Annotated in this window: 52 protein-coding genes and 2 pseudogenes (1 of these 54 only partly in view); 21 read left to right on the top strand and 33 right to left on the bottom strand. The window is 72.6% G+C overall.

The genetic code is table 11. The features are described 5' to 3' along the window. Positions 1–187: 187 nt before the first annotated feature. The gene (locus BU204_RS28380; protein WP_075128842.1) at positions 188–1,624 is read left to right on the top strand and encodes a gamma-aminobutyraldehyde dehydrogenase; all 1,437 of its coding nucleotides are present in this window, start codon (positions 188–190) and stop codon (positions 1,622–1,624) included. Here BU204_RS28380 and BU204_RS28385 read toward each other — a convergent pair. The 6 genes from BU204_RS28385 to BU204_RS28410 are packed head-to-tail and all read right to left on the bottom strand — an operon-like array spanning position 1,621 to position 7,197. Next, complete coding sequence (locus BU204_RS28385; protein WP_075128898.1) at positions 1,621–1,923, bottom strand: hypothetical protein; 303 nt, start codon at positions 1,921–1,923, stop codon at positions 1,621–1,623. The genes BU204_RS28380 and BU204_RS28385 overlap by 4 nt on opposite strands. Positions 1,924–1,939: 16 nt before the next feature. Next, a complete protein-coding gene (locus BU204_RS28390) occupies positions 1,940–3,115 on the bottom strand; it encodes a saccharopine dehydrogenase family protein (protein WP_075128843.1) in 1,176 nt (391 codons plus the stop codon). Further along, the gene (locus BU204_RS28395) at positions 3,112–3,915 is read right to left on the bottom strand and encodes an ABC transporter permease (protein ID WP_075128844.1); all 804 of its coding nucleotides are present in this window, start codon (positions 3,913–3,915) and stop codon (positions 3,112–3,114) included. Before BU204_RS28395 ends, BU204_RS28390 begins: the two co-directional genes overlap by 4 nt. After that, positions 3,916–4,845 carry an ABC transporter permease gene (locus BU204_RS28400; RefSeq protein WP_233160708.1) on the bottom strand — a complete coding sequence of 310 codons (930 nt, stop codon included), beginning with the start codon at positions 4,843–4,845 and terminating at the stop codon, positions 3,916–3,918. Continuing rightward, the gene (locus tag BU204_RS28405; protein WP_075128845.1) at positions 4,842–5,978 is read right to left on the bottom strand and encodes an ABC transporter ATP-binding protein; all 1,137 of its coding nucleotides are present in this window, start codon (positions 5,976–5,978) and stop codon (positions 4,842–4,844) included. The genes BU204_RS28400 and BU204_RS28405 overlap by 4 nt, the downstream gene beginning before the upstream one ends. A 4-nt stretch (positions 5,979–5,982) precedes the next feature. Then, complete coding sequence (locus tag BU204_RS28410; protein ID WP_075128846.1) at positions 5,983–7,197, bottom strand: ABC transporter substrate-binding protein; 1,215 nt, start codon at positions 7,195–7,197, stop codon at positions 5,983–5,985. Between the two features lie 109 nt (positions 7,198–7,306). Here BU204_RS28410 and BU204_RS28415 point away from each other — a divergent pair, with 109 nt between their 5' ends. After that, entirely contained in the window at positions 7,307–7,804 is a 498-nt protein-coding gene (locus BU204_RS28415; protein WP_075128847.1) for an Lrp/AsnC family transcriptional regulator, read from the top strand. A gap of 90 nt (positions 7,805–7,894) precedes the next feature. Continuing rightward, positions 7,895–9,268 (top strand): aspartate aminotransferase family protein, encoded by a 1,374-nt coding sequence (locus BU204_RS28420; protein WP_075128848.1) that lies wholly within the window; start codon positions 7,895–7,897, stop codon positions 9,266–9,268. An 18-nt stretch (positions 9,269–9,286) separates the two neighbouring features. On the opposite strand, the gene BU204_RS28425 is transcribed toward BU204_RS28420, so the two are convergent. Further along, complete coding sequence (locus BU204_RS28425) at positions 9,287–10,183, bottom strand: NmrA family NAD(P)-binding protein (RefSeq protein WP_075128849.1); 897 nt, start codon at positions 10,181–10,183, stop codon at positions 9,287–9,289. Between the two features lie 142 nt (positions 10,184–10,325). Here BU204_RS28425 and BU204_RS28430 point away from each other — a divergent pair, with 142 nt between their 5' ends. Further along, the gene (locus tag BU204_RS28430) at positions 10,326–11,273 is read left to right on the top strand and encodes an AraC family transcriptional regulator (protein WP_198943023.1); all 948 of its coding nucleotides are present in this window, start codon (positions 10,326–10,328) and stop codon (positions 11,271–11,273) included. A 79-nt stretch (positions 11,274–11,352) separates the two neighbouring features. Then, the gene (locus tag BU204_RS28435; protein WP_075128851.1) at positions 11,353–11,874 is read left to right on the top strand and encodes a hypothetical protein; all 522 of its coding nucleotides are present in this window, start codon (positions 11,353–11,355) and stop codon (positions 11,872–11,874) included. A gap of 62 nt (positions 11,875–11,936) precedes the next feature. On the opposite strand, the gene BU204_RS28440 is transcribed toward BU204_RS28435, so the two are convergent. The 5 genes from BU204_RS28440 to BU204_RS41530 form a co-directional block, all read right to left on the bottom strand. Beyond that, on the bottom strand, positions 11,937–14,072 hold the full coding sequence (locus tag BU204_RS28440) for a S1 family serine peptidase (protein ID WP_075128852.1): 2,136 nt from the start codon (positions 14,070–14,072) through the stop codon (positions 11,937–11,939). 202 nt (positions 14,073–14,274) lie between these two features. Further along, positions 14,275–18,435 carry an NAD(P)/FAD-dependent oxidoreductase gene (locus BU204_RS39480; RefSeq protein WP_075128853.1) on the bottom strand — a complete coding sequence of 1,387 codons (4,161 nt, stop codon included), beginning with the start codon at positions 18,433–18,435 and terminating at the stop codon, positions 14,275–14,277. After that, a complete protein-coding gene (locus BU204_RS28450) occupies positions 18,436–18,687 on the bottom strand; it encodes a ferredoxin (protein WP_083661721.1) in 252 nt (83 codons plus the stop codon). It lies immediately after the preceding gene. Continuing rightward, positions 18,684–19,268 carry a ferric reductase-like transmembrane domain-containing protein gene (locus BU204_RS28455; RefSeq protein ID WP_233160710.1) on the bottom strand — a complete coding sequence of 195 codons (585 nt, stop codon included), beginning with the start codon at positions 19,266–19,268 and terminating at the stop codon, positions 18,684–18,686. The genes BU204_RS28450 and BU204_RS28455 overlap by 4 nt, the downstream gene beginning before the upstream one ends. A gap of 92 nt (positions 19,269–19,360) precedes the next feature. Continuing rightward, positions 19,361–20,953 carry a DUF1996 domain-containing protein gene (locus BU204_RS41530; RefSeq protein WP_233160712.1) on the bottom strand — a complete coding sequence of 531 codons (1,593 nt, stop codon included), beginning with the start codon at positions 20,951–20,953 and terminating at the stop codon, positions 19,361–19,363. A 177-nt stretch (positions 20,954–21,130) separates the two neighbouring features. On the opposite strand from BU204_RS41530, the gene BU204_RS39485 reads away from it, so the two are divergent. From BU204_RS39485 to BU204_RS28475, 3 genes are all read left to right on the top strand, one after another. Next, positions 21,131–21,325 (top strand): hypothetical protein, encoded by a 195-nt coding sequence (locus tag BU204_RS39485; RefSeq protein WP_143229813.1) that lies wholly within the window; start codon positions 21,131–21,133, stop codon positions 21,323–21,325. A 406-nt stretch (positions 21,326–21,731) separates the two neighbouring features. Continuing rightward, a complete protein-coding gene (locus BU204_RS28470; RefSeq protein ID WP_075128857.1) occupies positions 21,732–22,286 on the top strand; it encodes a sigma-70 family RNA polymerase sigma factor in 555 nt (184 codons plus the stop codon). A 6-nt stretch (positions 22,287–22,292) separates the two neighbouring features. Further along, positions 22,293–23,837 (top strand): anti-sigma factor family protein, encoded by a 1,545-nt coding sequence (locus BU204_RS28475; RefSeq protein WP_143229814.1) that lies wholly within the window; start codon positions 22,293–22,295, stop codon positions 23,835–23,837. Between the two features lie 78 nt (positions 23,838–23,915). Here BU204_RS28475 and BU204_RS28480 read toward each other — a convergent pair whose 3' ends face one another. Further along, positions 23,916–24,812 carry a transglutaminase-like domain-containing protein gene (locus BU204_RS28480; protein ID WP_075128859.1) on the bottom strand — a complete coding sequence of 299 codons (897 nt, stop codon included), beginning with the start codon at positions 24,810–24,812 and terminating at the stop codon, positions 23,916–23,918. A gap of 161 nt (positions 24,813–24,973) precedes the next feature. Here BU204_RS28480 and BU204_RS28485 point away from each other — a divergent pair, with 161 nt between their 5' ends. Continuing rightward, positions 24,974–25,603, top strand: a complete 630-nt coding sequence (locus BU204_RS28485) for a copper resistance CopC family protein (protein ID WP_075128860.1) — start codon at positions 24,974–24,976, stop codon at positions 25,601–25,603. A 135-nt stretch (positions 25,604–25,738) separates the two neighbouring features. Here BU204_RS28485 and BU204_RS28490 read toward each other — a convergent pair whose 3' ends face one another. From BU204_RS28490 to BU204_RS28510, 5 genes are all read right to left on the bottom strand, one after another. Further along, positions 25,739–26,236 (bottom strand): hypothetical protein, encoded by a 498-nt coding sequence (locus BU204_RS28490; RefSeq protein ID WP_143229815.1) that lies wholly within the window; start codon positions 26,234–26,236, stop codon positions 25,739–25,741. A 78-nt stretch (positions 26,237–26,314) separates the two neighbouring features. After that, the gene (locus tag BU204_RS28495) at positions 26,315–27,283 is read right to left on the bottom strand and encodes an acyl-CoA desaturase (RefSeq protein ID WP_075128862.1); all 969 of its coding nucleotides are present in this window, start codon (positions 27,281–27,283) and stop codon (positions 26,315–26,317) included. 142 nt (positions 27,284–27,425) lie between these two features. Beyond that, positions 27,426–28,958, bottom strand: a complete 1,533-nt coding sequence (locus tag BU204_RS28500) for a molybdopterin-dependent oxidoreductase (RefSeq protein ID WP_143229816.1) — start codon at positions 28,956–28,958, stop codon at positions 27,426–27,428. Between the two features lie 90 nt (positions 28,959–29,048). Continuing rightward, positions 29,049–29,723 (bottom strand): fasciclin domain-containing protein, encoded by a 675-nt coding sequence (locus BU204_RS28505; protein ID WP_075128863.1) that lies wholly within the window; start codon positions 29,721–29,723, stop codon positions 29,049–29,051. 81 nt (positions 29,724–29,804) lie between these two features. Next, positions 29,805–30,323 carry a YceI family protein gene (locus tag BU204_RS28510; RefSeq protein ID WP_075128864.1) on the bottom strand — a complete coding sequence of 173 codons (519 nt, stop codon included), beginning with the start codon at positions 30,321–30,323 and terminating at the stop codon, positions 29,805–29,807. Between the two features lie 107 nt (positions 30,324–30,430). Between BU204_RS28510 and BU204_RS28515 the strand changes: the two genes are divergently transcribed. The 4 genes from BU204_RS28515 to BU204_RS28530 all read left to right on the top strand — a co-directional run bounded on the left by BU204_RS28515 (position 30,431) and on the right by BU204_RS28530 (position 34,100). Then, a complete protein-coding gene (locus BU204_RS28515; protein ID WP_233160714.1) occupies positions 30,431–31,564 on the top strand; it encodes a sensor histidine kinase in 1,134 nt (377 codons plus the stop codon). Next, a complete protein-coding gene (locus BU204_RS28520; protein WP_143229817.1) occupies positions 31,561–32,208 on the top strand; it encodes a response regulator transcription factor in 648 nt (215 codons plus the stop codon). Before BU204_RS28515 ends, BU204_RS28520 begins: the two co-directional genes overlap by 4 nt. A gap of 72 nt (positions 32,209–32,280) precedes the next feature. Continuing rightward, positions 32,281–32,559: a hypothetical protein gene (locus BU204_RS28525; RefSeq protein ID WP_198943024.1), complete on the top strand. Its 279-nt coding sequence runs from the start codon at positions 32,281–32,283 to the stop codon at positions 32,557–32,559. Then, positions 32,556–34,100: an amidase gene (locus BU204_RS28530; RefSeq protein WP_075128903.1), complete on the top strand. Its 1,545-nt coding sequence runs from the start codon at positions 32,556–32,558 to the stop codon at positions 34,098–34,100. The genes BU204_RS28525 and BU204_RS28530 overlap by 4 nt, the downstream gene beginning before the upstream one ends. Before the next feature lie 37 nt (positions 34,101–34,137). On the opposite strand, the gene BU204_RS28535 is transcribed toward BU204_RS28530, so the two are convergent. From BU204_RS28535 to BU204_RS28560, 5 genes and pseudogenes are all read right to left on the bottom strand, one after another. Further along, positions 34,138–35,340 carry a helix-turn-helix domain-containing protein gene (locus tag BU204_RS28535; protein WP_075128866.1) on the bottom strand — a complete coding sequence of 401 codons (1,203 nt, stop codon included), beginning with the start codon at positions 35,338–35,340 and terminating at the stop codon, positions 34,138–34,140. 153 nt (positions 35,341–35,493) lie between these two features. Continuing rightward, on the bottom strand, positions 35,494–36,480 hold the full coding sequence (locus BU204_RS41535) for a glycerophosphodiester phosphodiesterase family protein (protein WP_233160721.1): 987 nt from the start codon (positions 36,478–36,480) through the stop codon (positions 35,494–35,496). A gap of 15 nt (positions 36,481–36,495) precedes the next feature. Then, positions 36,496–37,551: pseudogene (locus BU204_RS41540) on the bottom strand (glycerophosphodiester phosphodiesterase family protein); the annotation flags it as partial. 78 nt (positions 37,552–37,629) lie between these two features. After that, positions 37,630–38,634, bottom strand: a complete 1,005-nt coding sequence (locus BU204_RS28555) for a serine hydrolase (RefSeq protein WP_198943025.1) — start codon at positions 38,632–38,634, stop codon at positions 37,630–37,632. A gap of 32 nt (positions 38,635–38,666) precedes the next feature. Further along, entirely contained in the window at positions 38,667–38,978 is a 312-nt protein-coding gene (locus BU204_RS28560; RefSeq protein ID WP_075128867.1) for a hypothetical protein, read from the bottom strand. 94 nt (positions 38,979–39,072) lie between these two features. On the opposite strand from BU204_RS28560, the gene BU204_RS28565 reads away from it, so the two are divergent. Next, the gene (locus BU204_RS28565; RefSeq protein ID WP_075128868.1) at positions 39,073–39,987 is read left to right on the top strand and encodes an LLM class F420-dependent oxidoreductase; all 915 of its coding nucleotides are present in this window, start codon (positions 39,073–39,075) and stop codon (positions 39,985–39,987) included. Between the two features lies 1 nt (position 39,988). On the opposite strand, the gene BU204_RS28570 is transcribed toward BU204_RS28565, so the two are convergent. The 3 genes from BU204_RS28570 to BU204_RS28580 are packed head-to-tail and all read right to left on the bottom strand — an operon-like array spanning position 39,989 to position 42,464. Beyond that, a complete protein-coding gene (locus BU204_RS28570) occupies positions 39,989–41,221 on the bottom strand; it encodes a sensor histidine kinase (protein WP_075128869.1) in 1,233 nt (410 codons plus the stop codon). Continuing rightward, complete coding sequence (cseB, locus tag BU204_RS28575; RefSeq protein ID WP_075128870.1) at positions 41,218–41,898, bottom strand: two-component system response regulator CseB; 681 nt, start codon at positions 41,896–41,898, stop codon at positions 41,218–41,220. The genes BU204_RS28570 and cseB overlap by 4 nt, the downstream gene beginning before the upstream one ends. Next, the gene (locus BU204_RS28580) at positions 41,895–42,464 is read right to left on the bottom strand and encodes a hypothetical protein (RefSeq protein WP_075128871.1); all 570 of its coding nucleotides are present in this window, start codon (positions 42,462–42,464) and stop codon (positions 41,895–41,897) included. Before BU204_RS28580 ends, cseB begins: the two co-directional genes overlap by 4 nt. A gap of 193 nt (positions 42,465–42,657) precedes the next feature. On the opposite strand from BU204_RS28580, the gene BU204_RS28585 reads away from it, so the two are divergent. Next, positions 42,658–43,911, top strand: coding sequence for an LCP family protein (locus BU204_RS28585; protein ID WP_075128872.1), 1,254 nt, complete (start codon positions 42,658–42,660; stop codon positions 43,909–43,911). A 48-nt stretch (positions 43,912–43,959) separates the two neighbouring features. On the opposite strand, the gene BU204_RS28590 is transcribed toward BU204_RS28585, so the two are convergent. After that, a complete protein-coding gene (locus BU204_RS28590) occupies positions 43,960–44,541 on the bottom strand; it encodes a TetR/AcrR family transcriptional regulator (protein ID WP_075128873.1) in 582 nt (193 codons plus the stop codon). Positions 44,542–44,632: 91 nt separating this feature from the next. Here BU204_RS28590 and BU204_RS28595 point away from each other — a divergent pair, with 91 nt between their 5' ends. Beyond that, complete coding sequence (locus tag BU204_RS28595; protein WP_083661723.1) at positions 44,633–45,043, top strand: nuclear transport factor 2 family protein; 411 nt, start codon at positions 44,633–44,635, stop codon at positions 45,041–45,043. 118 nt (positions 45,044–45,161) lie between these two features. Then, positions 45,162–46,598, top strand: coding sequence for a rifampin monooxygenase (gene rox / locus BU204_RS28600; RefSeq protein WP_075128875.1), 1,437 nt, complete (start codon positions 45,162–45,164; stop codon positions 46,596–46,598). On the opposite strand, the gene BU204_RS28605 is transcribed toward rox, so the two are convergent. Continuing rightward, positions 46,595–47,581, bottom strand: a complete 987-nt coding sequence (locus BU204_RS28605; RefSeq protein ID WP_075128876.1) for a cation diffusion facilitator family transporter — start codon at positions 47,579–47,581, stop codon at positions 46,595–46,597. The two genes, rox and BU204_RS28605, sit on opposite strands and share 4 nt — an antisense overlap. 333 nt (positions 47,582–47,914) lie before the next feature. Here BU204_RS28605 and BU204_RS41545 point away from each other — a divergent pair. After that, positions 47,915–48,298, top strand: a pseudogene (locus BU204_RS41545) (phosphatase PAP2 family protein); the annotation flags it as partial. On the opposite strand, the gene BU204_RS41550 reads toward BU204_RS41545, so the two are convergent. Then, positions 48,264–49,238, bottom strand: coding sequence for an EamA family transporter (locus BU204_RS41550; protein WP_233160715.1), 975 nt, complete (start codon positions 49,236–49,238; stop codon positions 48,264–48,266). The pseudogene BU204_RS41545 and the gene BU204_RS41550 overlap by 35 nt on opposite strands. Before the next feature lie 62 nt (positions 49,239–49,300). Between BU204_RS41550 and BU204_RS28620 the strand changes: the two genes are divergently transcribed. Next, positions 49,301–49,780 (top strand): Lrp/AsnC family transcriptional regulator, encoded by a 480-nt coding sequence (locus tag BU204_RS28620; protein ID WP_075128877.1) that lies wholly within the window; start codon positions 49,301–49,303, stop codon positions 49,778–49,780. Positions 49,781–49,787: 7 nt separating this feature from the next. Here the strand turns inward: BU204_RS28620 and BU204_RS28625 are convergent, their stop codons facing one another. The 3 genes from BU204_RS28625 to BU204_RS28635 are packed head-to-tail and all read right to left on the bottom strand — an operon-like array spanning position 49,788 to position 53,720. Beyond that, positions 49,788–51,872, bottom strand: a complete 2,085-nt coding sequence (locus tag BU204_RS28625; protein ID WP_075128878.1) for an iron ABC transporter permease — start codon at positions 51,870–51,872, stop codon at positions 49,788–49,790. Positions 51,873–51,885: 13 nt separating this feature from the next. Further along, the gene (locus tag BU204_RS28630) at positions 51,886–52,869 is read right to left on the bottom strand and encodes an ABC transporter substrate-binding protein (RefSeq protein WP_075128879.1); all 984 of its coding nucleotides are present in this window, start codon (positions 52,867–52,869) and stop codon (positions 51,886–51,888) included. 23 nt (positions 52,870–52,892) lie between these two features. Continuing rightward, the gene (locus BU204_RS28635) at positions 52,893–53,720 is read right to left on the bottom strand and encodes an ABC transporter ATP-binding protein (protein ID WP_143229818.1); all 828 of its coding nucleotides are present in this window, start codon (positions 53,718–53,720) and stop codon (positions 52,893–52,895) included. Positions 53,721–53,821: 101 nt separating this feature from the next. Between BU204_RS28635 and BU204_RS28640 the strand changes: the two genes are divergently transcribed. Beyond that, positions 53,822–54,832, top strand: a complete 1,011-nt coding sequence (locus BU204_RS28640) for an NADP-dependent oxidoreductase (protein ID WP_075128881.1) — start codon at positions 53,822–53,824, stop codon at positions 54,830–54,832. Between the two features lie 45 nt (positions 54,833–54,877). On the opposite strand, the gene BU204_RS28645 is transcribed toward BU204_RS28640, so the two are convergent. Beyond that, complete coding sequence (locus BU204_RS28645; RefSeq protein ID WP_075128882.1) at positions 54,878–55,735, bottom strand: polysaccharide deacetylase family protein; 858 nt, start codon at positions 55,733–55,735, stop codon at positions 54,878–54,880. A gap of 24 nt (positions 55,736–55,759) precedes the next feature. Between BU204_RS28645 and BU204_RS28650 the strand changes: the two genes are divergently transcribed. Further along, positions 55,760–55,902, top strand: the 5' end (the start) of a protein-coding gene (locus BU204_RS28650; RefSeq protein WP_075128883.1) for an ester cyclase. Its footprint extends 268 nt past the window's final position; only the first 143 of its 411 coding nucleotides appear in the window; its start codon is at positions 55,760–55,762; its stop codon lies beyond the right edge, outside the window.

Here is a 55,902-nt window from a genome sequence, read left to right on the forward strand (position 1 = left end):
AGACGGCGGTCAAGCGGACGCGCGGAGCGAACAATCAAACACAGCCGCGACCGCAGGGAGCAAGTCAACCGCGAGCGGCGACCCGACAACAACACGAAACCAGTTGCCAGGACCCTTGAACAACACGGATTCAGTAGCGAAGATGGCACTCGACCGCCGCGATCCTCAACCCCTGGGAGACCCGGACATGACCGAGAAGCAGGTCCTGCGTAACTTCGTCGGCGGGTCCCACACCGAGCCGGTCGACGGCCGGTACGCCGACCTGGTCGATCCCAGCACCGGCGACGTCTTCGCCTCGGCTCCCGTCTCCGGCCCCGAGGACGTCGACCGCGCCATGGCCGCCGCCGCGACCGCCTTCGAGACCTGGGGCACCGCCACTCCCCGGGAACGCCAGCTCGCCATGCTCCGCTTCGCCGACGCGATCGAGGCGCGCGCCGAGGATCTCGTCGACGCGGAGACCCGCAACACGGGCAAGCCGCGGCAGCTCACGCTCGACGAGGAGCTCCCGCCCTCGATCGACCACTTCCGGTTCTTCGCCGGCGCCGCCCGCGTCCTGGAAGGCAAGTCGGCCGGCGAGTACCTCGCCGGCCACACCAGCTACGTCCGCCGCGAGCCGATCGGCGTCTGCGCGCAGGTCACCCCCTGGAACTACCCCCTGATGATGGCCGTCTGGAAGATCGCCCCGGCGATCGCCGCCGGCAACACGGTGGTACTCAAGCCCTCCGACACCACACCGGTGTCGACACTTCTGCTGGCCGAGATCGCCGCCGAGTGCTTCCCGCCCGGCGTGTTCAACGTGGTGTGCGGCGACCGTGACACCGGACGCGCGCTGGTCGCCCACCCCACGCCCCAGCTCGTGTCGATCACCGGCTCCACCCGGGCCGGGCGCGAGGTCGCCACCGCCGCGGCGGCCGACCTCAAGCGCACCCATCTCGAGCTCGGCGGCAAGGCCCCCGTCGTGCTGTTCGACGACGCCGACGTGGCAGCCGCGGCCGAGGCGATCGCGGTCGGCGGCTACTTCAACGGCGGCCAGGACTGCACCGCGGCCACCCGGGTACTGGCGGCCCCCGGCCTCTACGAGGAGCTGGTCGCGGCGCTGACCGACCAGGCGAAGAACACTCGCACCGGTCCCCCGTCCGACCCGGACGTCCTCTATGGACCGTTGAACAACGCCAACCAGCTGAACCGGGTGAGCGGCTTCGTCGACCGCCTGCCCGACCACGCCACAGTCCACACCGGCGGTTCACGGGTCGGCGAGCGCGGCTTCTTCTACGCCCCGACGGTGGTCTCCGGCGTGCGGCAGGACGACGAGATCATCCAGGACGAGGTCTTCGGCCCGGTCATCACCGTCCAGCGCTTCACCGACGAGGACGAGGCCGTGCGCTTCGCCAACGGCGTCGAGTACGGCCTGGCCGCGTCGGTGTGGACGAGGGATCACGGCCGCGCGATGCGGATGACCGCGCGGCTGGACTTCGGCTGCGTCTGGGTGAACACCCACATCCCGTTCATCTCCGAGATGCCCCACGGCGGCTTCAAGCACTCCGGCCACGGCAAGGACCTGTCGATGTACGGCCTGGAGGACTACACCCGACTCAAGCACGTCATGCACAACATCGAGGGCTAACCGCGACGCCGCACCTCCTCGGACACCTGGTCCATGAACCAGCGCATGATCTCGTAGGGAACGACGGTCTCGCCGGCGCCGTGCAGGTGGACGGTCGGCTCGCGTTCCGGGTCCTCGTCGGGGACCACCGCCGTCAGAAAGGCGTCTCCGGCCAGGTGGGTGACCGAGCCGGGGATCTCCGCCCACTCGGCCGGCGCCGGCACGGCCTCGCTCAGCTCGACGTGCCAGGCGGAGTCAGGTACGGCGTAGTGATGCTGGACGGCGTAGCGACGCTCGCCGTGCACACGGAACTCCGGCATGTCCACACGGTGCCACTCACCGCTCCTCGCGCAGGCCCCAGGGTGAGCCGTACTCGGTGAGCAGGTCCAGGAAGGGCGCGGCGGGGAACGCCTCCGGGCCGAGCACGCCAACGCCCTTCCAGGCACCGGTCGCCAGCAGCTCCAGCGCCACCACGGGGTTGATCGCGGTCTGCCAGGCGACGGCCTGGTGGCCGTACTCGCGCATCGACCACTCGTTGTCCACGACGTGGTAGAGGTAGACCTCGCGCGGCTCGCCGGACAGTCCCGTACCGCGCACCCACGTGCCCGCGCAGGTGCGACCGGTCATCCTCGGCCCGAGCCGCGCCGGGTCGGGCAGGCAGGCGGCCACCACGTCGCGCGGGGACACCGACACCCCGCCCACCCGCACCGGGTCGGTCGAGTCCAGGCCCAGCTTGTGCAGCGTGCGCAGGACGTCGATGAACTCCGTACCGAGGCCGTACTTGAACGTCACCCGGTTCGCCTCCACCCAGCGCGGGATCAGCAGCACCTCCTCGTGCTCCACGTTCACGCACTCGACCGGGCCGATGCCCTCCGGGAAGTCGAACACCTCGGGCTCGGAGAACGGCTCGGTGGTGTACCAGCCCCGGCTGCGTTCCCAGACCACCGGCGGGTTCAGGCACTCCTCGATCGTCGTCCAGATCGAGAACGTGGGGGCGAAGTCGTAGCCGGACACGACGAGGTTCGCCCCGTCCCGCACCCCGATCTCGTCGATGGAGGAGAACAGGGTGTCGGCGGCGTGGCGGGCGAACACGTCGGAGAGCCCGGGCTCCACACCCATGCCCACGAGCGCCAGCCGACCGGCCGAGGACCAGTCCGCCGCCGCCGCGAACTGCTCGTCGCCCAGCTTCACACCGTCCCTTGTGGACAACGACATCGCCATGTCGAGGTAGTCCGCGCCGGCGGCCAGGGCCCCGTCGAAGATCGGCATGACGAAGCGCGGGTCGACCGCGTTGAGAACGTGGGTGATCCGGTGGGCCTGGCACAGCTCGGTCACCGCCGCCGACGACGAGGCGTCGAGCGCCGCGGCGGTGAAGCGGGCGTCCGGCGTCGCGGCGCTCGCGCGGTCGAACTCGTAGTCGGCGACCACATAGGACTCGAAGAAGTCCCGCCTGGCCGCGATCGACACGGCCGCCGAGCCGACCGCGCCGGCCCCCACCTGCAGCACCCTCATACGACCCTTGCCTTCCGCCGCCCGCGCAGCTGCACGACCAGCACCAGTACGAACGCGAGCAGGAACACCGCGGTGCCGATCACGTTGACCTCCCGGGGAATCCCGCGCTGGGCCGCGCCCCAGACGAACATCGGGAAGGTCACCGTCGTGCCGGAGTTGAAGTTGGTGATGATGAAGTCGTCGAAGGACAGCGACAGCGACAGCATCGCCGCGGCCGCGACGCCGGGCAGCACCAGCGGCAGCGTCACCCTGCGGAAGGTCTGCCACTCGTCGGCGTAGAGGTCCATCGCCGCCTCCTGCAGCCGCGGGTCCAGGCCGGCGAGCCGTGCCTTGACCGTGACGACCACGAACGACAGGCAGAACAGGACGTGGGCGACGACGACCGTCCAGAACCCCAGCGGCACCCGCAGCGTGACGAACAGCGCCAGCAGCGACGAGCCCAGCACCACCTCCGGTGTCGCCATCGGCAGGAACACCAGTACGTTGGCGGTCGCCCGACCGCGGAAGCGGTGCCGCGCCATGGCGAACGCCATCAGCGTGCCGAGCACGGTGGCCAGGACCGTCGCGACCAGCGCGATCCCCACGCTGACCCGCAGCGCGTCGCCGATCCCCGCGGTGGCGAAGGGGTGCAGCCAGTAGTCCAACGTCCACTGGGCGGACAGGTCGTAGGACAGCCGGCTGGTCGGGCGGTTCAGCGACAGCAGGAACACCACGAGGATCGGCAGGAACAGATAGGCCAGGACCAGCAGGCCGACCGCGAGCACCCAGTGGTCGGCCAGCCAGCGCCAGAAGCGGTGCACTCAGACCACCTCCTCTGTTCCAGCGGCACGCACATAGGACAGGACCATCACCAGAATCGTGGCCATCAGCAGGAACGACAGCGCCGCGGCCTGCGGGTAGTCCAGCCGCACCAGGAACGCCGAGTCGATCACGTTGCCCACCATGTACTGGTTGGGCGTGCCGAGCAGCTCGGCGTTGATGTAGTCGCCGGCGGCGGGGATGAACGTGAGCAGCGTGCCGGCCACCACGCCGGGCATGGACAGCGGCAGCGTGACCCAGCGGAAGGTCGTCACCGGCTTCGCGTACAGGTCTCCGGCCGCCTCGAGCAGCCGCCCGTCGAGCCGCTCCAGGCTGGCGTAGAGCGGCAGCACCATGAACGGCAGGAAGTTGTACACCAGCCCGCACACCACCGCCGCGGGGGTGGCGAGCAACCGGAAGTCGTCGGGAACGAACGGGACGGCGCGTAGGACCCCCACCACCGGACCGTTGTCCGACAGGATCGACTTCCAGGCCAGCGTGCGGACCAGGAACGTGGTGAAGAACGGTGCGATGACGCACACCAGCAGCAGGGTGCGCCACCGGCCGGCCTTGTGCGCGATGGCGTAGGCCAGCGGGTAGCCGAGCACCAGGCAGATCACCGTGGCGATGCCGGCGTAGCCGGCCGAGCGCAGCAGGTGCGGCCAGTAGGCCCCGATCGCGTCGAGGTAGTTGACGAAGGCGAAGGTCTGCGAGTAGCCGGTCTCCAGGCTGCCCGACCGGTCGTAGAGGCTGGTGCCGGCGAGCTGGACCGAGGGCACCACGAAGAACAGCAGCAGCCAGAGGCCGCCGGGGAGCAGCAGCAGGTAGGGCGTGAGCCGCCGCCTCCGCCGTCCCGCCACCGCCTCCACCGGCACCGGCGGCGGGCCGCCGGGGGTAGCGGCACCCGCGGCCGCACCGACAGCGGCCGTCACGGCGCGACGCCCAGCGGGTCGGCCGCGTACTGCGCGACCTCGTCACCCGACCCCGCCGGTCGGTCCAGGACGAACGAGTGCGCCGGGTACCAGTAGGCGACGACCTCCGTACCCGGCGCGAGCGGCTCGCCCGCCGACTGGTTCGCCGAGAACACCGACATCTCCTGGTCCCAGGGAGTCCGCAGCAGGTACTCGGTGCTCACCCCGGCGTAGCAGGTGTCGGTGAGCACGCCGCGCACCTGGTTGTGCCCGGCCGGGGCCGGCTCGCCCGGGGCCGTGAGCCGCACCTTCTCCGGGCGCACGCCCAACCACACCCGCCCCTCGGTGGAGCGCGCGCGGGCGGCCGGTGCCGCGAACCGGGCGCCGTGCGCGGTCAGCTCGAGGTCCGCACCGGAGCGGCCGGCGACCTCGGCGGCGAACAGGTTGGACTGGCCGAGGAAGTTCGAGACGAATGGGTTCACGGGGAACTCGTAGATGTCGGTCGGCGCGCCCTGCTGCTCGATTCGGCCCTCGTTCATCACCGCGACCGTGTCGGCCATCCACATGGCCTCCTCCTGGTCGTGGGTGACGTGCAGGAACGTCGTGCCGACCTCGGTCTGGATGCGCTTGAGCTCGATCTGCATCTGGCGCCGCAGCTTGAGGTCCAGGGCCCCGAGCGGCTCGTCGAGCAGCAGCACCCGCGGCTCGTTCACCAGCGCCCTGGCCAGTGCGACGCGCTGCTGCTGGCCACCGGAGAGCTGGGCGGGCCTGCGTTTCTCGTACCCGGGTAACTGGACCAGCTCGAGCATCTCGGCCACCTTGGCCGCGACGTCGCGGCGGCCGCGCCGGCGCAGGCCGAACGCGATGTTCTCGCCGATGTCCAGGTGCGGGAACAGGGCGTAGCTCTGGAAGACGGTGTTGACCGGCCGGCGGTACGGGCGCAGCGCGGTGATGTCCTGGTCACCGAGCCGGATGGTGCCCACGCTCGGCTCCTCGAGCCCGGCGACCATGCGCAGGGTGGTGGTCTTGCCGCAGCCGGAGGCGCCGAGCAGCGCGAAGAAGCTGCCCTGCGGCACGGTCAGGCTCAGCTCGTCGACGGCGGTCATCGTGCCGAACCGCTTGGTGACGCCGGTCAGAACAAGGTCCTCAGCCATGCCGCTACGCTCCGATCACCTGCTGGAACTTCTGCTCGAAGATGCGCTCCTGGGCCTCGTTCAGCGCCATGAAGACCTTCGCCGTGGACAGCACGGACTCGTCCGGGAAGATCAGCGGGTTGGCCGCGAGCTCCGGGTCGATCTTCTCCATCTCGGCCTGAGCACCCTGGACCGGACAGATGTAGTTGACGTACGCCGCGAGCTCGGCGGCGACCGCGGGCTCGTAGTAGTAGTTGATCCACTCCTGCGCGTTGGCGCGGTGGGTCGCCCGGTTCGGCACCTGCATGTTGTCCGACCACAGCATGACGCCGGACTCGGGCGTGACGAACCGGATGTTCTCGTCGGTGAAGTTGAGCTGGATGACGTCGCCGGACCAGCCGACGCACGCGGCGATGTCGCCCCTGGCCAGCTCCTGGGCGTAGTCGTTGCCGGTGAACCGGCGGATCTGTCCGGAGTCGACGGCCACCTGGAGGGTGGTGAGCGCCTCGTCGAACTGGTCCTCGGTGAAGTCGGCCGGGTCGTGGCCCATCGACAACATGATCAGGCCCATCGTGTCGCGCATCTCCGACAGGCAGGTGACCTTGCCGTGCAGGTCGGGCCGGGTGAGCAACTCCTCGACGGTGCGGACCTCCTTGGCGACGGTGCCGTTGTAGGCGATCCCGGCGAGGCCGGTCTGCCAGGGCACGGCGTAGTCGGTCCCCGGGTCCCAGGAACGGCCGCGCAGCGAGTCGAGCAGGTTCGCCTCGACGTTGGGCAGGGCCGACCGGTCGAGCTTCTGCACCCAGCCCAGGCGGATCATCCGGGCTGCCATCCAGTCGGTGAGGACCATGATGTCCCGGTCGACCGGCTGGCAGGCGGAGAGCTGGTTGCGCACCTTGCCGAAGAACTCGTTGTTGTCGTTGACGTCCTCCTGGTAGGTCACGTCGATGCCGGTACTCGCGACGAAGGCGTCCAGCGTCGGCCGCCGGCTCTCGTCGTTCTCGTCGACGTCGATGTAGAGCGGCCAGTTGGAGATCGTGAGCCGTGGGTCGTCGGCGGACTCGTCGGTGCTGCGGCAGCTGTCCGGGCTCTGCCGGGTGCCGCGCATGCCGCACGCGCTCAGCATGCTCCCGGCGCCGACCGCGGCGCCCGCGGTGAGCAGGCCGCGCAGTACCGTCCGGCGCGACCACGTCGCGTCGAGCACCGCAGCCGCCTCCGGGGAGAGCCGCCTCGTTCGCATGGCGACTGATACTGACAGGCGACTGGGCTCCTCACAAGGGATTCCGTTGTCACCATCGCGCTACGCAACGAAATACGGCAGACTTATTGGCGTAACCAGGGAGGACTGAATGGCGGATTCCGCACCGGAGCGACGCGTTGTGGTGCGCGAGGGTGGCCAGCACGCCCTGCTCGACGACGTGGCCAAGGGGATCATCGAGCAGCTGCAGGAGGACGGGCGGCGACCCTACGCCACGATCGGCCGGGCGGTCGGGCTCTCGGAGGCGGCCGTGCGCCAGCGGGTGCAGCGACTGCTCGACGCCGGCGTGGTGCAGATCGTGGCGGTCACCGACCCGCTCCAGCTGGGCTTCGCCCGGCAGGCCATGGTCGGGCTGCGGACCTCGGCCGATCTCGAGGAGACCGCGGACCGGCTCGCCGACATCCCCGAGGTGGACTACGTAGTGATCACCGCGGGTTCGTTCGACCTGCTGGCCGAGGTCGTCGCCCGCAACGACGACCACCTGCTGGAGATCCTCAAGGAGATCCGCGCGGTGCCCGGGGTGACCACGACCGAGGCGTTCGTGTACCTGAAGCTGCGCAAGCAGACCTACTCCTGGGGCACACCCTGACCACGAAATCCGTAGCACTAAGTCGTCCACACTACGGATTCGTTTGTCTTCGCTCTTGTCAGGCACGGCTTCGTGTGCGATAACCGATCCATGGCCAGCATCGACTCCCGAGCCGCCGACCACCTCTGGATGCACTTCACCCGGATGTCGTCCTACGCGGACGCCCCGGTGCCCACGATCGTCCGCGGCGACGGCGCCTACCTGTTCGACAGCAACGGCAAGCGCTACCTCGACGGGCTGTCCGGGCTGTTCGTGGTGCAGGTCGGCCACGGTCGGGAGGAGCTCGCGGACGCCGCCGCCAAACAGGCCCGCGAGCTCGCGTACTTCCCCATCTGGTCCTACGCCCACCCCAAGGCCGTCGAGCTGGCCGAGCGGCTGGCCTCGCTGGCACCCGGCGACCTGAACCAGGTCTTCTTCACCACCGGCGGCTCCGAGGCGGTGGAGAGCGCCTGGAAGCTCGCCCGGGCCTACTTCCGGCTCGTCGGCAAGCCCACGAAGCACAAGGTGATCTCCCGTTCGATCGCCTACCACGGGACGTCGATGGGGGCGTTGTCGATCACCGGGCTGCCCGGCCTGAAGGCCGACTTCGAACCGCTGGTGCCCTCGACGATCCGGGTCCCGAACACGAACCTGTACCGGGCGCCCGCGGGCACGGCCGGTCCGGACGGCACCGACGCCGAGGCGTTCGGGCGGTGGGCGGCGGACCGGATCGAGGAGGCGATCCTGTTCGAGGGCGCGGACACGGTCGCGGCGGTCTACCTGGAACCGGTGCAGAACGCGGGCGGCTGCTTCCCGCCCCCGCCCGGGTACTTCCAGCGCGTGCGGGAGATCTGCGACCGCCACGACGTGCTGCTGGTGTCCGACGAGGTGATCTGCGCCTTCGGGCGCCTCGGGGAGTACTTCGGCGCCCAGCGCTACGGCTACCAGCCCGACATCATCACCTGCGCCAAGGGACTGACCAGCGGCTACGTCCCGCTCGGGGCAATGCTGGCCAGCGACCGCCTGGCCGAGCCGTTCCGCACCGGCACCAACTGGTTCGCCCACGGCGTGACCTTCGGCGGGCACCCGGTGGCCTCGGCCGTCGCGCTGGCCAACCTCGACCTGTTCGCCCGCGAGGACCTCAACGGCCACGTGCGGCGCAACACCGACCTGTTCCGCTCCTACCTCGACCGCCTCCGCGACCTCCCGATCGTCGGCGACGTGCGCGGCGACGGCTACTTCTTCGGCATCGAGCTGGTGAAGGACAGGACGACCCGGGAGACCTTCGACGAGGCCGAGTCCGAGGCGCTGCTGCGCGGCTTCCTGTCCCGCGCCCTGTTCGAGAACGGGTTGTACTGCCGCGCGGACGACCGGGGCGACCCGGTCGTCCAGCTGGCGCCCCCGCTGATCTGCGAGGAGGCCCAGTTCGCGGAGATCGAGCAGATCCTGCGCGGCGTCCTCACCGAGGCATGGACCCGGTTGTAGGCCCGGTGGTCGAACCCGTCAGGCCGGCACCGCCCGGTCGGCCTCGGCGAGCGTCGGGGCGAAGTCGGTGAGGTCGGTCGGGGTGGTGGCGGCCGAGGTGCGGCCCTGGCTCGCGACCCTGCCCTCGTTGAGCGCGCGGCCCAGCCGCACGTGCAGGTCAGCCGCCTCCTCCGACATCCCGGCGGCGACCAGGCCGGCGGCCATGTCCGCGTACGGCACCGGGAGGTAGGGCAGGTCCGGCTGCCCGACGGCCGCGCCGAGGATCGAGGCCACCTCCGGGTAGGTGAGGTCCCGCGGCCCCAACACCTCCCGGACCGCGACGCCCTCCCAGTCCCGTGTGGACAGCGCGGCGGCGGCGACCGCGGCCACGTCTCGGCTCGCCACCATGGGCACGGCCACCTCCGGCGCGACGACGTCGGTCAACCGGCCCTCGTGGCGCACGCCCGCCAGCACGGGGAGGAAGCTCTCGAAGAACAGGCCGGGCCGCAGCAGCAGCACGTTCGTCCCGACCAGCGTGCGCAGGCGGACCTCCTGGTCGTGCAGGGTGGTCACCAGCCCAGTGTCCATCGAGGACTCCGCGCCGAGCGAGCTCAGCGCCACCAGGTGCCCCACCTCGGCCGCCGCGGCGGCGGCCACGACCGCGGTGCCCAGCCGGGCGGTGCGTGCGCGGAAGTCCGGCCAGGTCGGGTCGTTGGGCAACAGCGTGTACACCGCGTCCACGCCGCGGAAGGCCTCGGTCAGGTAGCCGACGTCGGTCGGGTCGCCGACGCGCACCTCGGCCCCGGCCTCGCCGAGCGGGGCCAGCCGCCCGGCACCGCGGCCCAGCGCCCGGACCTGGTGGCCCTCGCGCAGCAGGGTCAGCGTGACCGCTCGCCCCGTGTTGCCGGTCGCCCCCAGCACAGTGATCGTTCCCATGGTCGCCTCCTCGGCGCTCGGAATTGCTTCGAGTCCAGTTTCACGAGGCGGGATCGGACGTACCATGCCCAGCAGACCAACTTTCCTGCCCGTTCGTCCAGCAGCGATGGACTGTCGGTGCCTGCGCGGCCATCCTGGGCACGTGCGTGACAATCCCGTCGCGGCGGACCCGCTCGGCGAGGCGCTGCACTTCCTGCACCTGGTCGGCCGGTTCTACTGCCGCTCCGAGCTGACCGCCCCCTGGGGCATGGCCCTGCACCCGATGCCCGACCACCTCTGGTTCCACGTCGTGACCTCGGGGCAGTGCCTGCTCGAGGTCGGCCAGGAGACGATGACGCTGCGGACCGGCGAGCTCGCGCTGGTCCCCCACGGCGAGGGCCACGTCCTACGTAGCGCCGCGGGCGTCCCGGCTCCCCGGATCGACCGGCTGCACCACGACTACGAGAGCGACCGCTACGCGATCCTGCGGCACGGCGGAGGCGGCACGCCGGCGACGCTGGTCTGCGGGGCGGTGCGGATCGAGCATCCGGCCGCCCGGCACCTGGTCGACCTGCTCCCCCGGATCGTCCACCTCGAACCCGGCGAGGGACTGCGCGAGGACTGGATGCACAGCACGCTGCGCCTGCTCGCCGCGGAGGCGCGGGAGCTGCGCCCCGGCGGCGAGACGGTGATCACCCGGCTGTCCGACCTCCTGGTGATCCAGGCGATCCGGACCTGGATCGACAACGCCCCCGCGGCCGGAACGGGATGGCTCGGCGCCCTGCGGGACCCGGTCGTCGGCCGCGCGATCACGCTGATCCACCAGGACCCGGCGCGACCGTGGACCGTCGCCGCGCTCGCCGACGAGCTCGCCATGTCCCGCTCCGCGTTCGCCGCGCGCTTCACCGAGCTCGTGGACGAGCCGGCCATGCGGTACGTCACCCGGTGGCGGATGTACCTGGCGCGCGAGTGGCTGCGCGAGGACGGCGCCACGGTCGCGGCGCTGGCCGCGCGGCTCGGCTACCAGTCCGAAGCCGCGTTCAGCCGCGCCTTCAAGCGCGTGGTGGGGATCTCACCCGGTGCCGCTCGTCGCGTCGCGCCCGCCGGTTGACGACCCGGGGTTTGCAATACAGCCCCGGTTGGAGGCAAGATCTGGCGTCAGTTGCCTGCTGAAGCGGTGGAAGGAACCCGTGCACGACCAGACCGTGCAGGTCGACGACCTCCGGCTCGTCGCGCTGCCAAGCGCCATGAACTGCGCAGATCTCTTCGTGCGGTTCACCCTGACCGAATGGCGGGTCACGTCGATGCTCGACGACGTCGCGAACACCACCAGGAGCCTGGTGCGTGCCGTGGTCGGCGAGGTCGACAAGTCCGCGCCTCCCGCGATGATCACCGTCCGGCTTCGATTGTCCGGAAGCCGGCTGTCGGTGGAGATCGAGGACGACCGGGTGGTGCCACGCCTCGTGGTGCCCCCGGAGCTGCCCACCTCGAGCAGTGGCGTCGAGATCCTGCCCGGCGGACGCCAGATGATCTGGTCGGACCTTCCGCTGCCGACGGGGATGGACGCGACCGTGGTTCCGCTGCCCCGACGCGGGACCACCCGAGCGGCGGCCGTCCGCCCGGCCGAGGAGGAGTCCTCCACCAACCTCGACGACGACGTGATGAAGCGGATCCTCAACGCGCTCAAGCGCGAACCGGGGCATCCCGAGTAGAGCACGGAGAACACGCCGCGCGGCCGGTGCCCGGGAGTGCCCGGACACCGGCCGCGTGCGGTCTACAGCTGGGACCAGGCGAGCTGGACGGTGCCCCGGTGGACGTTGTAGCCGTCGACCCAGATCCAGTACGTCGTGCCCGCCGAGGCGGTGAACTCGATCTGTGACTGCAGCGTCCCGTTGGCGTCGTCGTTGAACGCCGTCGCGGTCAGCTCGACGCCGGACTCGTTGGCGGCCGCGGCGAGGACCGTGTCGAAGTCCGACCCCGCCGTGCCGAACCGGAACGTGGCCGACGCGGGTGCGGTCCAGCGCCACCAGATCGAGGCGTCCGGCGTGGACCCGAAGTTCGGCTCACCCGGCTCGGCGGTGGCCCGCGCGTTCGACCCGGACCTCGCGCCGGCCGCCCCCGCGATCGGCGTGGCGTCGTTGAACAGGTCGTTGCTCGGCGGGTTCACGGCATGGCCGAGGACCGCGTTCCCCCGTCCGCCGGCGTAGCCGCTGAGCTGGATCAGGTAGGTCGTGCCGGCGGTGGCCGGGAACGACATCAACGACTGGAGCATGCCGTTGCTGTCGTCGTTGGCCGCGACCTGCACCATGGACGGCAGCGACCCGGTGTAGGCGGCCAGCGTCGTGTCGTAGTTCGAGCCGAAGGTGGAGAACCTGGCCGTACCGGACTCCGGCGCGGTCCACCGGTACCAGACCGAGGAGTCGCCCCGGGCGAAGACCGCGGCGGGCTCGCCGGCCTGACCGGTCGCGCGGGCGGTGCTGACGAACACCGGGCCGCCGGCCGCGCGGGCGAGGTCCGGCGCGCTCGCGACGTCGTCGTTGTCGGGGCGGTTCACGCCGTAGCTGAGCCGGTAGGTGCCGTAGTCGAAGCCGAAACCGTCGACCTGGATCCGGTAGGTGGTGCCGGCGACGGCGTTGAACTCGACCTCGGACTGGAGCGAGCCGTTGGCGTCGTCGTTGCTCGCCACGGCGGACAGGCCGGTGACCGACGCTCCGGTGTAGACGTTCACCTGCGAGTCGAACCCGTGCTGGTTCACCGCGATCTGCGCGTTGCCGGACTCGGTCGGCGTCCACGTGTACCAGACCGACGCCTCCACACCGGCCTCGCCCGGGTCGAGCGTGGCGCTGTCGTTGCTGCCGGTCACCGAGCCCGCGTTGCCCGACAGCGCCTGGGCGGAGCCGAAGCGGTCGTTGCCCGGCCGCAGGATCTGGCTGTTGACGAAGCTCTGCATGCCGCCCTGGTGCAGCTCGCCGTAGACACCCGGCTTGTTCGGCAGCGCACAGCCGGTACCCCAGCTGACGTCGCCGACCTGGATGTCCTGCGTCGGCGAGGTGATCACCAGTGGGCCGCCCGAGTCGCCCTGGCAGGAGTCCTGGCCGCCGGCCAGCGGACCGGCACCGATCATCGTCGCCGGGTCGAAGTCCGAGCCGTAGACCTGGGGCTGGGTCATGGTCGCGTCCGCCTGGATCGGCACGGCCACCTCGAGCAGCTGGTTGGACGACGAGGCGAGGCCGGTGGAGCCGTGCCCGATGACCGTCGAGGTGTCGCCCGGGTCGACCAGGTTGAGCTCGTTGCCCTGCGCCAGCCGCAGCCACTGCGCACCGCTGTCGGTACGGGTGATGGGGCTGGCGAGGGTCAGCACGGCGACGTCGTTCTGGAAGGTGCCGGGGTTCCAGCCGGGATGGACGGCGATCCCGCTGATGTTGCGCACCACGCCGACGTCGCCGCCCGACAGCGTGGTTCCACCGACGGTCACCTGGAGGCTCGCCGGGGTTGTGCCGCCGTCGACGCAGTGCGCCGCGGTGAGCACCTTGGTCGTGGTCAGCAGGGAGCCGCCGCAGAAGAAGTCGCCCGTGCCGCCGCTGGAGCTCTGCAGTGAGACGAAGTAGGGGTACTCGCCCAGGCTCGCGGGCGCGCCCCCGACGATCCGCTTGTTGGGGCCGTTGGGCCTGGTCTCCGGGCCGGGGACCTTCTCGTCGATGGCCAGCGGCGCGGGCGCGGCCGAGGTGGCCAGCCGGGTCTTGCCGACCGTCGGCGCTACGTAGGGCGCCTCGGCCGGCTTGTCGCCTTCCGGTGCCGCGCCCGCCGGTGCCGCGGCGCCCAGAACCAGCGCCGTGCCACCGACCAGTCCGACGATCTCTCGCCACCAGGCCCGTGCTCTGGCCCGCGAGGCAATGCTGGAACCCAGCATGCTGTCCGCCCTTCTCACGTCGTCCACTCCAGGTGGGAAAAAACTTCCCGGGAGGTATGGAGCGGTGGCGAGGGGGGCAGATACGAGCGCGGCGCGGGTCCGCCCGTTCGGGCGACATCCCGCGCCGCGCGCGCGTTTCACCCCGACAAGGGGGGTCGTGACGTGAAAGTGGACGGCTGGGCGACGGTGCCCGGCACGCCGATCAACCCATCGGGGTGATCTCCTCGTACCGCGAGGGGTCCTCGATGCCCGGCTTCGACCTGGTCACCGGTGGCAGCGCGGAGACCGTGCCGGGGGGCGGCATCTCGGTCGTGCTCCGGCGGCGCCGGGACGAGCTCTTCCGGGCGGAACCGCCCCGTGCGGGCTTGGGCGGGTCGGGGAGGATGGGTGCCGCGCGGCCGGCTGGGGGTTGACCGGCCGCGCGGCTGTCGGGGGGCGGGGGGTCGGATGGGCTCAGGGGTCGGGCCGTGCGGTCGTCGGCCGGGTGGGCCGGCGGGGTCGGCGCCTCGGCCGGGGGAACCGAGGCGAACAACCGCTCCCGCGGTGGCGTGTCGGGCACGGTCACCGGCGGCGGCGCCTGCCGAGCGACCGCGGGCATCCCGCCGGAGGAGGGGGGTTCCGGCCACGGCGGCCGGGTGGCCTCGTGGGCCGGCGCCATGCCGCGCGAGGACGCGGTCGCCGGAGGCATCCCCGGCGAGGAGGCGACGGCCGAGGGCCACCGACCGGACGCCGACGGGTCACCGACCCGCGGCATCCCCGGCGAGGAGCCGGTAGCCGGCCACATCCCGGGCGAGGACGCCTGCGGCCCCATCGGGCCGCGGGCCGGCGGCATCCCCGGGGAGGACGCCTGCGGCGCCACCCCGCCGAAACCACGAGCCGGAGGCATCCCCGGCGAGGAGGCGACGGCCGAGGGCCACCGACCGGACGCCGACGGGTCACCGACCCGCGGCATCCCGGGCGAGGAGACCTGGGCGGCGCCGTTCACCGGGCGACCGTTCCCGACCGGGGGCATCCCGGCCGCGGACCCGTTCACCGGCCTGCCGCCCCAGGACGGGCCACCCGACCCGTTCACCGGCGGAGCCTCCACCGGCGGCAACCCAGCAGCAGAACCATTCACCGGCCTGCCATCCCAGGACGAACCACTCGACCCGTTCACCGGCCTGCCGCCCCACGACGGGCCACCCGACCCGTTCACCGGCGGAGCCTCCACCGGCGGCAACCCAGCAGCGGAACCGCTCGCCGGGCGGCCGTTCCAGGACGAGCCGGTCAGCGACCGGACCTCGGTGACCTCGCTCGAGGAGAGCGCGGAGCCGTTGACCGGCGGCATGCCGGACGAGGAGGCACCCGCCCACCCGGCGGACGATCCGTTCACCGGACGGCCGTTGCGGCTCGGCGGGTCGACCGGACGCATGCGCGCGGAGGAGGCACGGGGGTCCTGCACCGGCGGCACCCCGCGCGCGGACCGCGGCGGCTCGACGCCCGGCGAGAACGCGTAGGCCGGCGGCATCCCCGACGACGAGGCGGTCGCCGCCGAGGTCCCGGGCGAGGTCGCATCCACCGGCGAAGCGCCGGCGAACGACGACGTGGCCCGGGTGGCGGGTCTCTCGCTCGGCCGTCGCTCGACCGGTGCGAGCCGGTGCGCGGAGGCCTGTGCGGAGCCCTGTGCCAAGCCCTGTGCCAAGCCCTGTGCCAAGCCGTGGTCGCCCGGCCGCGTCGGCGGGAGGCTGGGCTGGGACAGGCTGGGCGGGGACAGGTCCGCGGGCAGCAGGCGTGCCGCCGACGAGGTGGCCCGCGACGTGCTGGGGGCGACGAACCTGGTCTGCACCGGCGGCGTGGCGGCGCGGGCCGGTGGCAGCCCCGGAGAGGTGGCCCCGGAGAACCTCGCGCGGGTCGGCGGCGGGGTCTCCCGCACGGGGGCGGCGGGAACCGCCGTCGAGGACGCACCGGGGGCGGAGAACCTGGCCGGCGCCGGAGGAACCTCGGGCGCGCTGTGGGAGCCGCTCCGCGAGCGACCGTTGCGCCGCGCGGGAGGCAGCGGCGGCGGCTCGTCGTCCGGCGCCGCGTGGCGACCGGAACGCTGCTCCCCCGCCGGCTTCATCAGCGGGACGGAGGCCAGCGCCGGACCGGCGGCCGGCTCGCTCGGCGCGGCCACCGACGGCCAGGGCGACTTGGTGCGCGAGAGAGGCGTAGCGGCGATCGACTCGGTCATCACCTCCGCCTGGGCTCGCCGCTGTGCCCGGGTCAGGTTGGTCTCCCGAACCACCGGGATCGACTGGGTGGGATCCGCGGCCTCCCGAGAACGCCGCCCGAAGGGCGCCGAGTCCGTACTACCGACCGGGGGTATCGAGTCAGTCACCTCCTCCGCTGTGGTCCGGTGCTTCGAGTCACCAGAACCAACCGAGCGCCCGACATCCGAGCGCCGCCCCGACGGCGCCGGACCACCCGCGCGAACCGCGGGCATCGAGGGCATCGAGTCCATCGGGCCGACCGGTCGGGCCGGGGGTGGGGGCTCCACCGCCGGCTCCGGCCGGACCATCGTCGTCTCCAGTGCGTTGGGGGGCGGCACCGGGGGGCGAACCGCCGACGTGGTGGCGGGGGCCGCCGGGGGTGGTGTCCGCACTGCCGTCGACTCGAGCGCCGTCCGGTCCGGGGTCGGGGGATCCACCCCGGGGTCCGGCTTGCGCACGACCGGAAGCCTGGGCGCCGAGTCGACGGCCGGCATCGACAACCACGAGTCCATCGCCTGGACCGAGGGCAGCTCCGGCCAGGAGTCGCTCGGCCGTGCCGCCGGCCGCATCGAGGGCCACGAGTCCTCGGGCCCGAGCGGGGGCCCGTCCATCGGGTCGATCGGCGGGATCGACGGCCCGGTACCCCTCGCCCGCGAGGGCCAGGAGATCTCCGGCCCGAGCGGACGCTGGTCCCTGCCGCCGCCACCGCCGCCACCGCCGGGCGGCAGTGCCGAACCGCGGTCGGACGGCAGGGCCGACCAGGAGTTCGCGGGGCCGTGCTCGGAGCCGGCGGACATGCCGCCGGCGGAGGCCATGGCGCCGACCGCCGGCACCGGCACCGACCGCCGGATGACCCGGATCTCGGTCTGGCTCTCCGCCTCGACCTCCGGCGCCGGCGCGGGTTCCGGCGCCGCCGGGGCCGCGGCGCGCACCGGCGCTGGGCGCCGCCGCATCGCCTCGGTGGTCCGTTCGTCCAGCTCGGCGGTCCAGTGCAGCATCCCCTTCGGGCTGTCGAAGCCCATCACCCCGAGCAGCTCGCCGTTGCTCACGTACCCGGTGATCCGGTGGCCCACGTTCACCGAACCGGCCAGCGGCACCGTGTCCTGGGCGAGCGCGGGAAGCCCGGCGCCCTGGATGCGCATGCCGTGCTGGTCGGTCCAGAACCGGGGCAGGGGCGTGAACGGCTTTGCCGCCTCCCGGCCGGCCAGCAGGTTCTCCGCGGCGGCCCGGCCCATCTCGACGGCGTTCAGCCAGTGCTCGACGCGGCGGGGGGCGGTGTCGAACCTCAGGTTCGGCCAGCGCGCCACGTCACCGGCCGCGACGACGTCGTCGGCGCCAATGGCGTGGCAGGTCGCGTCGCACATCACGCCGTCGTCGAGGATCAGGCCGGAGCCGCGCAGCCAGCTCACCGCGGGCACAGCGCCGACGGCCAGCACGACACAGCTCGCGACCACGACCTGCCCGGTCGTGAGGTGCATCGCCACGCCGTCGCTCTGGCGCACCCAGTGGTGCACCTCGGCCTCGGTGATGATCTGCACGCCGTGCGCGTCGTGCAGGGCGGTGACCGTCTCACCGAGGTCGGTGCCGGGCACCCTGGTCAGCAGGCCGCTGTCCTTGGTGACGATCGTCGCGTCGCGACCCAGTGCCCGGGCGGCCGAGGCCAGCTCACAGGCGAGGAAGCCGCTGCCGATGACCGCGAGGCCGCCCTTGCCGCGGCGCAGGCTCTTCTGCACGGCGACCGCGTCGGCGACCGTACGCACCACGTGCACCCTCGGGTCGTGCCGGGGGGCGCCCGGCAGGTGCTTGGCCTGTGAGCCGGTCGCGATGACCAGGCCGTCGTAGTCGATCTCCTCGCCGCCGGGCAGGTGCAGCACGTGCTCGTCCGGCTCCAGGTGCGAGGCCCGCACGCCGTAGCGCCAGACCGCGTCGAGGTCGGTGAGCACCGGCAGGACGAGGTCGCGGGGGCGGGCGGTGCCCGTCAGCAGGTGCTTGGTCAGCCCCGGACGGTGATAGGTGCGGTAGGGCTCCTCCCCGATGATGACCAGCTCACCACCGAAGTTCAGCTCTCGCAACCGTTCGGCGGCACGGAGCCCTGCGGCCCCGCCGCCGACGACGACGATTCGCTCCCGACCCATCTAACGCCTCTCGTTCAACGCGATCGCGAGCATCGGGCAGCTGCGCACAGCCGCCTTCGCCTGCTCGATCTCCGTGGCCGGCACCGATCGCAGGTACCGGAGACCGCCGTCGGTCGACATGCGGAACAGTGTCGGCGCCTCCGCGACACAGATCCCGTAGCGACGGCAGCGGTCGTTGTCCACGCTCAGGTGGTGGCGCGAGCGGTCCCTGGTACCCGTCCCGCTCGCGGTCTTCGTCTTGCGCGCGCTCATCGCCGGTCCTCCACCAGGCCGGCGGTGGACAGCGCCCGGGCCGGCATGAACCGCAGGCACATCACCACGACCGTGGGCACCAGCAGGGTGATCCCGCCGAGCCACACCGCGGACAGCGTGCCGCTGGCGAGCGCGCCGAAGAAGGCGTGGATGACGCCCAGGACGAAGGCCGGGTAGGTGAGCCGGTGGATCCACGCCCAGCGCCAGTAGGACATCCAGCGCTTGAGCCCGACCGCGATCGAGGCGGCCAGCATGCCCTCGAGGGCGAGGGTGCCGAAGGCGTAGCGCAGTGTTCCGGTGAACGGAACGAACACGTCGACGAAGCGGAACGCTCCGCTGTCGAGCATCAGCAGGGTGGTGCCGTGGACGGCCGCGAACGCCATGGCCAGGGTGGCCAGGATCTGGTGGCTGTTGCGCAGCGCCTCGCGGCCAGTGATCCGGTTGACCCATCCGGTACTGGTCAGCACGCCCCAGACCAGCGTCAGGCACATGAGTGCGTACGCGAGTCGGGCCGACAGCGTCGACACCTCGAGCACGCCACTGTCGTGCCCGGCGTCGGCAGCCGCCAGGTAGATGTGCACCAGACTCCTCCGAAGGGGCTAGGGACGGGTACGGCGGGCAGGTCGGCGGAGCCCCGACCTGCCCGCCCGCCGGAACCGCGGACGCGGGAGGATCAGCAGTTCCGGCCGCTGTTGATGCAGCGCACGACCCGGTTCATCAACTGCGTCGGCATGACGTTGACGAAGTCGTTGTGATCGGTGATCGGGCTGTGCAGCTCATCGGGGAAGGCGTCGACAGCGTAGATGGCGCCCCGGGGGATGTTGTAGGTCAGTGTGATCCGCAGCTGCGGCACTGCCTGGAAGCCCTGCGGGCACGCCCCCCTCTGGTCGGCGAACGCCACGTGCGTGCGGTGGTTCGCGCTGTCGGTGTTCTGCCCGTCCCAGCAGCCCGGGAAGTCAGCGATGCGCTGGACCTGGCTGCCGCGGGGGCAGAGCGGGTACTTGTCGGTGATCCGGTTGGTGAAACCGGTGCAGGTCCACTTGGCGTTGGCGTTGGTCCCGCCCTGGGTCTGGGCCTTGGCGTTACCGGTCAGCACCCGGAGGAACTGCGGCATCGCGACGACCCGGGACCGGGCGTTGCCCCGGAACTGGAGCTGGACCGCGGCCGGACGGAGCACCGTGCCGACGTTGTGGGCGTTGGCCTCGTCGGGCGCGCCGCCGCCGTTGGCGTCACGCAGACGCAGCACCGGCCAGAAGTACGTCGACAGGTCGCCCTGGGCACAGGTCGTGTCCGCCGCGGCGAGGCTCTCGTTGGTCGAGGCGGCACTGGCGTCCGTGTTGCCGACGTAGTCGTGCAGGTGGTGGGCGCCGTTGACGACGCCGGGCGAGACGATGAAGTTGTCGTTGTTGAAGTGGCCTTCACCGTTGGTGCCGCAGCGGGAGATGAACGTGCCGCGCGAGCCGCCCCGGCCGGTCCGCGGCGAGGCCGCGAGGTTGTTCACCGGGACCTGGCGGATGTTCACGAAGTCCTGCGGGAACGGGCCGAGCTCGTTCGTGCACTCCTCGTTGCCGAAGTCCTCCTCGGGAGCCTCGGAGGGCACCGGCGGGACGGTCTCGGCGGGCGGCGGGCCCTGCTCGCCGGGAACCTCGTTCGGGTCGGTGCTCACCGGCGGCTCACCCTCGGGAGCCTCACCGGTGGGCTGCTCCTCGGCCGGCGGCTGCTCGCTGGGCTGCTCCTCGGCCGGCGGCTGCTCCTCGGCGGGGGCCTCCTCGGTCGGCTGCTGGCCCCTCGGGGGACGCAGGCCCTGGGCGGAGGTCAGCCCGAAGTTCTGCACTTCCTCCTGAGCACCCTCGACCGGCTGCTCCTCGGCGGGAGCCTCCTCGGCAGGGGCCTCCTCGGCAGGGGCTTCCCCGGCGGGTGGCTGCTCCTCGGTAGCCCCTTCGGCGGGCGGAGCCTCCTCAGCTGGGGGAGCCTCCTCGGCGGGGGGAGCCTCCTCGGCCGGAGCCGACTCCGCCGGCGGGGCTGACTCCTCCGGGGGTGCGCTCTCCTCGGGCGGAGCGGACTCCGCCGGCGGAGGAACGACCTCGCTGGACGCGGGGGGTGGGACATCCGGCAGACACGGCACCGGACGGGGTGCCGCCTCGTTGTCGGCCTGCGCGGCACCGTAGATGCCGATTCCGACAGCCGTGCCGAGGATGCAGACCGCGGCCGTACCCGCGGCGATCAGCCGTCGGCGCAGATGCCGCGGTATCTGGTGTCTTCCCATGCTCTTGCCTCGCAGTTTCTGTTTCTGTGCGTTCGGGGGAGCTCAGCGCTGGAGCGGCCGTGGCAGCCCCGCGGTCAGGCCGATCTGGGCGACGCAGATGACGACCACCAGGCCGGGGTCGACGCCGTTCCCGCCGTCGGTCCTGGAGCGGACACGACCGGAATCGAGGCGCCCTGGGTGATCGGTGTCGCCGGAGCCGTTGCCGGCTCGATCGGCTCGGTGGAGGCCGGGGATGGTGCGACCGGCTGGGGACCTGTCGTCCCCGCGCCGCCGCTCACCGCCGTCTCCACCGGCGTTGTGTTGACGTTGACCAGTCCGGTGCCCTCCAAGAAGGTCATGGTCCGGGCCGTCTGTCGGGTGGCCCGCTGCTGAGCTCGTCGGCCCACAGCCGGGATGGCCGGCGTAGTCGCCGGCGTGGTGGGATCGGTTCGTGGTTGGCGGGACGTCACCGGCCTGCTCCTCCCGTGGACCGCAGCATCCAGCGGGATGAGCAGGGCCAGCGACGCCTCTGCCACGACGCGACCGCGAACGAGTCCGTCCACTGGGGACTCAGACCTCGTCGCTCTCGCCGCGCCCGCCGTGTCTGGTGTACGGGGCGGGCGGGGCGATGCGGTCGCATCGGGTGCTCATGGAGATTTTCCTTTCTTCGCAAGGATTTCCTTGGTCACCAGCACGTGCGGTCACCAGCAGATACGGAAACCCGGGAGTCACGGTTCAATCACGACGCCACGACAAGTGTGACGTAGGTCACTCGACATCTGGTTGCCCAAGGTCCACGATGTGCGCCGTGAGCCGGCGTTCAAGACTCGACTTGGCCGGCGCGGAAGACGTCTCGGACAGAAACGAGGCGTTGGTCAGGATGCTCTACCGCGAGTTCGGTGGCGCGCTGTTCGGACATGTGCTGCACCTCACGGGCAATGACCGACAGTGGGCGGAGGACGTCGTGCAGGAGACCCTGGTTCGCGCCTGGCGCAATGCCGATCGACTGGATCGGGAGCCAGGCATGCTTCGTGCCTGGCTGTACACGGTGGCGCGTCGTATCGTCATCGACGGACGGCGGAGTCACAGTGCTCGCCCGAGGGAGGTGGACGCCGCGCCGCTGGAGGCCATGCCGATCCCGGACGGGTCGGAGAAATCGCTGTCCGCCATGGTCGTCGCCGAGGCTCTGCAGGGGTTGAGCCCCGAGCACCGAGAGGCGCTCGCGGAGACGTACCTGCGTGACCGGACGGTCAACGAGGCGGCGGCAGTGCTCGGGGTGCCGCCGGGAACGGTGAAGTCGCGGGTGTACTACGCCCTGCGCGCACTGCGGCAGCAGCTTCGGGACGGGGAGTAACCGACGATGACCGCACCACGCCACGTGGACGTAGGGGCCTACGTCCTGGGCATACTGGACGAACCGGACGAAGCCGCCTACGAGAAGCACTTCGCGCAGTGCGAGCAGTGCCGACGTGAGTTCATCGAGCTGGCCGACATGCCGGCGGCGCTGGACATGCTGAAGCCGGGCAAGGCCGCGCCACCGGCGCCGCCACCGCTGTCGGACCTGATCGACTTCTCGAAGCTGGGGCCGCCGCCGACATCGAGACGTTCGTCACCGCGGACCGCGTCGATGCCCTCGATGCCGGCCGTGCCGCCGCAACAGCGGCCGGCCGGTGCGACCCAGCCGCACAAGGTTCCCCCACGTCCCGGCGCCCACCCCCCGACGAACGGGGGCCCGAGGCCCGTCCCGGGACACGCCCCGCCCGCGGGGGCGGGCCCTCGTGCCAACGGCAGCGCCCGCCCCATCCTGCCCGGCCGGCCGAACCCCGCGACCCCACCCCCCGGAGCCGACGGCACCGGCCGACGCCTGCCCGCCGTCCCCCCGCCGGGAGCGGCACCCCACGGCCGCCCTCGCCCGGACGGGACGGGCCGCCACCAGCCGGCGACCCCGCCGGGAGGCACCCCCGCGGGAGGCCGCCCCGACGGAACAGGCCGGCACAAGCCCGCCACGCCGCCGGCAGGAAGTCCGGTCGCCGGGCGCTCCCGCGTCGAAGGCACGGGCCGCCACAAGCCGGCGACCCCACCGGCGGGCACCCCGATCGCCGGCCGCACCCGCGCCGAGGGCACCGGGCAGCACCCTGCCGCCACCGGGACGGGCCGGCACAAGCCGGCCACCCCACCGGCAGGCACTCCAGCCGCCGGCCGTGCCGGCCAACCACCCGCCACCAACCGGCCCGAGGGCACCGGCCGGCACAAGCCGGCCGGCACCCGGGCCGGGGGCGCGGACGTCCAGGCGTCCTCCCCCGCGCTCACGCCCGCCGCCCGACCGGCGACCAAGCCCACGGCGAAAGCACCCGCCAAGGCATCCAAGGCACCGGCGAAGCCGCCGACCAAGGCGAGGGACTCCCTGCCTGCCGGACGGGCCGGCGGCCGGCGGATGGCCAAGCCCATGTGGCTGTCGGCGGCCGCGGTCGTCGCGGTGGCGATGGTCGTGGGTGTGGTGATCAGCCTGTCCGGCGGCGGCGAGCCCGGCGACCAGGTGGCCGTTCCCTCGACGCAGGCCACCACCGCGCCCTCCGACGCGGTCGCCGGCGCCCACACCGTCAACGGCACCGACCCGGAGACCGGGATCACGGCGATCATCACTGTCGAACCCGTCGCCGACGGGACCGAGGTCGACCTCCTGCTCTACGAGGTCGACGGGCAGCGCCAGGGCACGCTCTACGCGGTGTCGCGGTTCGGCGAGCACAAGCGTGTGACCGCCTGGCGGTCCCCGCCCGGCGGCGCCGGCGCCCGGGAGGCCGTCCGCGCCTCAGGGATCGTCGACATGTCCCAGCAGGACATCATCCGCTTCGAGCTGATCGACGAGCAGGAGGGAATCGCTCCGGTGCTGGAAGTGCCGATCTGATCGACCCTCCCCGACCAACCCGGCTCGCTGCGTCCACAACGGACACGGCGAGCCGGTTTTTGTCTAGTTAGGACCGATCTACCTTTCGTGCCCGGGCAGCCGCGGGCCGACCTCCTCGTTGCGTGACCGCACGACGTTGTGCACGACCCGCGGCACACGCAGCCGCTCGTCGGACTCGTAAAGCGCGCGCAACTGCTCGAAGTTCTCGTCCGGCGCGGCGGTCAGCTCGGACAGGTGGTCGAACAGCCGCACCCGGTCCTCGTCGAGCCGGTCGTCCGGCCCCGGCATCGAGCCCCAGACGTCCCAGGGCAGCATCTCCGCGTTGTTCAGCGCGGCCACGTCGCGCACCATGTTGCTCGCGATCCACCAGAACCCGGCCTCACCGGTGAAGCTCAGGCCGAACGTGTCCGGGTCCGCCTCCCCCTCACGGCAGCGCGCCCACGCGTCGCCGGCGATGAGGAACCCGTTCCGGGGCACGTCGGTGGGGTCGAAGTCGATCGGGAACATCTCCCGCTGGTGCTCGTCGAGCTGCGCGTCGGCGAGGCGCCACCGGTCGTCTCGCCAGTACTCGGCCACCCAGTGGTCCTCGTTGACACCGCTGATGAAGTACCCGCCGAAACCACAGCGGGCGCGGGCGGGAACCCCCTTGGCCCGCAGCATCGACACGAGCAACACGGTGAAGTGTCGACAGTTCGCCGGAACCCGCGCGGCGGGCTCACGCGGGACGTCGAGCGGCCGAGGGTCCCTGGCGACGACGTGGTCCAGCAGCTCCTCCACCGGCCGCACGTGCACGGTCTCCCGGTCCGAGTCGCTGAGCTCCACCCCGTACGAGCCGGCGAGGTGCTCGTGGATCAACACTCCCTGGGCCGCCGAGGACAAGGCGGCGACATCGTTCGGCAACTCGTCGAACAAGGACGCGTGTCTGCCCGCCGACGTGAGCCCAACCTGTTTGGCGTACAACGGAAGCGTCTGCATGCACTCTGTTCTACAGCCCTGCCAACATGTTCCGCGCTCGGGGGTCGCACAAGTCGAGGTCGGAGGGGGTATGGGTGACTATTCGCGCGGGTTATCGGAGCGGGAAAGCGTTTTCCAGGCCCGCTGCCGCGGGACGGGCACGGAGCTGGCATGATTCGGACATGAGCTTCCGCCGCCTCCTGGCAACGACCCTGCTGAGCACGCTCACGCTGGTCCTGACGGCGACCCCGGCGGCGGCGCACGCGGAGCTGATCGCGAGCGACCCGGCCCAGGACGCTTCGGTGGCGACGGCCCCGGCCCAGGTGCGGCTGACGTTCAGCGAGCCGGTGAGCCCGGCGCCGAACGTGGTGGAGATCAGCGGTCCGGGCGGCGCGCGCTGGACGGTCGGCTCACCCGCCGTCGCCGGTGCCGAGGTGACCGTTCCGGTGCAGGCCAGCGGCCCGGCGGGCGCCTACACGCTCGTGTACCGCGTCATCTCATCCGACGGCGACGCGGTGTCGGGCACCATCCGCTTCGCCCTGACGACGCCCGCCACGCCCCCGACGCGGAGCACCACGGAGTCGACACCCACGCAGCCGCCCGCGGAGAGCGAGGCCGTGGAGAGCGAGGCCGTGGACACCAGCGCCCCCGCCCACGAGAACACCGCCGCGACCGGCGCCGAGGACGGAAGCGGCCCACCCGCCTGGGTCTGGATCGTCGCCGCGGTGGCCCTCGTCGCCGCCGGGATCGTCATCGCCCTGCGCGTGGCCCGCTCGAGTAGCACCCGCCAGCCCTCATCCAGCGACAGCTGACCCAACCCGCCGGGCCCCTCCGGCCACAGCTGACCTCGGCAGGACCGCGGCCTGGTCGACCGCCTCCCGACCACGCCGACGGACGCGAGACGCAACACACACCGCCCAACCGGCTCCACCGCCCGTCGCCGAGGGTCAGAACGCTCGGCGCCACTCCCCGTCCTGGCACACGACCGGTTGGTAGCGCGCCGTCATCGAGTACGCCCCCGGTCGACCGCAGGACTCTCCCAGCACGGCGAACTGCCCGTCCGGCCTCGGCGACGGCCTCCGTGGACGCTCCGGCTGCTCCGCGGTCGGGCTTGGGGCCGTCGCCGTCGGGGCCGGCGCCCTCTCGGTGGTCGGCGGGGGCGGCGGCTCCTCCGTCGGCGCCGGCTCGATCTCGGCGGTCGCCGTGCTGGGCACAGGGGGTGCCACCACTACGGGAGCGGTCGTCGTGGTGGTCGGCGGGGTGGTGGCGGCGGCCACCGGACTTCCCGCCTCCGCCGAGGACCCGCCCGACACCAGGAAGAAGCCTCCGACCACCGCCACAGACAGGGCGAACGCCCCCAGCCTGATCATGGCCGGGGACCGGTCACGCTCCGGCTGCGGAGCCGGACGTGGCCGGCAGGGCGTCTCGTAGACAAGCCGCGGCATGCGGGGCTCCCGGTCCGGTCGCGCTCGGTGACTGTGGCGAGTCGCCAACGTACCAAAGGCGTACCCCGACCGGGTCGCTCAGCCGGCCACCGCCTTGCGGCGCTTCTCCAACGCGGTCAGCCGCCGCTCGGTGGGCCAGCGCACGTCGGTCGCCCAGCCAAGCTTCTCCAGCATCCAGATGACCCTGGCCGAGATGTCGATCTGCCCGCGCCGCACCCCGTGCCGTGCGCACGTCGGGTCGGCGTGGTGCAGGTTGTGCCACGACTCGCCCATCGAGAGCACGGCCAGCGGCCAGAAGTTCGCCGACTTGTCGCGGGCGGCGAACGGCCGGCTGCCGATCATGTGGCAGACCGAGTTGACCGACCACGTCACGTGGTGCAGGAGCGACACCCGCACCAGGCCCGCCCAGAAGAACGCGGTCACCGCGCCCCACCAGGACCAGGTGATCAGGCCACCGAGCACGGCCGGCGCGAGCAGCGTGACCGCCGTCCAGAGACCGAACTGGCGGTGCACCCGCACGATGTCGGGGTCGGCGAGCAGGTCCGGGGCGAACCGCTCGGCGTTGGACAGGTTGCGGTCGAACACCCAGCCCATGTGGGCGTGCCAGAAGCCCTTGACCAGTGCGACCGGCGACGTGCCGAACGCCCAGGGCGAGTGCGGGTCGCCGTCCCGGTCGGAGAACGCGTGGTGGCGGCGGTGGTCGGCCACCCAGTGGGTGATCGGGCCCTGCAACGCCATGCTGCCCACGATCGCGAGGGCCACCCGCAGGGGCCGGTTCGCCTTGAACGAGCGGTGGGTGAAGTACCGGTGGAAGCCGACGGTCACCCCGAGGATGGTGACCGTGTAGAACACCGCGGCCAGCGCGATGTCCACCCACCCGAGCCCCCAGCCCCAGGCCAGCGGCACCGCGGCGATCAACGCCGCGAACGGCCCGAGGATGAAGACGTACGTCGCGATGTGCGGGGCCAGCCCTCGAGGCGCGCCGTGGATGGGCCGCACCTCCCGCGGTGCGGACTCCGTGGTTTCCGCGTCAGCGGCCAACGTCATACCTTCGTCACCCCGAACTAGTCGAAACCGGACAGCTAGCGTGTAGGAAAGCAGCTGAGCGTGGCTGATGCCACCCTTGGCGAGCAACTGGCACGTCACCGTGCCATGAACAATGCTCCCCCGGCTCGCACCGTCGCGCAGATCAGGCCACGCTGAACTGCACCGAGTGCCAGCCGGTGGCACCGTCCGGGATCGGAGCGACGCGGGCGTCGGTCTGGGTGCGGCCGCGCCGGTCGGTCGCCCGGACCTCGGCCCGGTGCTGCCCAGGCTCGAGCCGCAGGTCAAGCCGCCACATGCGCCACGTTCGCACGTTCACCTCGGTCGCCAGCGTCGCCGTCCGCCACGGCCCGCCGTCCACCCGCACCTCGACCCGCTGGACGCCGATGTGCTGGGCCCACGCCACGCCGGCGAGCGTGACGCGCCCCGCCGGCACCGTCGCGAACCCGCGCGGGGCGTCGATCCTCGACTGGGTCTTGATCGGGGCCCGACGGCCCCAGCCCCGGCTCAGCCAGTAGGACTCCTTGGCCTCGAACGTCGTCAACTCCAGGTCGACCACCCACTTGGTGGCCGAGACGAACCCGTACAGCCCGGGCACCACCAGCCGGGCGGGGAACCCGTGCTCGAGCGGCAGGGGCTCGCCGTTCATGCCGAGCGCCAGCATCGCGCCGCGCCGGGTGTCGAGCACCGCCTCGGTGGGGGTGCCGGCCGTCCAGCCGTCGACCGAGGTCGAGAACAGCTGGTCGGCACCCGGTCGTACACCAGCCTCGGCGAGCAGGTCGCCCAGCGGCACCCCGACGAAGTTCGCCGTCGACACGTAGGGGCCGCCGACCTCGTTGGACACACAGGTCATGGTGATCGTCCGCTCGACGAGCGGGCGGTCGCGGATGTCGGCGTAGGAGTAGGTCCGCTCCCGCTCGACCATGCCGTGCACCCGCAGCGTCCAGTCCTCCGCCCGGACCGCCGGCACCTGGGCGAGCGCGGTGTCCACCCGGTAGAAGTCGCGGTTACTGGTCAGGAACCGCGGGGTGCCGGCCGCGGCGAAGTCCGCGCCGGCCGGGATCGGCGGCGCCGGGAAGGCCGGGGTGAGCGGACCGACCGCGGCGCGGGAGGCCGCCGCCCCGTTGCGGCCGGCGAGCAGCTGCCCGGCCCCGCCGAGCACGCCCGCGCCCACCGCCACCCCGGCCGAGGTCAGCAGGAACCGCCGCCGTGCCGCCGAGTCCGGCGCCGGCCGGGTGGCGAGCGTGTGCAGCCACCAGAGGACACCGACGCCCGCGGCCGTGCTGGCCAGCGGGGCGGTCACCCCGACCACGCCGACCGTGGGCTGGTCGAGCACGGCGACCAGCCCGACCACGCCGACCGCGGCGGCGAGCGCGATGCCCAGCCAGAGGCGGCGACGGGACAGCAGGCCGGCGACGGCCCCGGTGACCAGCAGCACCACCCCGAGCCCGCCGAACAGCAGGGCCTTCTTGGTATCCCCCAGGTTGGCGATGGCGAAATCGGTGACCGAGGGAGGGCTGAGGTCGCGCACGGCGTTGCCGACCGCGAGCACCGGCGAGGCGTCCGGGTCGACGATCCCGGCCACCAGGTGCCCGGCGGTCACCGCGGCCAGCACCGAGAGCACACCGATTCCGGCCGCGACCGGGCGGGACGGAATGACGGGCGAGTCGTTCTCCATGGTAATAGTTCGGAGCCGACCGGAAAATGGATTGCCGAAACCGCCGGAGCCCGTGGTGAACGGGCTCCGGCGGTGCGGTGAAAATACGATCTACATTGTCGGCATGAGCACCGAGTCGATCAGGTAGACGGTCGCGTTGGCGGTTTGCACGCCACCGCAGACCACGTTCGCGTCGTTGACCTTGAGGCTGTCACCGGAGCCGGTGACCTCCACCGCCCCGCCCTGCACCGTGGTCTGCTCGCCGGCGATCGCGTCCGGGGCGATCTGGCCGGGAACCACGTGGTAGGTCAGGATCGTGGTGAGCAGGGCGTCGTCGGTCTTGAGCGTGTCGATCGTCGCCTTGTCGATCTTGGCGAAGGCGGAGTCGACCGGCGCGAACACCGTGAACTCGTCGCCGTTGAGCGTGTCGACCAGGTTCACCTTGGGGTTGAGCTTGCCGGAGACGGCCTGGACCAGGGTCTTGAGCATTGGGTTGTTGCTCGCCGCGACCGCGACCGGGTCCTGGGCCATGCCGGAGACCGAGCCGGCGCCCTCGGGAACCTGCTCGGCGTAGTCCGCGCAGCCGGGGCCGACCAGGTTGGCGGCGGGGTCCGCCGAGTCCATCGAGGGGGAGGGCTCGGACGACTCCATCACCGACGAACCGCCGCCGGCACCGGCGTCACCGCTGTCGCTCGCGGCGGGCTCGTCGCTGCCGCACGCCGCGCCGAAGAACGCGACGAACGCGACCGCCACAGCCAGGCTGCCCCGACGAATGCTTCGCTTCATGAGTGGTGTTCTCCCATTCCTGTCGATTGTCATCCGGGCCAGATGTCCGGTATTCGGTGACCGACGGGAAGAGGATTGGTTTCATCGTGTGGCGGTGATCTCAATCCGCATCCGGAGGCGTCGCCCGGCCATGCCCCTCATGGCGGTCACGCCGAACTCGTAGCGGTCGACGACGGTCGTCGCGATGACTCGCAGCCGGGGTCCGGCCACCCGGACCTCCGCCAGCTCCAGTGCGACCGGCCGGGTGACGCCGCGCACGGTGAGGCCGCCGTGCAGCACCCAGCGCTCGCCGTCCCGCTCGAGGTTCGTGGAGGCGAAGTCGATGAACGGGTGGTATTCCGCGCCGAGGTAGGTCGCCGAGCGGACGGCGTGGTCGCGGGCGGCCACCCCGGTGTCGACGCTGGCGGCACTGACCGTGGCGCGGGCAAAGGAGGAGGTCACCGGCTCCCCGACGTCGACCTGGCCGTCCCGGAGAGCGAAGGTTCCCCGGACCGTGCCGAGGCCGAACACGTGGCGCGTGGCGAAGGAGATCGTGGAGGCGGAGGTGTCGACGCGGTAGGCGCCCGCGACGGGTGTCTGGATGGCAGGGGTCGTGTGCATGGGGAGAGCGTGCGGTCCGGACCTGGTCGCCACATCGACCGAGGGGCGCGGCCGGTGTCGACTTTGGTCGCTGTGGGCGGCGGGTGGTCGACCGTAGGCTCGGGACCGTGTTCGGTGTCCATGGCTGCTCGATGCGGCCCTCGTTCGTTGCCGGGGTGGCGGGGGTGCTGGTCGCCGCCTCCACCTACGGGCAGTACGCCTCCGGGGCGCGGGGCTGGCTGCTCGCGATGGAGATCGTGCTGGGGGTGGCGGGTGCCGCGGCGACGCCGCTGCTGGCGCGTCGGCCGGTCGGCACCGCACTCGGGCTGGCCGCGCTCGCGGCGGTGTCGCCGACGGTCACCCCCACCGCCACTATCGGGACGCTGCACGTCGCGAGTTTCGGGCCGCTGCCGGTCGCGGCGGGGGTGACGGCGGCCGGCGTCGGGGCGCACGCCGTTCGCGGGCTGTGGCTGCCGGTGCCGGGCCTGCCCTACGGGTGGTGGCTGGTCCTGGTGGTCGCCTGCCACGCGGCGCTGCTCGCGGCCGGCGCCCTCGGGCAGACCCGCCGCGCGCTGATCGCCTCGCTGTGCGAGCGTGCCGAGCGGGCCGAGGCCGAGCAGGGCCGGCGGGTGGCGGAGGCCCGCGCCGCCGAGCGGGCCGCGCTGGCGCGGGAGATGCACGACGTGCTCGCCCACCGGCTCTCCCTGCTGGCCACCTACGCCGGAGCGCTGGAGTACCGCCCCGACCACCCGCCGGAGCGGCTCGCGACCGCCGCGGGGGTGGTCCGGGCCGGCGTGCACCAGGCGCTCGACGAGCTGCGCCAGGTGATCACGCTGCTCGACGACGACCCGGCCGGCACCGACCGGCCTCCGCCGGAGCTCGCCGACCTGCCGGAGCTGGTCGAGGAGTCCCGGGCGTCCGGAACCGAGATCGACCTGCGCGACACGCGTCCGGCGCCGGCCGAGGTGCCGGGTCCCACCGCCCGGACCGCCTACCGGGTGCTGCAGGAGGCGCTGACCAACGCGCGCAAGCACGCGCCAGGCCAGCCCGTGCGGATCGCGCTCGACGGCGCCCCGGGGACCGGGCTGCTGATCGCCGTGTGCAACCCGCTGCCCGACGCACCCGCCGAGCCGGTCGTGCCCGGTGCTGGACGGGGCCTGGTCGGGCTGACCGAACGGGTTCGGCTGGCCGGGGGCCGCCTCGACCACCCGGTGACCGCGGCGGAGTTCCGGCTGTCGGCCTCGCTGCCGTGGCCGGCATGAGCGTGCGGGTGCTGGTCGTCGACGACGACGCGCTGGTGCGGGCCGGGCTCACGCTGATGCTCGACGGCGCCGGGGACGTGGTGGTCGTCGGCGAGGCGGGCGACGGGGCGGACGTGGCCCCCGCCCTGGACGCGCATCCCACCGACGTGGTGCTGATGGACCTCCGCATGCCGCGGGTGAACGGCATCGACGCGACCCGCCGGGTGCGGGCCCGGGCCCAGCCGCCCGAGATGATCGTGCTGACGACCTTCGACACCGACGAGAACGTGCTGCGCGCGCTGCGGGCCGGTGCGAGTGGGTTCCTGCTCAAGGACGCGCCGCCGGCCGAGATCGTCCGCGCCGTGCGCCGGGTCGCGGCCGGCGAGCCCATGCTGTCACCGGCGATCACCCGGCGGCTGATGGACCGGGTGGCGACCGAGGCCGGGGCGCACGAGCGGGCGCGCGCGGTGCTGGCCGCGCTGAGCGTACGCGAGCGGGAGGTGGCGGTGGCGGTGGGCCAGGGGAAGACCAACGCCGAGATCGCGGCGGGGCTGCACGTGAGCGTGGCGACGGTGAAGGCGCACATCACCCGCATCCTGACCAAGCTCGGGCTGGGCAACCGGACCCAGATCGCGCTGCTCGCCCACGACGCCGGGTTGATCTGATGGCCACACCGCCGCCCCCTCGTGGAAATGTGGACGTCGGAAGCTGACGCTCCGGCTACAAGGAGGCAGGCAGTGGCACCAGTGCAGCCCACCGACGACGAGCTCGACACGATGATCAGGGCCAGGCTCGCCCTGCTCGGCATCGACCTCGACCAGCTCCCCCCGGGGAGCGCCGCGGACCCGGAGACCGGCGCCCCTGGCCGCGACACCGCGCTGGCGAGCCTGCGTTCGTTCATGCGGACGACGGTGCTGCCGCTGGCCGGCTACCGCTTCGGCCAGGATCCCCGCCTCGCGCAGCAGGTCGCGCCGCCCGCGCTGTACCCGTCGATCATGACGGCGTGGAACCGATGAGCAGCCGCCGTGCGTTCCTCGCCCGCACCGCCGCCCTGGGCATGGGCGCCGCGGTGGCCCTGCCCGCGGTCGCCGAGGCTGCCCCGGCGGCGGCCGCCGCGCCCCCGGACGTCGACGTCGAACCCCGCCCCGAGGCCCGCGGGGACCTCACCGAGCTGACCGTCGCCGAGGCGGCCACGCTGATCCGCCGCGGCCGGCTGGACCCCGCGGACCTGCTCGCCGCCTACCTCGAGCGGATCGACGCCTTCGACGGGACCTACCAGGCGTTCAACCTGGTCCGCCGGGACGCGGCAGCGGCCGAGGCCCGAGCCGCGGCGCGCCGCCGCCCGCGGACGCCGCTGCACGGGATCCCACTGGCGATCAAGGACAACTACTTCACCGCGGGCGTGCCGACGACCGCGAACTCGTTCCTGTTCGCCGGCTTCGTGCCGCCCTGGAACGCCACCGCGGTGGCCAGGCTGACCGCGGCGGGCGGAATCGTGCTGGGCAAGACCCAGATGGGCCCGCTGGCCACGACCCGCGCGACGACCCCGTCCGGCGAGGTGACCACGGTGAACGCCTGGGCGCCTGCCCGCCCCGAGGTGGACCCCGGCGGCTCCTCCACCGGCAGCGCGACCGCCGTCGCCGGCCGGATGGCGACCTCGGCGATCGGCACGCAGACCGGCGGTTCGATCACCGCGCCGTCCAACGCCCAGAACCTGACCGGCCTCAAACCCACGATGGGCCGGGTGTCGCTGCACGGGATCGTGCCGCTGAGCTACACCCGCGACCATCCGGGCCCACTGGCCCGCGACGCGCTCGACGCCGCGATCATGCTCGCGGTCATGGCCGGCCCGGATCCCGAGGACCCGCGCACGCTCGGCCTGCCCCGCGTGCCCGACCTGGTCACCGCGGCGACGCCGGTGCGCTCGCGCGGCCGGGTCCGCCTGCGCTGGCCGACGCGGGTGGGCGTGATCCCCGGCTACGCGGCGAGCCCGGCACGCACAGCGTTCCTGGACACGCTCGCCGACATCCCCGGGGTGACCCTGGTCGACGTGCCGCTGCCCGAGGAGTGGGAGCTGCTGACCGGCGCGGTGTTCAACAACGTGCGGCTGCCCGAACGCAGTGAGCCGTTCCTGCCCCAGCTGGCGAGCGACCTGCGCGGCTTCGGCGTGTCGGTGTTGGGGTGGTTGCAGGGCGCGCTGCTGGGCGCGGACGAGTTCCTGATCGGCCAGCGGGCGAAGCTGCGGCTGCTGGAGCGGGTGCTCGAGGACGTGTTCGACCGCTGCGACGTCGTGGTGCAGACGGGCCCGGTGCCCTTCGACATCCTGGGCCTGCCCGAGCTCGGGCTGCCGATCGGTTTCACGGCCGAGGGCCTCCCGACCGGAACCATCCTCGGCGGCCAACCCTACGCCGAGGACCGGCTGCTGGCCGTCGCCGCCGCCTACCAGGCCGTCACCGACTGGCACCACCGCCGCCCCGCCGACCCGACCCCCACGGCCCGACGCCGCCCGTCGAGCCCGCGCCTGGACGCCCTCGACGTGCTCGACTCGATGCAGTAGTTCAGCCGCCGACCACGTCGCCCGCCGGGGCGAGCTGTCAGCCGGCGAGGCCCAGCCGGTAGGCCATGCCTCGAAGGTCCCGGTTGGCGCCGAGGCGGCCCCGGGTGAGCAGCTCGCTGATGCTCTCCCGTACATAGGGGTTGGTTCTCATGCGTTGCGGAGCAAGCGCTTCCGCGCGTGAGAACGCGGCAACGGCGTCGTCCTCCCGGCCGCGGAGCGTCGCGAGACCGCGCCCGACGTCGCAGTAGAAGGTCGCCTGCCGACCGGCCGACGGAACCCGTTCGACGTCGACCTGCCGGGCGAGCTCCGGAACGCGGCCACCCTCGCCGCTTTCCAGCGCCACCGCCACGCGCCAGATACTCACGTTCCGCTCGCCGAACAGGAGACCGGCGAAGGTGCCTTCGCCGACCTCTCGCGCCACGCGAGCCGCCTCGTCGAGGTGTTCCCGCGCGCGGTCGGGGCGACCGGTGACAGCGCAGTTCAGGGCGGCGGACAGGTTCAGCATTCCGAACATCTCCCCCGCGGCGCCGCCGTCGGGCACGAGCGTGTCGGCGCTCCGATCGGCGAGGCCGAGCGCACGCTCCCGGGCACCCGGCCCGAGCACCGCGTGGGCGCGGACGAAATCCGCCAGCGCCGCCCAGGCGGGCGTGGAGACGGCCTCCCCGGCGCGATGGAGCCGGCTCGCGACCATCCACGCCAGGTCACCGTGCCCCAGGTCCTTCGCCAGGTAGAAGGCCGAATGCAGAACGCTCGCGAACAGCATCCACGCCTCGGTCGTCCGGGCACGGTCCGCGTACCGGTAGCCCTCCGCGAGGAGCGCCGGAACCAGATCGGCGAGCCGGGCGTAGTCCGACGCGAGGCAGGCCGCGGTCACCGCGGTGACGTCCTGCCTCAACTCCTCGGGGTGGCGCCGCGGAACGAGGTCGTCGAGCGCACCGATCTCGATGTCCCGCAGCACGGCACGAAGCTCCTCGGCCGCCGCGGAGCCATGGTCGTCGCCAACAGCGGACGGTGCGTACGGCTGTCCGGTCAGCTCGGACGGAGAGACCCGCAACGCCGCCGCCAACGACTCCAGCGGCGAGCGTCGATCGACTCGGCGCAGCCCTCGTTCGATCATGGAGAGGTAGCTCGGCGAGAACCCGGCCAGGCCCGCCGTCGCCGTCAAGGACATCCGACGCCAGAGCCGCACCGCGCGAACGCGTCGCCCGATCGTGTTCTCCGCTGGTTCCTGGGTGGTCATACGCAGCGTCCCCTGTCGCTGGTCCCGGCAGGCCCAGCGTAACCCCACGCGCACGAACCAACACCGCCTGCGCCGAAACCGTCGGTCCCCACCCGTACGCTGGTGACCGGGGGCCGGAGGCCGACCCGGTCACCAGCGTGCGGAACCGAACACCTACCGCAGCCCCGCCCGCTTGGCCACGGCGACCAGCAGCGCCGGGTCGTCCGAGATCAGGCCGTCCACGCCGAGGGCGATCACGCGGTCCATCGTCGCCTCGTCGTTCACCGTGTAGGGGACGACCTTGAGGCGGTCCCGCCGCTGGAGCACCTCGACCGACGGGCCGTGGTAGTACGCCGGGTTCTGGCGCAGGTACCAGTCCGGGTCCGCGACCGTGCCCTGGTTCGGGTCGTGAACCTGCCAGTTCGCCGACACCGTGCTCGCGCCGACGGCCTTGGTCAGCGTGCCGAGGTCCCGGTGGCGCCACCAGTCCAGACCGGCCGTCCAGGGGCTCTTGACGGTCGGATCGGAGTACACGGCACGCAGCGAGCACTCGTCGGCCAGCGACGCGCACTCCGCCGGGCCGTACTGCCACACCAACGCCACCGTCTCGATCCGCCGGTCGAGTCTCCGGGCGAGGGCGATCGTGCGCCAGTCGAACGACTGGATGGTCGTCCGGTTGCTCATCCGCGCGGCGCGGACGGCCGCGACGAGCTTGCCGGTGAACACCCGGTAGTCCGCGGTGTCGGCCACCAGCGGGCTGATCTTGGTCTCGATGTTGAGGCGGACATCGCGGCGGCCGCTGGCGCGGACGAGGTCGAACACCTCGGTGAGCGTCGGGATCCGCTCGCCAGGCACGGACACCTGCCCGGGGAACTCCGGCAGCGTCCGCGAGCCGCAGTCCAGCGTCCGCACCTGGCGCAGCACCAGGTCGTGCACCCGCTTGCCGACGTAGGGGTACTCGCGGTCACCGGGCCAGGCCGGCGCGGTGTCGACACAGTGCGAGCCGTTGACCGTGCGGTCGTGCGTGACCACCAGGTGCCCGTCCTGGGTGACGCCCGTGTCGAGCTCCAATGTGGACACCCCGGGCATGGCCAACGCGTTGCGGAACGCGGCGAGCGTGTTCTCCGGCCGCACCGAGCGCCCGCCGCGGTGGGCCTGCACGTCGAACGGCGAGGCGTAGGCGCGCGGCAGGCGGAAGCGGTACTCCGCGGCGACCTGGCGCAACCGGTCCGGATAGTCGGTGATGATCCCGTCCACGCCGTCCTCGACCAGCTTGCGCATGGTCGCCGGGTCGTTGACCGTCCACGGCACCACCCTGATCCCGTTGCGGTGCGCGTGCGCGACCAGCTCGCGCGTCACGTACGGGCGGTAGCCCGGGTCGCCCACGGTGCCGTTCTGCGGGAAGCCGTGCACCGGCGAGAACGTGGTGGCGCCGAAGGACCTGATCGCCCGGATGGGGTCGCCACCGAAGTCGTCGATGTCGATCCCGCCGAGCCAGGGCGAGGCGCCCGGCTGGCCGGTCTGCAGGAAGTCGTAGTTGGTCAGCGCGACCAGCGGCAGCCGGGGCTCCACCTCGCGCATCCGCATCAGCGCGCCCCAGTCGAAGCTCTGGACGGTGACCCGCCGCAGGAACCCGGCCGCCCGCACCTCCCGCGCGACGGCCTGGACGAACTGCTCACGCGGTGCGGTCTCCTGCGGCGCGCCGGCCTCGACCTTGGTCTCGATGTTGAGCTGCACGTCGTCGGCCCGGTAGCGCCGCACGAGCGCGAACACCTCGGCGAGCAGCGGCATCCGCGACCCCGGTGTCAGCTCCTGCCCGGGATGGTCGGCGAGCCGTCGGCTCCCGCAGTCGAGCGTGCGGACCTGGGCGAGGCTGAGGTTCCTGACGTACTTGCCGACGTAGGGGAACTCCGGGTCGCCGGGGGTGGCCGGCGCCGTGTCCAGGCACTTGGCGCCCGAGACCCGGCGGTCGTGGGTGACCACCGCCTGGCCGTCCTCGGTGATCTGCACGTCGAGCTCCAGTGTGGACACCCCGACGCGCAGGCCGTTGCCGAAGGAGCTCAGCGTGCTCTCCGAGCGCAGGCCGAGCCCGCCGCGGTGCGCCTGGATGTCGAACTCCCCGCCGCGGCCCTGCCCCCGGGTGGCCGCGGCGGGCGCGGAGCCAATCCCGGGGGCGAGGAGCGCGGCGACGAGCACCGCGATCGCGAACCGTGAACCCGATGGTCTGTTCATGGGTCCACATTCTGGTCGGGCGCCGGTGCCCGGCGGGAGGTTCGCCGGTGGCCGGGAGGTGAACGGCGCCCGAAGAGGTCAGCCGCCGTTGGACGGGCGGTAGGCCGGGGTGCGGTGCACGCGTGTGGAGACCGGAGCGGCGGCGGCGCCGGCGACGTCGAACAGGGCGCGGCCGATCACCTGCCGGGCCCGCAGCGCCGGATGGGTGGCGGCGAAGTCGGTCGTGTTGACCGCGTCGTCACCGCTGAACGGGCCGGTCGCGAACATCGCGTAGGTGGCGACGGCGGCGCCCGCCGGGTCGAACACCACCCCGGCCTCGTGCCGGTCCTCGTTGAACCAGCCGGCCTTGGTGGCCACCCGCAGCCGTTCCGGCGTGGTGAGGTTGAGCCGGACGCCGTCGGTGAACGCGGAGGTCGCGCGCAGCACGTTGAGCAGGAAGTCGGTGGAGGTCGGGGACAGCAGCTGGCCGGAGACGAGCTTGGTCAGCAGGGTGTGGGTCTCGCGCGGAGTGGTGGTGCCCAGGAAGAACCGGTTCGGGTTCTGCACCGGCACGACCTGGGTGTGGACGAAGCCCTTGGCCTGCAGGATCTCGTTCAGCTCGGCGGCCGGGCAGACCAGCCCGCACAGCCGGACCGCGGTGTTGTCCGACACCGTGAGCAGGGTCGACATCACGTGGCCAAGGGTGACCGAGCTGGGGTAGGCCCGGTCGAGCGCGAACACGCCGTCGGTGTCCTGGATGACGATCGCCGAGGTGACGTCCACCCGCTGGTCAAGCGTGAGCAGGCCCCGGTCGATCTTGTCCAGGACGGCGGTGGCGACCGCGATCTTGTTGACGCTCTGGGCGTTGACGACCTTGTCCGGCTGCTGCTCGACGACCACGTCGGGGCCGACGCTGATCAGGGACGACCAGGTGCCCTCCGCCCGCGCGACCTCACGAGCGTAGGTCGCGGAGAGGCGGCGGGTGGACCGGTCGGGCGCGGCCGGCGCGGCGGCGGCGGTGCCGGCGCCGGCGCCGGCGCCGAGCACTCCCCCCGCCGCGGCGGCGGTACCGAGACCGATGGCGAATCTGCGGGTGATTTTCACCCGGGAGATCCAACCATTGCTACTGCAAACGGTCAACCATTCTTGGGTCGGCGTGGCGCGGCCACCCGGATCACGCTGTCCTCGCCGATCTGACGCACGTCGGGGTGCTCGGTCTCGTTGCACCAGTTGCCGCCCTCGCCGAGGTAGCGGAACCGGACGTCGGTGCCGTCGGGCACCGTGACGGCCACCGAACGGGTGCCGTTGCTGCGCGGACGCAGCTCGTGCACCCCCGGCCGCCACTCGTTGAAGTCGCCCACGACGCTCACCCGGCCGTGCGGCGTGTCGGACCGCAGGACGAAGGTCAGCCGAACCCCGCCCGTACGGTCGCGATCGATCCGAAGCATCGCTCGTTCTCGTCCCTTCACCAGCTGACCCTCCACACAGGATGGCGGACGAGGCGCCGCGCCGCGATTCGACACCGGGAGGTTGAATGTGGGCATGGATCTACGGGTGATGATCGAGCCCCAGCAGGGGGCTACCTACGACACTCAGCTGCGGTTGGCCAGAGCCGCCGAGGCGGCGGGCTACTCCGCGTTCTTCCGCTCCGACCACTATCTGGCGATGGGGTCGTCCGACGGGCTGCCCGGCCCCACCGACGCCTGGGTGACGCTGGCCGGCCTGGCCAGGGAGACCACCCGGATCCGGCTCGGCACGATGGTGACGGCCGGGACGTTCCGGCTGCCCGGGGTGCTGGCGATCCAGGTGGCGCAGGTGGACCAGATGTCGGGCGGCCGGGTCGAGGTCGGTCTCGGGGCCGGCTGGTACGAGGCCGAGCACACCGCGTACGGCATCCCGTTCCCCACCGCGCGGCACGCCCGCCTCGCCGAACAGCTCGAGATCGTGACCGGCCTGTGGGCGACGCCCCTCGGGGAGCGTTACTCGTTCGACGGCCGGTACTACACGCTCACCGACTCCCCCGCGCTGCCCAAGCCCACCCAGTCGCCGGTGCCGGTGATCGTCGGCGGGATGGGCCCCACCAGGACGCCGCAGCTCGCGGCCCGGTTCGCGCACGAGTTCAACGCCCCGTTCGTCTCCGTCGAGGACACCGCCGCGCAGTTCGGCCGCGTCCGGGCGGCGCTGGCCGAGCAGGGCCGGTCCGACCTGGTGTTCTCCAGCGCGGTGGTCGCCTGCGTCGGCAAGGACGACGCCGAGGTGTCGCGCCGGGCCGCGGCGATCGGCCGGGAGGTCGACGAGCTCAAGGCGAACGGAGCGGCCGGTTCCCCGGCCGAGGCCGCCGACAAGCTCGGCCGGTACGCCGAGGCCGGCGCCACCCGGATCTACCTGCAGATCCTCGACATGGAGGACCTCGACCACCTGGAGCTGATCGCCGCCGAGGTCCGCCCCCAGCTCTGAGTCAGTCCGCCGGCTCGGCGGGCAGGGACAGGGTGGCGAGCGCGCCGCCGTCCTCGGCGTTGGCCAGCTCCAGGGTCGCGCCGAGGACCTTCGCCTGGGCCAGGGCGATCGTCAGCCCCAGCCCGTGCCCGCCGCCCCGGTCGCTGCTCGCCGTGCGGAAGCGGCTCGGACCGTCCCGGAGGAGGTCCTCGGCGAAGCCGGGGCCATGGTCGCGCACCCGCAGGGTCAGCCCGTCCACCTCGACGGTCACCGGCGGGGCGCCGTGACGCTCGGCGTTGAGCAGGAGGTTCACCAGCACCCGCTCGAGCCGCCGCGGGTCGGTGCGTGCCTGGGCCGCCGCGAGCACCAGCACCTCCGCCGACGGGACCACCGGCGGCACGCGGCGCCGGACGAAGTCGGCCAGGGAGAGCTCCACCAGCTCGGCCCGCTCGGCGGCGGTGTCCAGCCGGGCCACCTCCAGGATGTCCTCCACCAGGGAGCGCAGTACCCGCACCCGGTCCCGCACCAGCTCGGCCGGGCGCGAGGGGGGCAGCAGCTCCGCGGCGGTCACCAGGCCGGTGACCGGGGTGCGTAGCTCGTGGGCGATGTCGGCGGTCACCCGCTGCTCGGCGACCAGCCGCTCGCGCAGCGCGGCCGCCATCGCGTCCACGGCCTGGGCGAGCTCGGTGGTCTCGTCGCGCGGGCGGGCTCCGATCGTGTCCCCCACGCTGGTCCTCGCGTCGCCCTCGGCGACCCGCCGCGCGGCGACCGCGGCGCGGCGCAGGCGGCGGGAGAGCCGCCCGCCGAGCACGACACCCAGCACCGACCCGAGGGCCAGCACCCCGGAGGACCCGATGATCAGCACGTTGTCCAGCTGGGCCAGCGCCGCGTCGCGGTCGCGGTAGGAGGTGCGCAGCGACAGGACGTGCCCGCTGGTCTCGGCCGCGGCCCAGATCCAGGCGCCGTCGCGGCCCCGCTCGAGGTAGGTCGCCCGCCGGCCGCCGCGGACCGCGTCCCGCAGCGGCCCGGGAACGCGGTCGGAGTCCAGCTCGCTGCCCAGCGCCGCCCGGCCGGTCAGGCCGTAGTCGCGCACCACCAGCTGGATCCGCTCGTCCTGCACCCGCCGCGCGTCGGCCAGCTGCACCCGGCTGAACTCGGTACGGACCAGCAGGCTCAGCGCGACCGCCACGACCGCGCTGACCACCGCGATGACCGCCGACAACCGCCACCGCAGGCTCTGCGGGAACAGCCTCACGCGGTGGACCGGAGCTTGTAGCCGAACCCGCGGACGGTCTCGATCAGGTCCTGGCCGATCTTCGTGCGCAGCCGCTGGACGTGGACGTCCACCACCCGCGAGTCGCCGCCCCACTGGTAGTCCCACACCTGCTCGAGGAGCACGTCCCGGGTGAGCACGGTGCCCGGCGAGTCGACGAAGCAGAGCAGCAGGCGCAGCTCGGTCGGGGTGAGCTCCACCGGGCGGCCGGCCAACCGGACCTCGAGCGCGGACCGGTCGACCTCCAGCGGGCCGAACACCCTCACCGCGGACTCCACCGGCCGCACCGACCGGCTCATTCGACGCACCACCGCGCGGATCCTGGCGACCAGGACCGTGCTGTCGAACGGCTTGGTGACGTAGTCGTCGGCGCCCGCCTCCAGACCCAGCACCACGTCGATCGGGTCGGCCCGGGCCGACATCATGATGACCGGTGTCGGTCCCTCCTCGCGGATCTGCCGGCACAGGCTGACCCCGTTCATGCCGGGCAGCATCAGGTCAAGCAGCGCCACGTCGGGCCGGGCGGCGCGGTAGCTCGCCAGCCCGGTCAGCCCGTCCGCGGCCGTGGTCACGGTGAAGCCGTTGCGCTCCAGGGCCAGCTGGGTCGCCTCCCGGATCACCGCGTCGTCCTCGACGAGCAGGACCCGCAAGCCACTCATTTCCTGCTCTCCACGAGCGCGGTTCCGTTCCAGGTGTAGAGGGCGAGGTGCTCCTCGGTGGGACAGCACGGGTCGTCCCGCGGGCCGTAGCCGCTGTGCAGGGCCATCAGGCCACGCTCGGGAGCGACCAGCAGCTCCACGCCGCCGGTCTGCAGGGCGAGGAGGTTGACCGGCGGGTCCTCGCTCAGGTCGTAGACGTAGGCGGCGAGGCCGAAGCCGGAGCCGAAGCCGAACAGGGCCGCATCCTTGACGATCTTGCAGGAGAAGACCGTGACCACGAGCTCGGCGACGCCGTCGCCGGTGAGGTCGGTGTACCGGTCGTTGACCGGGTAGCCGCCGCCCTCACAGGGCACGAGCGCGGCCCTGACCTCGGCGCTGACCGCCGGATCGGCCCGCAGCACCGAGACCGCGTCGGCCGAGACCGGGGTTCCGCTGGGCAGGGGCGGCTCCGGGGGCGGTGGCGAGACCTGGCTCGCGCGCCCGGCGACCTCCACACCGCCGCTCGTCGCGCAGCCGGCGGCCCCGAGCAGCGCGAGACAACACAGCGCCGCGACCACCCGCCGCATCCGACCTCCCGTGTCCACCGGTGATGCGCACAAGCAGACCACGTCCCCTCGCCGCCGGTGACGCTCCCCCCGACGCCTGTTACCGGGCCGCGCTCCAGCCGCCGGTCGGCTGTTACACGTTCGTCGCCGGACGGGTGCAAACGATCAATAACGTCGAAGGGGCAGGCAGCCGCGAGCACCCGGGGGGTCGGACATGCGCGCTCTACCGGTGGTGAGGTGGGTCGCGCGGTCCGTGGTCGGCCTCACCTCGGTCGCCGTGCTCGGTGCGGTCGGCTTCGGCTGGGCCACCTACCAGGGGGCGGTGGACGACCTGGTCACCGACGAGGTGATCGTCGCCGCCCCCGAGGACGAGGCCGACGCCCAGTCCCCGCGGGAGCTGCCCCGGACCGCCCAGACCATCCTGCTGGTCGGCATCGACAGCCGCACCGACAACCGCGGCAACCCGCTGCCGCAGGACGTGCTCGACGCGATGCGGGCCGGCGAGGCGGACGGCGAGCAGAACACCGACACGATGATCCTGGTGCACGTGCCGGCGGACCCCGCGAAGCGGGCCTTCGCCGTGTCCCTGCCCCGGGACTCCTATGTAGACATCGGGGGCGGCTTCGGCATGCACAAGCTGAACTCCGCCTATGTCAGGGCGAGGAACGCGAAGGCCAGCGAGCTGAGCGGGAGCGGCGCCGACGAGGCGACCGTCCGCGCCGAGTCGACGACGGCCGGCCGGCGGAACCTGATCGCGACGGTGAGCGCGCTCACCGGGCTGCGGGTGGACCACTACGCGGAGATCAACCTGTACGGCTTCAGCGAGCTCACCAAGGCCGTCGGCGGCGTCCCGGTGTGCCTCACCGCCCCGGTCGACGACGACTACTCCGGGGCGCGGTTCCGGGCCGGGCACCAGGTGCTGCAGGGGGTGGACGCGCTCAAGTTCGTCCGCCAGCGCCACGGTTTGCCCGGCGGCGACCTCGACCGGGTGCGCCGCCAGCAGGCGTTCCTCGCCGGCCTGGCGAACCGCGTGTTCTCCGCCGGCACCCTCACCGACCCCGGCCGGGTCACCGCCATGGTCGACGCCCTGACCCGGTCGGTGGTGCTGGACCAGAACTGGAACCTGCTCGCCTTCGCCGAGCAGATCCAGGACCTGACCGGGGACCGGATCGAGTTCACCACGATCCCCACCGGACGCCCCGACCTGCCGACCCCCGACGGCAGCGCCGTCGAGGTGGACCCGGCCCAGGTGCGGGCGCACATCCAGGACCTGCTCGGCACCCCCACCCCGGCCCAGGCTCCGCCGGACAAGCAGGCGACGCCACCGGACGAGCGCTCCTCGGATGCGCCGGTGATCCGCAAATCACCCCCCGGCCCGGCCATGGTCTACCGCTTCGCGGCGGCGACCACCGCCACCCAGGACACCACCGCCCCCATCACCGCCGACCAGATCCCCTGCGTCAACTGACCGACCGGAGCGATCGGGTTAGTTCCCTGCGCGAGCCGTGCGCCCTGGTCACCGGGTCGCGTCAGGCAGTACGCCGTGCCGCAGGCCGTTGCGCAGCAGGGTGAGCAGGCGGTCGGCGCGTGCCGGGTCGTCCGGCGTCGCCCAGGCGATCGCGGCGACCAGCTTCAGCACGTCGTCGGCGTCCGCGTCGGCGGCGACCGCGCCAGCCTCGCGCGCCCGGGCCAGCAACGCCGCTCCCACGTCGAACAGCTCCGCGTGCCAGGCCGACGCCGGATCGTCGGCTCGGTCGAGCGCCGCGCTCATCACCGCGGCCGCCAGACCCTGGTAGGCCAACGCGTGGGTGAGCGCGGCACGCAACCACGCGCTCAGCGCCTCCATGGCGTCCTTTCCGGACAGCAGGTCGCGGCCGAGGGTGACCAGCTCGGCCGTCCGCTCGGCGAGCACCGTCTCGATGAGATCCATCCGGGTCGGGAAATGGCGGTACAGCGTCCCGCTGGCCACACCCGCTCGCCGGGCGATCTCGTCCAGCGAAGCGTCCACGCCGGACTCGGCGAACGCGATCCGGGCCTGCTCGACCAACTGGTCGTAGTTGCGCCGGGCATCCGCACGTCTCGGACGGCTGCCTGCCACGCGAGATCACCATCCTTGCTAACCGGGGACACAGTCCGCTACCGTCCCACTAACCGGACTATGTTTCACCTTAATGGCAGGAGGGTCACCCATGACGTGGACCGCCCGCGAGGTCCTCGACCGCTGGCGCCGAGCCTCCGTCGAACAGTCCATCGAGGACATGCGCTGCCTGTACGCGGTCGACGCCGTGCACGAGTTCCCGTTCACCGCACCCGGTCTGCCCTCGCGCCTGGAGGGACGGGACGAGATCGTGGGTTGGATCGCGGCGGGGTGGAGCACCAACGCCCTGAGGTACGAGACCTACCGCACGCGCGCCGTCCACGGCACCGACGACCAGGACACGATCGTCGTCGAGCAGGAGGCGGTCGGGACCAGTGCGGCCACCGGCGGCTTCGCGCTGCCGAACCTCGTGGTGCTCACCGTCCACAACGGGCAGATCGCCGAGCTGCGCGACTACGTCAACATTCCCGCGGCCATGGCCGCGCTGGGAGTGGGAAGGTAAGGCGGACTACCGCCCACTTAAACGTATAGCGCACCCCGGCCCTTGCGGCAAGACCCGGTCCCTGCCGCAGAATCTGCGACCGACAAGCGCACCTGGCGGGAAAGTGGGGGGATTCTCCTTGTTCGACGTGATCATCGTCGGTGGTGGGCCGACCGGGCTGATGCTGGCCGCCGAGCTGCGGCTGCACGACGTGCGAGTGCTCGTGCTGGAGAAGGCCGCCGAGCCGACCGTGGTCGTCCGCGCGCTCGGCCTGCACGCGCGCAGCATCGAGGTGATGGACCAGCGGGGGTTGCTGGACCGCTTCCTCGCACTCGGCACGCGGCACCCGCTCCTCGGGTTCGCCGGCATCCCGAAGCCGGCGCCGGAACGGCTGGACACCGCCCACGGCTACGTCCTGGGGATCCCGCAGCCCACCATCGACCGCCTGCTGGCTGAGCACGCCGCCGAGGCCGGTGCCGAGCTCCGGCGCGGCCACGAGCTGGTGGGCCTGCGCCAGGACGAGGAGGGCGTGACCGCCGAGCTGGCCGACGGCACCCGGCTGCGGTCGCGCTACCTCGTGGGCTGCGACGGCGGGCGCAGCACGGTCCGCACGCTGCTCGGCGTCGGCTTCCCCGGCGAGGCGAGCAGGACCGAGACGCTGCTGGGCGAGATGAAGGTGGGGGTGCCGCCGGAGACGCTGGCCGCCGTCTCGGCCGAGGTCCGCAAGACCCAGCCGCGGTTCGGCGCGATGCCCGTCGGCGACGAGATGTACCGCGTGCTCGTGCCCGCCGAGGGGGTGGCCGAGGACCGAACGGTCCCACCGACGCTCGAGGAGTTCCGCCAGCAGCTCCGGCGGTACTCCGGCACCGACTTCGGCGTGCACTCACCGCGCTGGCTCTCCCGCTTCGGCGACGCCACCCGGCTGGCCGAGCGCTACCGGGTCGGCCGCGTGCTGCTGGCCGGCGACGCGGCCCACGTCCACCCGCCGACCGGCGGGCAGGGACTCAACCTCGGTGTCCAGGACGCGTTCAACCTGGGCTGGAAGCTGGCCGCCGCGGTCGACGGCTGGGCGCCGGAAGGGCTCCTGGACACCTACGAGTCCGAGCGTCGCCCGGTGGCGACCGACGTCCTGGACAGCACCCGCGCCATGATGCAGCTGATGTCCCTCGAGCCGGGCGTCCAGGCGGTGCGCCGGCTGCTCGCGGAGCTGATGGACTTCGAGGCGGTGAACCGGCACCTCACCGAGAAGATCACCGCGACCGCGATCCGCTACGACTTCGGCGGGGGACACCCGATGCTGGGCCGGCGGCTACGGGACGTCAGGCTCAAGCGCGGCCGGCTCTACGAGCTGACGCACGGCGGACGCGGCCTGCTGCTCGACCAGACCGGCCGGCTCGCGGTCACCGGTTGGGCCGACCGGATCGACCACGTCGTCGACCTCAGCGAGGAGCTCGACGTGCCCGCGGTACTGCTGCGGCCCGACGGCCACATCGCCTGGGTCGGCGAGGACCAGCAGGACCTGCTCGAAAGCCTCCCCACCTGGTTCGGTGCCCCCACCGGCGCACCACCCGCCTAGACGGGCGGGACGACGACCGGCCGGCCGTACCGGGCCAGCACGCGGGCCCGCAGCTCCGGGTCGCCGCGGGGCACTGGTTCGAGGAAGATCTCGTCGAGCTCGGCGAAGTGGTCGGACAGCTCGCCGGAGATCCGCACGCACACCCGCTCCAGCTCCCCGGAGGTGAGCTCGTCGACGAAGTCGAGGCGGGCGCAGAGCAGGACCCGGTCGGTCCCGGTCACCATCGTCAGCAGGTCGACCACCGCCTCGACCTCGCGCGCCGCCGCCAGGTGGTCGCGCACGGCGCGGACGACCGCCGGGTCGGCCTGCCGGCCGACCAGCAGTCCCTGGTTGGTGCGCCCGAGGATGTAGGCGACCAGCGCCAGCAGCACGCCGATCAGGATCGACGCTATGCCGTCCCACACCGCCGCGCCGGTGAGGTCGTGCATGGCCAGGCCGCCGAACGCGAGGAGGAGCCCCACCAGCGCCGCGCTGTCCTCGAAGAACACGGTCTTGACCGTGGGGTCGTCGAGCAGCCGCAGGTACTCCCGCGGGCGGCGGTTCTCCTGCGCCGCCTCGGTCCGCACCTGCTTGACCGCCCGGAGCCAGGACACGCCCTCCAGCACGAACGCGAGCGCCAGCACCAGGTAGCCCACCCACGGGCTGCTCTGCTCGCGCTCCTCGCCGAAGATCGCGGTGACGCCCTGGTACAGGGCGAACACCGCACCGGAGGTGAAGATGGACACCGCAGCCAGCAGCGACCAGAAGTAGCGCTCCTTGCCGTAGCCGAAGGGGTGGCGGCGGTCCGCCGGCTTGCTCGACCGGCGCAGCGCCGCCAGCAGGAACATCTCGGTGATCGTGTCGGCGACCGAGTGCGCCGCCTCGGACAGCATGGCCGCGGAGCCGGTGACGAGCCCCGCGATCAGCTTGAGCACGGCGATGGCGAGGTTCGCGCCGAGCGCGACGAGCACCGTGAGCGTGCTCTCCGAGCGTTCCTCCGCCATGCATGTCCTCCCGAGGCCGGCCCGACGACCCTAACCGCGGGCGGAGCGCCATGCCGGTCGCCGCCCGGGGCGCCGCGAGAGGAACCGGACAGTCCGGGACGAGCCGGACGACGGGCCGGCACCGGGCCGATCGCCTACCGTGGCGACATGGCCACGTCGACCTCGTCCCCGGACCGCAGGGCCACGGACCGCAGGGCCGCGCGCGTCGCGGTGGCGGGTGCGCTGTTCCTGGCCGTGGTCGTGCTGACGGTGTTCGTGCACGGCCTGACCGGCCTGGACACGGGCGTGCGCGAGTGGATGATCGAGCGCCGCAACGGCGGGTGGACCGACGCGATGAAGGTGGTCAGCACGATCGGCAGCGCCTGGGTGCTCACGCCGGTCGCGGTCGTCGTGACGCTGGTCCTGGCCCTGCGCGGGCCACGCTCGGACGCCCTGCTGGTGGGGTTGGTCACGCTCGGCGTGCTGGTGCTCGGACCGCTGCTCAAGCTGATCATCGAACGCCCGCGGCCGGTCGACGACCGCCTCGTGCTGGTCGACAGCTGGGCCTACCCGTCCGGCCACTCGCTGACCTCGATGGCCGTGGTCGGCGTGCTGACCGTGCTGGCCGTACGGCACCTGCGAGCACGCCCGGCGCGGGTGGCGGCGGTCGTGGTCGGTGCCGCACTGGTCGCGGCGGTCGGGCTCAGTCGGGTCTACCTCGGCGTGCACTGGCCCACCGACGTGCTCGCCGGCTGGCTGATGGGGGCGATGTGGCTGGCGGTGTGGCTGATCCTGCTCGACTCCCGCCGGGCTCGGCTGGCCGCCTGACCTCCTCCCCCGCGGTGTCGGACTCCCGGTGCACCGCGACGCCCACGACGACCAGTGCCACCGCGACGACCTCAACGGCGGTGGGCACCTGGACGAGCACGACGACCCCGACCACCACCGCGGTCACCGGCAGCAGGGACACCAGCAACGCGTAGGTGCCGCGGGCCAGCCGTGCCATCGCGAGCTGGTCGCAGACGTACGGGACGACCGACGAGGACACCCCGACCCCGATCCCCGCGGCCAGCAGCGCCGGAGAGCCGAACGCGGGCAGCGCGTCGGCGAGCCCGACCGGTGCGGCCAGCACGGCCGCCACGGCCATGGCGAGCGCGAGCCCGTCGATGCCGGACACGTCCCCGAGCCGGGAGACCCGGTGCCCGAGCACGATGTACAGCGCGAACAGCGCCGCGTTGGCCGCGGCGAACGCGAACCCCAGCGGCTCCCCCACCAGCCGCACGTCGCTGAGCAGGTACACCCCGGTCACCGCGAGGCCGAGCGCCAGGCCGTTGCGCCAGCTCCGCGTCGCCACGGCGGCCAGCGCGACCACCGGCAGGAACTCCACTGCCGCGACCGTGCCGAGCGGAAGCCGGTCGATCGCCAGGTAGAAGGCGCTGTTCATCAGCGCGAGCACCGCTCCCCAGGCGACCAGCAGCGTCCGGGTGCGCCGGTCCAGCCGGGCGACCAGCCGCCAGGGTCGCCGCCACAGTGCGAACACCAGTGCCGCCGAGGCGATCCGCAGCCACGCGACGCCGAGCACGTCCACCCGCGTGAACAGCAGTACCGCGAACGCCGGACCGAGGTAGTGGAAGATCGCGCTGACCACGAAGTAGAGGTGCGGTGGGACCCGGTTCATGCGGCTATTCTCGAAAGCCACGAGCGCTAAGGACAGTACTGATCAACGGTGGAGGAGGCCACATGCCTTCGAAACGACAAGCGCGACCCCCGGATGGCCTTCAGGAAGATCTCCTCGACGAGGCCAACCGCCGGATCGTGGAGGTGCTCACCGCCGACCCCCGCATGACCACCGCCGAACTCGCGAGGGAGATCGGCATGTCGGCGCCCGCTGTCCGGGAGCGGGTCGGCCGCCTGGAGCGGGCAGGGGTGATCGGCTACCGGCTGGTCGTCGACCCGGCGGCGCTGGGCCTCGCGGTGACGGCGTGGGTCCGGGTCCGCCCGGGGCCCGGTCAGCTGGACAGGGTCGCCGAGCTGGCCGAGCGCACCCCGCAGGTCAGCGAGTGCCACCGGATCACCGGCGAGGACTGCTTCCTGATGAAGGTGCACGTCCCGGCCGTCGAGGACCTCGGTGCGGTGCTCGACGCGTTCCTGCTGCACGGCCAGACGACGAGCTCGTTCGTGGTGTCCACCCCGGTCGCGCCGCGGACCCCGGCCCCGTGACGTGGTCTCAGCTCCGGCTGCGGTGGAGCAGCCAGAGGAAGTACGGCGTCCCGACGAGCGCGGTGACCAGCCCTGCCGGCAGTTGAGCGGGGGCGATCACGCTGCGGCCGATCAGGTCGGCCAGGCACACCAGCGTCCCGCCGAGCAGGGCCGCCACCGGAAGCACCCGGGCCGAGCGCCGCCCGACCAGTGCCCGGGCAGCGTGCGGGGCGACCAGGCCGACGAAGCTGACCACGCCCACCCCGGCCACGGCCGCGCCGGTCAGGACGACCGCGCAGACCAGCAGGGCCAGCCGGGCACGCGGAACGCGGACGCCGAGCAGGCGCGGGGTCTCCTCGTCCAGCGACACCAGGTCCAGCACCTCGCGCAGGTACCAGAGCACCGGAACGGTGACCAGGATCGCGACCAGCATCGGCACCAGGTGCTCGAAGGTCCGGCCGTAGGTCGAGCCGGACAGCCAGGTCAGCGCCTTGGACTCGTTCCACGGGTCGGTGAGCGTGATCAGCAGCGCGATCAGGGCCGTCGTCCCCGCCCATACCCCGAACCCGATCAGCACGAGGTTGTCGCTGGCGAAGCCCCGGCGGGCCGCGCTCGCGAACACCAGCGTGGCGGCGAGGACGGCGCCCAGCCCCGCCGCGCCGGCCTGGAGCCAGAAGCCCGACGTCGGCACCAGCGTGATCACCACGACCGCGCCGAAACCGGCCCCGCCGGTCACCCCGAGGATGCCCGGCTCGGCCAGCGGGTTGCGGCTCACGTTCTGGATCACCGCGCCGGCCAGCGCGAGCGAGGCGCCGGCCAGCACCGCGGCCACCACGCGCGGCAGCCGGTTGTCCATCACCCCGGACACGATCGGACCGGCCTGGCCGGTGACCCAGTTCGCGAGATCGCCGAGCAGCAGCTTCGCGTCGCCGGCCAGGGTGCCGCCGATCACCACGCCCACCGCGACCAGCGCGATCACGATCAGCAGCACCCGGTACCGGGCCGCTCCGAGACCGGTTCGCGTGGTCGCGGCCGGGGGCTCTCCCGGCGACCCGGAGATCCGCAGCGTCCGGGCGAGCGCGATCAGGAAGATCGCGCCGAAGATCGTCGTCACCACGCCGGTCGGGACCTCGAGCGCGGTCTGCGAACCGACCAGCGCCCGGATCAGCACGTCCGCGGTGATCACCAGCACCGCGCCGGCCAGCGCGGCCACCGGGAGCAGCACGATGTGCCGGTGCAGCCGCGGCACCGTGCTCGCGAGCAGCCGCACGAGCGCGGGGGCGGCCAGCCCGACGAAGCCGACCGGCCCGGCGAGCACCACCGCCGCCGCGGCCAGCAGCACGGCCAGCATGACCGCGGAGACCCGCACCCGGGTGACCGAGACCCCGAGCGCGCGGGCGTGGTCGTCGCCGAGGTGCACTAGGTCCAGCCGCCGACCCATGACCAGCAGCACGGCCAGCACCACGGCCACCAGCGGGGCGAAGGTCCGGACGCCGGAAAGCCCGTTCTGGTCGAGTGAGCCCTCACCCCAGGCGAACAGGCCGCGGGTCTCCTGGGCGAACAGCAGCAGCAGTGTGGTGGTCAGCGCTATCATCGCGAGCGCCGTGGCCGTGCCGGCGAGGACCAGCCTGGCCGAGCCGGTACCGCCGCCCCCGGAGAGCAGCAGCACCAGCGTCGCGGCGCCGAGCCCGCCGAAGAAGGCCACCCCGGCCGCACCCATCAGCGGCAACGAGACCCCGAACGCGGCCACGGCGACGATCGCGAGGTGCGCGCCGGCGTTCACGGCGAGCGTGTCCGGGGCGGCCATGATGTTGCGGGAGATCGACTGCAGCACCGCCCCGGACAGCGACAGCGCGACCCCGACCAGCACGGCGGCCAACAGCCGGGGCAGCCGCGCCTCGACCACGACGTCGGCGGTGCCCTCCGCCGAGCCGCCGAACACCAGCCCCAGCACGTCGCCGGCGTCGACGGCCGAGGTGCCCTGGGTGAGGTGCACCACCGCGCCGGCCAGGCCGAGCCCGAGCAGCCCGGTGACCAGGGCCAGCAACCGCCCGTTCCTGGTCCGGACCGGCGCCCTCGGTGCCTCGGCCGGCGGGGTGAGCACGCTCGTCATCTCTGGTGCCCGGTCAGCCGAGCGCGTCGACGGCGGCGTCGATGAACTGCCCCATGGAGCCCGGTCCGCCGAACATCCAGAGGGAGTCGGGGAAGCGGTGGACCTCGCCGCTCTTCACGAACGGCAGGTTCTTCCAGATGGCGTTGTTCGCGAGCTGGTCGGCGTAGGGGTCGCCGAAGGCGTCGTTGGCGATGTACCAGAACCGGACGTCGTCACCGAGCACGGTCAGGCCCTCGACGTCGGCCTGGGCCAGCCCGTAGACCGGGTCGCCCTCCATCGGCCAGGCGTTCTCCAGGCCGATCTCGGCAAGCACGTCGGCGACCAGGGATCCCTTGGCGAAGGGCCGGATGCTGACCGAGCCGGAGTCCACCCAGGCGTCGGAGAAGGCGACCTTCGTGCCGTCGGCACCGGCCTCGGCAACGGCGTCCTTGCCCTCGTCGATCTTCTTGTCGAACTCCGCGCGGAGCTCCGCGGCGCGGTCCTCGGTGCCGGTGGCCTTGGCGACGATGTCGAGGTTGTCGAACATCTTGCCGATGCTGTCCTTGGTGTCCCCGCCGGCCAGCACGATCACCGGCGTGGTCTCCTCGATCTTCTCGACGGCGCCCTCGACCAGCGCGTCGGTCACCACGACCAGGTCGACGTCGAGCTTGGCGAGGGTGTCCATGCTGGGCTCGCCGCGGGTGCCGATGTCGGTGGGGGTGTCGTCCAGCGGCTCGGCGCTCACCCACTGGCCGTAGCCCTTGATGTCGGACACGCCGACCGGCATCACCCCGAGCGACACGAGGTGCTCGACCGCGTTCCACTCGGTCGCGGCGACCCGCTCCGCCGGCGCGTCGAGCTTGACCTCCTTGCCGCGGGAGTCGGTGACGGTGACCGGCCCGCTGCCGCCGCCGTCGCCGGCCGGGGTGGACCGGTCGGCCGCGGCCGGGTCCTCGGTGGTGCCGCAGGCGGCCGTCGCGAGGACGGCGGCCAGGCAGAGTCCGATGAGCTTACGCATGGTCTTCCTTCTTCTCGGGTGGATCAGGCGCGCAGCGCCGGGTCGTTGTAGCGCCCAACGGCTCGGGTGTGCACGCGGCCGTCCACCGGGTCCCGGTGGACTTCCACGCGGATGCCGTAGGCGCGGGTGAGGTGCTCGGTGGTGATCACCTCGTCGGGCGGCCCGTCGGCGGTGACCCGCCCGCCCTCGAGCAGCAGCACGCGGTCGGCGACCTCCGCCGCCTGGTCGAGGTCGTGCAGCACCAGGCCGACGCCGACGCCCTCGGTGTCGGCGAGGTGGCGGATGAGGTCGAGGATCTCGACCTGGAAGCGCAGGTCGAGGTGGTTGGTGGGCTCGTCGAGCAGCAGCAGGCCGGTCCGCTGGGCCAGACAGCAGGCCAGCCAGACGCGCTGCACCTGCCCACCGGAGAGCACCTGGACCGCGCGGTCGGCCAGTGTGGACAGCCCGGTCAGCTCGAGCGCCCGCTCGACGGCGGCCGGCCCCTCCGGGTCGCGGCCGCCCCAGCGCGAGCGGTGCGGGTGCCGGCCGAGCTCGACCAGCTCCCGCACGCTGAGCCCGCCGGGGGCGGCGCGGTTCTGGGCGAGCATGGTGATCCGCCTCGCCAGGTCGCGTCCGCTCAGCAGCCGCGGGTCGGCGCCGTCGGCGAAGGCCAGCGAGCCGGAGAGGGGCGGGTGCAGCCTGGCCACCGCGCGCAGCAGGGTGGACTTGCCGCTGCCGTTGGGACCGATCAGGGCGGTCACGGTTCCGGCGTCGATGGAGATCGACGCGGCGTGCACGACGACGTCGCGCCCGTAGGCGACGTCGAGGTCGTGGGCGGTGATGCCGTCACCGGGCCCGGGGGTGGGGGACACGTCCGAGAGTAAAGCAAGGCTCACCTAATCCTGCCAAGTCAGGGGGTGCATTAGGGTCTACACGGCGGGTGGGCGAGCCCCCGCGGAGAAGGGGACGAGGCATGAGCACGCGGCAGACCCGGGAGATCCACCTCGCCTCGCGGCCGACGGGATGGCCCACCGAAGACAACTTCGCCGTGGTGACCACGGAGCTCCCGGCGCTGTCAGCGGGACAGGTGCTGGTGCGCAACGTGTTCATGTCGGTCGACCCGTACATGCGGCCGCGGATGAACGACGTGAAGTCCTACGTCCCACCGTTCCAGGTCGGCGAGCCGCTCGACGGCGGGGCGGTCGGCGAGGTCGTCGAGTCCCAGGTGGACGGTCTGACGCCCGGGGACCTGGTGGTGCACGGCCTGGGTTGGCGCGAGCACGCCGTGCTCGACAACCCCCGCAAGCTCGACCCGGTGCCCGGGGTGTCCGTGTCGCACTACCTCGGGGTGCTGGGCACGACCGGGCTGACCGCGTACGTCGGGCTGCTGGACATCGCCGGGTTCCGACCGGGGGACGCCGTGTTCGTCTCGGGGGCGGCCGGCGCGGTGGGCAGCGTCGCCGGCCAGATCGCCCGGCTGCGCGGGGCGTCCCGGGTGGTCGGCAGCGCCGGCTCGCCGGAGAAGGTGGCCCTGCTGACCGAGCGCCTCGGGTTCGACGCCGCCTTCGACTACCACGAGGGCCACCTCTACCGCCAGCTGTCCGCGGCCGCACCCGACGGCATCGACGTCTACTTCGACAACGTGGGCGGCGACCACCTGGAGGCCGCGATCGGGGCGCTGCACGACTACGGCCGGGTGGCCCTGTGCGGCTCGATCTCGGCCTACAACGCCGCGGAGGCCCCGCCCGGGCCGCGCAACCTCGGCCTGGCCGTTGGCAAGCGCCTCACCCTGCGCGGCTTCATCGTCACCGACCACGGAGACCGGTTCCGCGACATGGCCCGCGAGGTGGGCGGCTGGCTCGCCTCCGGCGAGCTGGTCGCCGAGGAGACCGTGGTCGAGGGAGGCCTGGACGCCGCGGTGACCGCGTTCCTGGGCATGCTCCGCGGCGAGAACACCGGAAAGATGATCGTCCACTTCGACTGACCGAAGCATGCCGTTCGGCCGCTGTGTCCAAACGGGACCGAACGGTCAGCGTGCCCACGCTCGCCGCAGGGGGCGGTAGTCGATCACTCGGATGTCCTCCTGGTCGAGGATCTCCCGCGCCCGCGGCGAGGTCAGGAACTCGTGGTCGCCGCGGCGAACCCGCCAGTGATCCGCGGCGGCTTCCGGACGCTCGTTCCAGATTCCCGGATGCACCGCCCACTCGGTCAGTCCGACGGGCAGGGTTCGCAGCAGCTCGGCGTAGCGGGCGTGCTTGCCGTCGACGTCCAGCGCGAAGCTGTCCAGGAAGTCGTTGTCGACCACGGGCAACCCTCGCCGCCGCGCGTCGCGGCGGCCCGGTTCGAGCCAGACCCGGGTCGCCAGGCCGTACTGGTCGGCGAGTTCCATCGTCAGCTCCAGGATGTCCGGGCGCCCGCCGTCGGCCAGGCAGTGGAAGTCAAGATGGGTCGGGCTCAAGCCCGCGTCGACCACCGTGTCTATCTGGGCGCGGAACTCCCGTTCGACCTCGGGCAGCCGGGCCCGCGCCAGCAGTTCGGCACGCCCGGCGGGGCTCGCGGTGAAGAACTCGCCCGCGTCGTCGAGCAGCGACGGCACCGCGTGCCGCGGGCTCCGGGGACACCAGCGGTCCGCCGGGGAGTCGCGAACCAACGTGAGGTGGACACCGAAGGCCGTCGCCGGGCGGTCGCGCAGCAACCGCAGGGCCTGCGACGTCGCCGGGCAGACGGCCATCAGGCTGCACGAGCTGGCGATGCCGTGCTCGATCGCGTCGATCACCGCGGCGTTGACACCCTCGTGCATCCCGAAGTCGTCGCAGTTGACGATCAGTACTCGCGCGTGGGGCGGGTACCCCAGCAACTCACTCGACATCGACATCTGCTCATTCATACCGGAAGTGTGGGAGGGTGAGACATGAGCGACGTCCGAGGCGACGACCACGGGCAGGAGCTGGAGTCCTTCTACCGGCGCTACAACCAGTGCTGCAACGCCCACGAGTTCGAGCGGCTCGGTGAGTTCGTCGGTGAGCCTGTCGAGGTCAACGGGCAGGCACGGAG

The sequence above is a fragment of the Actinophytocola xanthii genome (assembly GCF_001921205.1).
Classification (GTDB): domain Bacteria; phylum Actinomycetota; class Actinomycetes; order Mycobacteriales; family Pseudonocardiaceae; genus Actinophytocola; species Actinophytocola xanthii.

What these genes read in the sequence shown, in the direction of transcription:
- BU204_RS28380 (WP_075128842.1), top strand. Translation starts at nt 188, where the DNA reads ATGACCGAGAAGCAGGTCCTGCGTAACTTCGTCGGCGGGTCCCACACC.
- BU204_RS28385 (WP_075128898.1), bottom strand. Translation starts at nt 1,923, where the DNA reads ATGCCGGAGTTCCGTGTGCACGGCGAGCGTCGCTACGCCGTCCAGCAT.
- BU204_RS28390 (WP_075128843.1), bottom strand. Translation starts at nt 3,115, where the DNA reads ATGAGGGTGCTGCAGGTGGGGGCCGGCGCGGTCGGCTCGGCGGCCGTG.
- BU204_RS28405 (WP_075128845.1), bottom strand. Translation starts at nt 5,978, where the DNA reads ATGGCTGAGGACCTTGTTCTGACCGGCGTCACCAAGCGGTTCGGCACG.
- BU204_RS28410 (WP_075128846.1), bottom strand. Translation starts at nt 7,197, where the DNA reads ATGCGAACGAGGCGGCTCTCCCCGGAGGCGGCTGCGGTGCTCGACGCG.
- BU204_RS28415 (WP_075128847.1), top strand. Translation starts at nt 7,307, where the DNA reads ATGGCGGATTCCGCACCGGAGCGACGCGTTGTGGTGCGCGAGGGTGGC.
- BU204_RS28420 (WP_075128848.1), top strand. Translation starts at nt 7,895, where the DNA reads ATGGCCAGCATCGACTCCCGAGCCGCCGACCACCTCTGGATGCACTTC.
- BU204_RS28425 (WP_075128849.1), bottom strand. Translation starts at nt 10,183, where the DNA reads ATGGGAACGATCACTGTGCTGGGGGCGACCGGCAACACGGGGCGAGCG.
- BU204_RS28440 (WP_075128852.1), bottom strand. Translation starts at nt 14,072, where the DNA reads ATGCTGGGTTCCAGCATTGCCTCGCGGGCCAGAGCACGGGCCTGGTGG.
- BU204_RS39480 (WP_075128853.1), bottom strand. Translation starts at nt 18,435, where the DNA reads ATGGGTCGGGAGCGAATCGTCGTCGTCGGCGGCGGGGCCGCAGGGCTC.
- BU204_RS28450 (WP_083661721.1), bottom strand. Translation starts at nt 18,687, where the DNA reads ATGAGCGCGCGCAAGACGAAGACCGCGAGCGGGACGGGTACCAGGGAC.
- BU204_RS41530 (WP_233160712.1), bottom strand. Translation starts at nt 20,953, where the DNA reads ATGGGAAGACACCAGATACCGCGGCATCTGCGCCGACGGCTGATCGCC.
- BU204_RS28470 (WP_075128857.1), top strand. Translation starts at nt 21,732, where the DNA reads ATGTGCGCCGTGAGCCGGCGTTCAAGACTCGACTTGGCCGGCGCGGAA.
- BU204_RS28475 (WP_143229814.1), top strand. Translation starts at nt 22,293, where the DNA reads ATGACCGCACCACGCCACGTGGACGTAGGGGCCTACGTCCTGGGCATA.
- BU204_RS28480 (WP_075128859.1), bottom strand. Translation starts at nt 24,812, where the DNA reads ATGCAGACGCTTCCGTTGTACGCCAAACAGGTTGGGCTCACGTCGGCG.
- BU204_RS28485 (WP_075128860.1), top strand. Translation starts at nt 24,974, where the DNA reads ATGAGCTTCCGCCGCCTCCTGGCAACGACCCTGCTGAGCACGCTCACG.
- BU204_RS28490 (WP_143229815.1), bottom strand. Translation starts at nt 26,236, where the DNA reads ATGCCGCGGCTTGTCTACGAGACGCCCTGCCGGCCACGTCCGGCTCCG.
- BU204_RS28495 (WP_075128862.1), bottom strand. Translation starts at nt 27,283, where the DNA reads ATGACGTTGGCCGCTGACGCGGAAACCACGGAGTCCGCACCGCGGGAG.
- BU204_RS28500 (WP_143229816.1), bottom strand. Translation starts at nt 28,958, where the DNA reads ATGGAGAACGACTCGCCCGTCATTCCGTCCCGCCCGGTCGCGGCCGGA.
- BU204_RS28505 (WP_075128863.1), bottom strand. Translation starts at nt 29,723, where the DNA reads ATGAAGCGAAGCATTCGTCGGGGCAGCCTGGCTGTGGCGGTCGCGTTC.
- BU204_RS28510 (WP_075128864.1), bottom strand. Translation starts at nt 30,323, where the DNA reads ATGCACACGACCCCTGCCATCCAGACACCCGTCGCGGGCGCCTACCGC.
- BU204_RS28520 (WP_143229817.1), top strand. Translation starts at nt 31,561, where the DNA reads ATGAGCGTGCGGGTGCTGGTCGTCGACGACGACGCGCTGGTGCGGGCC.
- BU204_RS28530 (WP_075128903.1), top strand. Translation starts at nt 32,556, where the DNA reads ATGAGCAGCCGCCGTGCGTTCCTCGCCCGCACCGCCGCCCTGGGCATG.
- BU204_RS28535 (WP_075128866.1), bottom strand. Translation starts at nt 35,340, where the DNA reads ATGACCACCCAGGAACCAGCGGAGAACACGATCGGGCGACGCGTTCGC.
- BU204_RS28560 (WP_075128867.1), bottom strand. Translation starts at nt 38,978, where the DNA reads ATGCTTCGGATCGATCGCGACCGTACGGGCGGGGTTCGGCTGACCTTC.
- BU204_RS28565 (WP_075128868.1), top strand. Translation starts at nt 39,073, where the DNA reads ATGGATCTACGGGTGATGATCGAGCCCCAGCAGGGGGCTACCTACGAC.
- cseB (WP_075128870.1), bottom strand. Translation starts at nt 41,898, where the DNA reads ATGAGTGGCTTGCGGGTCCTGCTCGTCGAGGACGACGCGGTGATCCGG.
- BU204_RS28580 (WP_075128871.1), bottom strand. Translation starts at nt 42,464, where the DNA reads ATGCGGCGGGTGGTCGCGGCGCTGTGTTGTCTCGCGCTGCTCGGGGCC.
- BU204_RS28585 (WP_075128872.1), top strand. Translation starts at nt 42,658, where the DNA reads ATGCGCGCTCTACCGGTGGTGAGGTGGGTCGCGCGGTCCGTGGTCGGC.
- BU204_RS28595 (WP_083661723.1), top strand. Translation starts at nt 44,633, where the DNA reads ATGACGTGGACCGCCCGCGAGGTCCTCGACCGCTGGCGCCGAGCCTCC.
- BU204_RS28605 (WP_075128876.1), bottom strand. Translation starts at nt 47,581, where the DNA reads ATGGCGGAGGAACGCTCGGAGAGCACGCTCACGGTGCTCGTCGCGCTC.
- BU204_RS41550 (WP_233160715.1), bottom strand. Translation starts at nt 49,238, where the DNA reads ATGAACCGGGTCCCACCGCACCTCTACTTCGTGGTCAGCGCGATCTTC.
- BU204_RS28620 (WP_075128877.1), top strand. Translation starts at nt 49,301, where the DNA reads ATGCCTTCGAAACGACAAGCGCGACCCCCGGATGGCCTTCAGGAAGAT.
- BU204_RS28625 (WP_075128878.1), bottom strand. Translation starts at nt 51,872, where the DNA reads ATGACGAGCGTGCTCACCCCGCCGGCCGAGGCACCGAGGGCGCCGGTC.
- BU204_RS28630 (WP_075128879.1), bottom strand. Translation starts at nt 52,869, where the DNA reads ATGCGTAAGCTCATCGGACTCTGCCTGGCCGCCGTCCTCGCGACGGCC.
- BU204_RS28640 (WP_075128881.1), top strand. Translation starts at nt 53,822, where the DNA reads ATGAGCACGCGGCAGACCCGGGAGATCCACCTCGCCTCGCGGCCGACG.
- BU204_RS28645 (WP_075128882.1), bottom strand. Translation starts at nt 55,735, where the DNA reads ATGAATGAGCAGATGTCGATGTCGAGTGAGTTGCTGGGGTACCCGCCC.